Origin of the sequence: Pedobacter gandavensis (genome assembly GCF_014172405.1) — a bacterium.
Taxonomy (GTDB): Bacteria; Bacteroidota; Bacteroidia; order Sphingobacteriales; family Sphingobacteriaceae; genus Pedobacter; species Pedobacter gandavensis.
This window is the reverse complement of sequence record NZ_WNXC01000002.1, coordinates 115,344-173,014: the sequence shown is the minus strand read 5'-3', so window position 1 is coordinate 173,014 and position 57,671 is coordinate 115,344. Positions and strand designations below refer to the sequence as shown.

Below are 57,671 nucleotides of genomic sequence, written 5' to 3'. Positions count from 1 at the left end.
GTGGCGGGAGTTGATAGGAAAACCGTCTACGATTATTTCGGTTCTATTGATAATTTGGTTGAATCTTATATTCGGCAAAAGGATTATTATATAGGCTTTGACAATAAGATGGACCAACTGCTTAAATCAGTTAAAGGAGATTATGGTACTAATTTCATGAAAGGGGTAATGTTTGAGCATTTTGATGTCTTTTCCTCGGATGTAGATATGCAACAGGCCATACTATGTCTTCTCAATGGTACTTATCCCTCAATAGAAGCGGTGCATGAGGAAAGGGAGAAAATCGGCAGTATATTTCTTGATCTTGCTGAGCCCTTTTTTCAGGGGACTAAGATTGATCTCCCTGCAAGAATTGCAATAATTGTATCCGGTATTTATTTTATGATCCTGAATAAAAAAAGTCGTGTTTGTGGCATTGACCTAAATACCCCGGAAGGAGAAAACAGGATAAAAACGGCAATTGCGAGTATAATCCAAGGGGCATACTTAGAAGCTAAAAAACAGAAAGCTGATTTTTGAAATCGTGAAGAACCGCGAGGGATTAAAAATTGTATGTAAAACAACAATTTTAAATCGACCATACTTTAGATAGTTTCACAAAACGAACCTAAAATGGCAAACACCTATTCCATATTAAAAGGAGTAAGGTATTTTAATAGACTATTTGCATAAACCTTTATATTGTGCAAATAATCTGTTAATGAGTTTGTTGTCTTAATAATTAGGCGTTATGTTGAAGTTTAATAATGCGGATTGGGAAATTATGTTTGAAAACAGAAAACTTCCGAATGCAGCTCTTAGCCAATTAATAGAACTGGAATCTAGTGCAAAAGGTGAGTTATCCTCAATTCTTGAATTGCATCATGATGGTTACACGGTATATGAGCTCTGTAAAAAAAAGAGAAAAGAATTTCAACAGAAACTAAATGATGCCTTTTTAAACAACAACATTAATTTACCTCCTACTCAGGAGGAACCATTAATTGTAAAAGTATCTTCAACTGGGGAAGATGAGGTGACCTCAATCCTTGTTTTGTCTTCTGTCACTGAGGTAGAGGATGTGTTCTCCAATTTCGAACAAACTTCCGTTACTGGGGAGGATGATGAGCCTTCAGCCTTTGAACAGCCTTCTGTCACTGAGGTAGAAGATATGTCTTTAATCTTCGAGCAACCTTCTATCACTGGGCAAGGTGGGGCGTCCTCAATCCCTGTTTTGCATACGGTCAAAGTGGTTAATCATGGAAGGATAGATAATCTTTTATTTCGCGATAAAATTCATGAATTATTTGACATGCTCTTAAATGAAGAACAATTAAACAGTTTGCTGGCTATAAATAGTTCTATTGCTTCCCCTGGTAGTATTATTGATTTAGATAGACTGATGGACGATATTTCTATATACTTTACGGGAATGAGAATACCGACCATTAACGATACGGAGGATAACAAAAAGCGGTTTAAAAACAGGGTGGTCAACTCAAAGAATCATTTCTTATTGTATATAAATCTTGATTAGTAAATTATGGATAAAAATGAAAAAGTGATAATAGAAGAGGAGAAAGTAAGGTCAGAGAAGAAATCTTTCGCTATAATGAGATCTTACGTTTGCATACGACAAGTCATAAGGATGCAGAAGGAAGCGGATCAGCTACAGCAAGAAAATAGGAAGTGAAATATGGGAAGAATCAAACGAGCATTGCTTTTTATGTTGGGCGCAGTAATCTTGGTTTCTTCATGCCAACAAGAGAAAATACCAGTAGAGAATTTAAGATTGCCAACGCCACCAAACACCTTATGGAGAACTAACGTAGCCGAGTCTATTTCAGAGAACAAAGCTCCAATCGGTTCTTCTAAATCGAAAAAGTTAGAAAAAATAGAACAAGACAGCACAATCGTAACAGATAGTGTAAAATTCAATAATGATAGCAGCAACGTTAGGCTTTATGGAAAAATAAGTAATAAGAATATTGTTGTTGAAGGTCGTGTAATACGGGTAGGCAGAAGTTCCGAAAATCCAAATGGGAGAGAAATTGTAGATATAAAAGTCTTAGAACACAAACTTTTGCAATAGCCGAAAAATGGAGACTTACTAACTTTAGATGAAATTCTTATTTTTTCATCTTTGTCTCATAACTTTTTACCTTAAGCAAAACCTTCTCTAATGTTTCCTTTTGAATTATATCATAAATAATATTAGGGTCAATCTTGAAAACGTAGGCCATTGTATTTATATGTAAGGTCGTGAATTTTTCCGGGCTTACTAGTTTTGTGTGATATGAATCATAATTTATACCTAAGAGTTCTGCAATCTTTGTTGGACTTCTCTTAACAAGTTGGTACATTTTTTTAATTTTCCCTGTCAAAAATAAAGACTGGATATCCTCAAATTTTGGGTCTACAAAATTGCTTTCATCATCCTCTAACATATTTTCCCAATTAGCCATTTCGCTGTTTTTACATATCTAAGATCAATATTTCTTTGTAGAAGCTTTTGGTATAAGTATTAATCGTAAATAAAAACTTATTAATAATAAATTTTTTGATTGGAAATACATTATATTTGATAATGTTAAAAGTTTGAAAATGCGAATATTATAGAGTTTATATTTAAAAATTAGTAGTTGAACACTTGATGTTCTAATGGTGTAATTTAAAGAGTCTCACTTCCACTCGTCTGACAATAAAAATCGAACGTGAGAACGATAGATTATGCCTGCATTGCTTAATTGTGCTAACTTAGCGCCATTAAGGATGTGGGCGCTATCGTTTATGCAGAGTTCGAAGGCGTCAGACCCGGTGGGATAATGCAATACGGAGCGCCCCTCCTTATTTCAAATATGAGGCTCGTAAGCAATACGAGCTATGGAAATACAAAAAAAAACACAGTTTATTTATTTTACTGTTCATTCTATGAAAGTGAATAGCAGATTAGTGTGTTTAGAAATTTTCCCTGGCATAAGTCCATTCGATAAGTTATTTTCTTTAAAACCCAAAAACCCAATCTAATATTCAGTCTTTCAAAGCGGGCGACCTTACATCGTTAGGGGTAGCTAGTGTCGCCTTGCTTTGTCTTTTTTAACAACCTCATTATATACCGAAATTAACTTACCAATGACTGAGTGTAAATACCTTTCCGTGCCGAATATCATTATAAGCCAATAATCCCTTCTCATTAATAGGCAATTGAAGTCTATAGTCATTTTTCAGAACATTATTAAAGAGAGGGTCATAGCTAAAAAACGGGTATTTCCTAGTCATAGAAAACAGGCTATATACAACGGGCAGCTGACTTTTCATATTAAAACTAAGTCATGAAAAAGAATCACAATCATAGAGTTTTTAAACTAATTGATAAATATGTAGACGCTCCTGAACGGTATTCTACGAAAGTTATCAATACAAATCTATCAATACCTGCAAATTTTAGGATGTTATGTGCCTTAACGGGTGTGGCACCTGTTAAAATTCTCTCAGATTTTATGTGGATTGTTAGTAGTTCTTATGTAAAGGAGAGTGCTTGCATTAAGCGGGAGGCGGCAATTGATTATTTCATCAAATGCAGTTATGGTCAGGATTACTACCATAAAGATGATTTACTAAACATGTTAAAAGAACTAGAAGCAGTTAGGGTCGTAGACGAAATGATGACTGGTTGTAGTGGTGATAAATTAAGATTATTCTACTGTTTTAAGAATATGCAAGCACCAGTTTGGTTCAAAAAATGGTTTAATAAATCAAAACGGCTAGAATCAATATCAGTTCTTGATCAGTATTAACATGAAAATTATGGAACCATATTTATCACAAGCTAAATTAATTGAGGCTATGGTTAGGAAAGATGATCTTGCTTTAGCAACCGTGCAAAAATTATATGGAGCTGCTTTATACGGTATTGTGTGTAAAGTATTTCATAACCATGAAGCGAGAATTGCTGTCTTTCAAAAAGCGATAAGTAAAATTTGGTTTGATGCGGATCAATATGATCCTGAAAAACTGAAATTTTTTACTTGGATGCTCAATATAGTTCGTCAAACCATTAAGGAAGAATTTCAGTCGCCAACCAACTCACTTGAAATAGCCTATAAGGATGATGATTTACTTAGAATTATAAATCAAAATGATTATCCAGTTTTCATTAGGGTGTTTTTCCATAGTAGAACAGTGGCTGAAATCGGAGAAGAACTTTTCATGAGCACTGCTGACATTAGTAAGTCGTTGTATCGTGCAATAAAAAATCTAAATGATCATTTTGCTCAGTCAACAGCCCAATGAAGATCGTACTAATATATTGCCCCAACTTAGACATACCTCTACCTTATGCCAAACCAAACTATTTTTTCATAACTAGGAATCAGCCACCATAAGTGGAGAATGATTTAAAAATTAGGTTAGCACTGTTAATCATGCACCGTCCCTGCCGAGAATGTGATTGCATGATTTGGGTGGAAACCATACCTCAAATGGGTGTGGCGCTTCGCTCGTTATTTCACCTAGGCAGGGACGGATAGCGGGTTTGGTGTCCATGCTCATTTGAGGTACCCAGTCCGTTACATAATTCATTAGAAATCTAAATTATGTACGGTAATGAAAACTACATACACATCCCTTTTCACTTCAGGAGAAATTACGACTAAACCGAATCACCTTTTGGTCATTCGGCTTAGTGATGTATGTATACATACAATTATTGTAATCCACTATTTCAGTTACTTATTTAAGAAGAAGTACAAGTTCCTGAAAATCTTATTTGAGAACATTGTTAAGCCACCAGTTTAGTTAGGGGAATAATAGAATCATCCCGGTAGACATTTCTTGATACACTAAACTCATTAACATGAAAAAATTAACGATATACATCGTCATGGCCGTGCTTTGCCTAAATTTTAAAGTGAAAGCGCAAGAGTCAACCCTTACTTTGAAAGGGAAAATTGTAAATGAAAATAAATTACCCATTGCAGGAGCCAACATTAAAATAAAAGGGAAACAGCTTTATTCGACTACTAACAAAGACGGAGCATTTACAATAGACAAGGTTGGGCTTGGGGCAACTCTTATAATTACAAGTATAGGATACATTACAAAAGAAGTCCAAAATGTTCAAAGCTCCAATCTTGGTGAACTTATCCTTGAATCAGACAATAGAGAACTGAAAGAGGTTGAAATTGTAAGTACAGGTTATCAAAATATCCCGAAAGAAAGAGCAACAGGGTCTTTTGCGCAACCCATAAAGGAAGCTTTTGAAAGTAGGGTTTCAACTGACGTGTTAAGTAAGTTGAATGGCATAACTTCTGGGTTGGTGTTTAATGCCAATACTGGCAATACCAATAATGGACATTTAGATATAAACATAAGAGGAAGAAGTACAATAAAAGCAAATGACCAGCCCTTAATTATAGTAGACAACTTTCCTTACAGTGGTGATATTAACAATATAAATCCTAATGATGTAGCTTCTATTACGGTACTGAAAGATGCTGCCGCATCCTCAGTTTGGGGAGTGAAAGCAGGTAATGGAGTAATTGTAATCACCACCAAAAAGGGCAAGGTTAACCAACAATTGAAAGTTTCACTGAACTCAAATTTGACAATTGCAGATAAGCCAAATTTATTTTACAACCCAAATTTCTTATCATCCCCGGATTATATTGAGATAGAAAAATTCCTTTACGATAAGGGTAAGTACACTACATCGCTTGGGGATGTTGTTAATCATCCTGTGATTTCTCCGGCAGTGGAGATCATGGCGAATAACGGTCAGCTGTCGTCATTGGACTCTTTATCGGCCATTAATGATTTGAAAAATATTGATGTTAGAAATCAGAATGCTAAATATTTCTATATAAAGCCTGTATCACAGCAATATGCAATCAATTTGAGTGGGGGGACAGAAAAGGTAAGTTATTATGTTTCATCCGGTCTGGATAAAAGTTTACAGAATTTAAGAGGTAATGATAATCAGCGGATAACCTTAAGCACATTAAATACCTTTAGGCCATTAACAAATCTGGAACTATCAGCAGGGTTTTACTATACTCAAACAATAGCTAATTCGGACAACACTTTAAATTCTGTTCTAGGGCAAAGTTCAACCTACTTCCCGTACATCCAATACGCAGACCTCAATAACAATCCGTTAGCGATTACACGAACCTATAGAAACAACTATACTACTTCCGCAATATCGAAAGGTTTTTTGGATTGGACTTTTGTTCCGTTAAATGAATTGGGACTTACTGAAAATAAAAGCAATACCAGTGACACTCGAATAACCACAGGCTTAAAATATGAGTTTATAAAGGGCTTAAGCTTAGATGTAAAGTATCAATACCAAAAATCATTAAACGAGAAAAGGGTATATTATAATAAGGACACATATTACGCTAGAAATCTGATTAATATGTTTTCCGTTCTATCCGATGATCTTGTCATAGATCATAATGTTCCCGTTGGTGGAATTTTGAACTACCTGAATGGAAATACCATTTCTCAAAATTTCAGGGCACAGTTAAACTTTGCTCGGACTATTGGTAGACACGATTTCTCCGTTCTTACGGGTTATGAACTTAGTCAATCGTCAACTGATATAAGGGGAGGGTCGATGTACGGATATGATGATGATGTAGCCAATTATAGCTCGGTGAACTACAATGTCTATTATGATACCAATCCCACAGGAGGATCAAACATACCCGAAGGAATAGCCATTGGAGGAACTTTAGAGCGACTAAGGTCTGTTTATGCTATTGGCTCTTATGCCTTTAAACAGAAATATATCCTTACAGGAAGCACCCGTATAGATGGTTCAAACTATTTCGGAGTAGCGACCAATCAAAAATCTGTCCCTTTGTGGTCAGTGGGGGGTAAATGGGATGTTTCTGCTGAAAAATTCTATAAGCTCACATGGTTACCACACTTAAATCTTACTATGACTTATGGGTACAATGGTAACCTTGACAGGTCTACGACAGGTATTACAACCTTTTATAGAATGTCAAATGCAAAGTTCACCAGACTAGGCTATGCTAATGTTGGTAATATTGGGAATCCTGATTTAAGGTGGGAAAGGATCAGACAAACTAAGCTAGGGATAGATTTTGCGTCTGTTGACAATAGACTGTCTGGAAGTTTTGAATATTATCTGAAAAATGGGGTTGATCTTATTGGTAGTACCTTATTAGCCCCTAATACAGGAGTGATGAATTTCAATGGGAATTTTGCTGAAATGAAAGGCAAAGGCTTCGATTTGACTTTAAATTCCAGAAACTTTATAGGAAAATTTGGCTGGCAAACTTCAGTGCTCATTAGCCATGCAACAGATAAGGTGACCAAGTATGATATTGAGGCAACAAATAATCAATTGGTCAGTTCAGATGGTTTAAATGGCAGGTCAATAGTGCCTATAGTCGGAAAACCAGTATATAGTGTATTCAGTTTGCCTTGGGCTGGCCTTGATCCCGAAAATGGTGATCCACTTGGTTTTGTGAATGGGATTAAGAGCAAAGATTATACAGCTTTAAACGCCACTGAGTTAACAGATTTAAAATATAACGGGTCAGCACGTCCTACCTTTTTTGGAGGGCTATCAAATACATTTAGCTATGCTGATTTGTCGCTGACCATCAATATCAGTTTTAAGTTCAATTATTATTTCAGAAAGCCATCAGTTAGTTATACCAATTTATTCCAGAATAGCATTCTAGGTAACGCAGATTATAGTAACCGTTGGAAGAAACCGGGGGATGAATTAAACACCAATGTGCCATCAGTAGTGTATCCCCAAAATTCAGGTAGGGATAATTTTTATGCTAATTCCTCTATTCTAGTTGAAAAAGGCGATCATATCCGATTGCAGGATATTGGTTTAAACTACACGTTCAGAAAATTCAAATGGTCTTTTATTCCTGTAAACGATATTCAGCTTTATGCCTACATCAATAATGTTGGTATCCTTTGGAAAGCTACCGATAGCAATCTTGATCCTGACTTCGTTCCCGGCACGTCAACGATAACAATTTTTCCTGCTCCAAGATCATTCTCATTGGGCTTGAAAGTTAACCTATAATCTATGTAATTATGAAAAATCAAAATTCACTTCGTAAAAGACTTGTACCTATCCTATATATAGTCCTAGTCTTAACTTTAAACTCGTGTAAAAAAGGGTGGTTGGATGCTAAACCTGATAAAACACTAATAATACCTACAACAATTCAGGATTATCAAGCCATTCTGGACAATTCCGATGTTTTTAATGCTAATTATCCGGGGCTTAATGATGTTAGTTCTGATAATTACACTGTCACTTTAGCAAATTGGCAAAGCAGCAATACGGCATTGGAAAGAAATAGCTACAGGTGGTCTTCAGAAATCTATGAAGGCGAAACTGTTAATTTTGATTGGACTTATAGCTATAAAAGAATACTGTATGCAAATATAGTCGTAGAGGGGATAGCTAAAATTTCTACTACTAATCAAAATTTAAAAGATTGGAATAATGTAAAGGGTAGCGCATTATTTTATAGGGCGTTCAGCTACTTCAATCTTACACAACTGTTTTGTAAACCCTTTAATGAACAGAGTGCTAATAACGACTTAGGACTTCTAATTCGTTTATCACCTGATCCAAATGAGCGAGTAAAGCGGGCAACAATTAAGGAGACATACAGCCAGATCCTCCTAGACTTAAATACTGCCCTCGATTTACTGCCCTCAACATCCACCTATTTAACGAGGCCCTCGAAGCAGGCTGTTTACGCACTCTTGGCTAGAATTTATTTGTCTATGGGGAATTTTGACAGTTCGTTAAAAAATTCAAATGCTGCTCTTGGAATTTCTGACCTATTAATAGATTATAACACGCTAAAACCAACAGCCACACTTCCTTTTGTTAGGTTCAGCAATGAGATAATTTTTCACAGTGAAGCCACCACGTATAAGATTTTAAGCAAAAACTCTTTTAATGTAGATGTTGAATTATACAATACCTATGAGGATAATGACTTGCGTAAGGTACTCTACTTTACGCTGTCAGGAACGGATGTCAAATTTAAAGGAAATTACAGCGGCTCAAACAATTTTTTTAGTGGCCTTGCGATTGATGAAATGCTTTTAATCCGTGCAGAGTGTTTCGCGAGGAAAGATAAAACTAATGAGGCACTAGCCGATTTAAATTTATTACTCAAAACAAGGTGGAAGAAAAACAATGATGGTACTAGTACCTATGTTGATAGGACTGCATCAAACGCTACAATTGCCCTCAAAATAATTTTAGATGAAAGGAGAAAGGAATTGCTTTTTCGAGAATTGCGCTGGATAGACCTGAGAAGGCTCAACACAGAAACAAACCTTGCAATTACTTTAAAAAGGACATTAGATGGTAAGGTTTATTCTTTGGCACCTAATGATAAGAAGTATACTCTTTCTATTCCCCCTGATGAAATCAGATTGAGCGGCATAGAACAAAATAGTAGAGACTAATCAAAAACACATATCATGAAATATTTTAGTGTAAAAACCATTGTTGTTTTGATAACAACATTCAACTGCTTTGTAATAACAAGCGCAGCTTTAGCTCAAAATTATACACCCTTAAAAATTAAAGGTGTTTTAAACGCGGCCGATAAAGACTCTATTGAGGTCATTTATAGAATGTGTAAGTTGCCTGAATATCTCGGAAACTTAGAGGGACAAACAATTAGGGTGCCTATTTCAGAAGGAAAGTTTAAACTGGAGATTAAGGAAAATGATCCTTTTTATTTAACACTTGTATACAAGTCAAGTGAGGGGAATAGAACGGAGCTTTTTAAATCATATTTAGCAGAGCCTGGGGACGATATTTCTATATCGTTTAAAACTCACTTTAAAGTCAATAAGGTCGGGGAACTATTAAACATTGAAAATATCCGTTTTAGTGGAAAGGGGGCTGAAAAATATAATTGTCAATATTCAATTGAACAGAACGAAAAGGTTAATTTAATCAAATTGCAAAGTCAAAGAAAATATCGTGTAGACACAGGGCAGTTTGCAGGACTTTGGAATGCTATTCATCTTGCCTCAAACCTCGAAAATGGTAATTATAATATACTAAATCGGTATCAATTAGCAATGTCTGAATTGGCCTTTGAGATGATGAGAATCAATTTGTACTCAAAAAAAATGATAATCATTTACAAGCAATTAAAAACGGTGTCTAAAGAAATTCAGGTGTTGAAAGTTGGGAGTAGAGAAAGGTTTTTGGTGCAATATTACCTAGCAACAGATAAACCCGCTGATTTTTCCAATAGTTTACTTTCCCTTTCTTCATTATACGCATCATCTTTATTACTTAAATATGAATTTGAGACTTTGGCATTAAATAAGAAAGAAAAATTAGCTAGAATCTACAGTATTCCACACCAGAGCCTTAAAGAAAGGGTGTTAACAGAATATGTGCTCAAAGATTTTACCAAATTTTCAGCCCAAAATGACGTAGTAGATACAGTATTGAAGAGTATTGGTGATAAGGATTATATCAGATTAATACATACGATGATTAGGGCTCAAAGTATAGGTGCAAAAGTATTTGATTTCTCCCTGCCAGATGTTAACGGCAGTTTGATCAAACTTAGCGATTATCTAGGCAAAGTTATCTTTCTTGATTTTTGGTTTACCGGTTGTGGAGGGTGTGCCATGTATAATCGATCAGTGCTGTCAAAAGTCGAGAAAAAGTTTGAAAATGATAGTAATGTGGTGTTTATAGCTGTTTCCATAGATAAGATTAAAGATAGCTGGATAAGAAGTGTTAGAGAGGGGCTTTATACATCACCAACAGCAATCAACCTATACACGGATGGTTTGGGAACAAACCATCCAATCATTAAACAATTTGCTGTTACTGCTTATCCAAGACCTATAATTATTGATAAGCGGGGAAAGCTCTTTAGTAATAAGCGGGGCGATTTAAGAATATCATCCGAGCGGTTATCCGCTGTTCTGCTGGAAGCAATAAATTCTAACTAACTAAAAAAGGGCTGCACTGCAGCCCTTTTTTAGTTAGTTGCCGTCCCAAGCCCCCTGACTATCAGTTGTGGAATATTTTGATCCATTTGGATGTGCACCTTCTGTTAAGGTTCCTGTATAATTCCATTCAGCACTACAAGCGGTTGAGGCTGCCAGACAGTCGCCATCAGGTTGGTAAACATAGTCAGAAGCGATATTACTCTGTACCCCAGATTTGTTAAAGAATATTGCTCTGTCAAGTTTAGTATTTGCATTTTCTGAACTTTTAAAAGCACTGAATCCAATAGCCATAGCACCTACTGATAAGCCTAAAGCAAGTTTTTGAAAGTTGTTCATATTGTAAAGTTTAAATTTTAGTAATTGGTTTGCTAAGTTTAACCGCAGCTATGGACAATCCTATGAATACGAGGTTGAACCATAAATGCTGCTCCCAGCTTAATTTTTCAATAATCAAATTACAATGACAAGGCAATTTTTCTTTCCAAAGTAGCATACTCAGAATGTAGGCGGTAAATAAGGTCATTAGACCAGCGAACCCATAAAGACCCCATCTATGTGTTTTAGGGATAATCAATAATAACGATATGAGTATTTCAAGAATAGGGATTGCCCAAGCTATAAGATTTGCATAAGAGCTAATGATTGATACCTTAGATAAGCCTTTTGCGAATCTGCTATGATCAATTATTTTTTCATAAGCTGAAAACAGAAATAGAAAAGTACAGATAAGACATATCCCAAATACTATCCATTCTTTAAAATTGTCGTTGAACCTAAATGATCTATTACCTTCTATTGTGCTTTCCATAGATGTAAAATTGAATTGTCACTCATTTGATTTTGTGACTACCGTCACGAGCAGGTACATAACCCGCCGATCTTCATTTCTTGCTCTTTGTCACAGCACCCCTTTCTTTTATAGTTCCTCAATTATTACCATTTCGATAATTGAAGTTCGGCTGTTTAGAAAGAAATACATTGGACATTTGAGGCAAAAAAATCGGACAAATGTCCCATTCAAATCGGACAATTCTATTTTTTAGCCCTCGTTTGTAAAGTTACTTACCTCTTAACCTGCTCAGTGTTTTTACACTGATGCGGTGGTATTGGGCTATATGTTGGATTTCTGCCAGATTATAAATATTGGGACGCGCCTGTTCGAGGCGTTTTACTCTGTGTTTGGCTGAATGCCTAAAATCCTCTTCAAATTCATGTCTTTTTCGCTCATAGTGGCTTCTTATCCCTTCCGAAAGTAATTCGACTTCTGGAAATTCTTGTTTCATTGCTATAAAGTCCGAAAAAGGGATACCAACAAATAAAGTATCTTCTAGGAGCTTGATATAACTAGGGGATAGTTCCCTGCTAAATAAGCCAGGTGTTGTATATGGGAAATCCTTTTCAAACCAAAAGTTAGCGGCTGTTTCTTCCAGCGTTATAGGGTTAACGGAAAGCTCCATTGCAGAGCCCTTATAGATAAATAGTCCTGAATCCTGAACCTGTTTATAATTTAAAACCCTACATCCTTTTCTGTACCTAACTTCAAATAGGTAATCTGGCAGTTTTAATTTTAATCCAGTTGTCATATTAGGATTGTATTTTTCCAACTCTTCTATTAGTGTTCTATAAGCAGCGTTTTTCATAACGTACATAGCTTTAATTACCCAAAGAGAAAATTCCACCTGTGCTCATCGGGAGATTAAACGGTTATTCCCTTTGGTTTTTACAGTCATTCGTATTGTTTATCGAAAAACTATAAGAAACGCATTCATTTAATTTGGTTAGCAAAATCTCATTACCTGAAATTAACAATTTAAAAGTGAATATTTTGCATGACATAGTTTGAGCCAAACAAAGTAACTTTTAACTTAAAACAGCTTCTATTGTGGTGGGAAGGGTGATTATACCTGACAAAAATAAATTATAAAATATCTCACATTTTGGTGATATTTACTTTAATTAAAACGCAATTCTCAGGCTCTCAGCTTTCCATAAAGTTCATCCCGAGGTGAATTAGCTTAGGTATTGCATTGTTTTACCTTAATTTAATCACCGTGATAGGAGAATTTAGTCAATTGACCACCTTTTTATCATTGTCAACAGAGCTTATTAAAAGTTGCTGCGACGATAAGAATTATCCTGAAGGAGAAATGGCTTTAAGGACGGTATGGGGGGAGTTTTTAGTTGATGCTGATAAACGGATTAATGAGCAGGATACCCACAGTAAGCTTTCGATTTTTATTAAAATAACCCAAAATAATCTTGTTGACTTTTTAGATCATCTATACACGCTTAATGGTAGGTTCAGCCCATGTAACGAAAATTGCCGTTTAGAAATTAAAGACCTTATTGAAGAAATAGCAATCGAGGTATCACAGATTTTGGAATCTTTGAGTACAAAGTTTTCTGAACATTTTGATCTTAATGGTCTAATTCCCCTTTGGGTTGTCTACAAGAACAAAAAGGCGAGTGCATTCCAAAACCGTATTAACCATAACCTTGAACTTAGAAAGGTTGATCCAGAGTTAATACATATACTTGATGAATATTTAAGCTGTCTTCACGTACCAGGGGATTTCAAAATGAAAAGTTGGAGGCAATATTTTTATTTAGAGAATCTTTCTGATGACCTTATTCATTTCACTGAATTGCCAGCTACAGATGATGATACACTAAAATTGATTAAAATACTTATTGGCTATAATTTCAACCCACTTGCTTTCTATGAATATATGCTGGAGTATTCTTCTAACCTCATTAGTATTGAAATGCCTTATGAAGAGCAGGAAATGGAATTACTTGTATTATTGAAAACTATAGAAAATATTCGGCCTGAAAGGAGAATGGGGTATGTATTAGATGCGCCATCAATTTTAGAGTCAATTTGCAGTTTTATTAATCGGGAACTTGGAATAGTTGCCAAAATGAAAGACGTTTTAATGCCTTATCCAGCAAACGGCTCTAATGGTAGAAACTCAAATTACTACTTTGAAGTCGCAACAACCATCGAAGAATTATTTTTCCTAATACGGGTGATGTTGGAGGTACGGTTTATAAAAACAAAATTTAAAGCGAACCTTTATAGCTTTGTTTCCAGACATATAAGAACAGATCGAACTAAGAATCCATCAACTCAATACATGAGAAATGTATCTGGCACAAGTAAAGAAGTGCCAATAAGAATTGTTAGAAAGATACGTGCTTGGCTTATGAGTATGATCAATTACATTGATACAAATTTTGGTGGACAAGCAAAATTATGGTTTCTTGCCATCCTCCACTCTTCATTTGTTTTCGAGATAGTTTTGTAATCTTAATAGTTTACTATTCCTTAAAATCCACAAAATGCCTCATTAAAATTGTAAGGTAAAATCTCTATTTAAACCTATTTGGTGCAGTTTTCAGCATTATATTACACTTTGCTTATGTCATATATGTCACTTTGCAGTGAATTCTATTAATCACAACTTGATAATCATTTAACCAGAAAACGAGATTATTATGATTAAAGATTTAGCAGAACAGCTCTACACAGAAGAGAGAATGGCAATTGATGCAATTGATAACGCTACAGATCAAAGCATGACAGGTCAGAGAAAAGCAAAGGTTGAAACTACTTCAAACTATTTAATTCAGCTCAAAGAACGAGTCCTTAACTATTCATTCAGTTCTAATGAGGAAGAAATTGGTTTTTTTAAATTAACAAAACCGAAGTTCAGCAGCCTTCTAATTTTTTACAGCGATGTGGAGCGAATTGAACTTGACAAACCTGAAGGTGGGCTTGCTCATCTAAAAGGTTATTATGAAAGCGAGTTAAAAACAATTAAAAGATTTTTCGATGCCAACAGGCAGATTTATGCTTATTACCGTTCGGAAGCTGATTATCTCGATAGCCAGCTTTTTTTAAGGGGGGTGCCAAACCCACCTAGATGGTTGTGTAAAATAAGGGTGGATCAAGACGAAAGGTTTTCAACTGCCGGGGATTATATGTTTGCACGTATTATGGCCACTGAACAAATCGCCCGCTATCTTGAAAACTCAATATCGGGTTTAGATTTTCATCCTTTTACCGATGATGACATAGAAACAAACTGGACAGGAGAGAGTATAAATTTACTTGAAGTGGCTTATGGTGTCTATTGTACTTCACAGGTTAATCATGGCAAAATTGGTATCGGGGCACTCGTACAGAAGTTTGAAAAAGTCTTTAATGTTAAGATGGGCAGACCATATAGACGATTTTCAGAGATCAAGCAGCGTAAACGTCTAAGCCGTACTAATTACCTGGATGAAATGGCAAAATCAATCAATAAAAAAATTGATGACGAAGATGCCTATAATCCCAATGACCATAAAAATCACGATTAAAGCGATGCAAACCTAAAATTATCCTGTAGTTTATTTTTAGGTACTACCCAACAGGTTGTCAATGAAAAATTCGTCGGCAACCAAACTTTGCTTTACCCGATGCAATGCGGTATCGGGTTAAAGCAAATCAATATGTTACAACAATTCACCTGGCAACAATTCCTTGTTGCAATTTCAATCCTCACACTGATCTGGTACAGCTCGGTAATTTTACTCTTTTACCGGAAAGAGCTAAAAGCCTTGTTAAAAGGCAAAACATCAAATGATGAAAATAATGCACCACTTCCGCACCATTGGGATAAAAAAGTTGATGCCTTAGAGCCAGAAGCCGAAGATCATTTGATGGGTAAATCAAAATTACCAGATGGGGTTTCCATTATAGGTATGGACGAAGTTCAGTTTGCAGATGAGGATAGCAAGATACAACTACTTGGTTTGGTTTCTGATGTGATCGAAGAAATCAAAACCATTTTTAACATTCTGGTAAAGGAAGACGGTACTAAACAGGACTTCTTTAAACTCATTGAAGCTGTAAAAGAAGGCTATTCAGGTATTCTAACAAGTCAGCATATCCCCCAGATCAATGAATTTATTATTGCCAATGCCTCATTTCACCTTACACCTGACGAAGTGGAAAATCTCTGGTATTGAACCATCCCCAAATCATTTTTTTCTTATCATTTAAATTATTGACAATATGAACAATCAAATCGTTAGCTCAAAAAAACAAAATATTGCCAAATGCCTATTGGCTCTTTTCACGCTTTGCACATACAATCTTCTAACCATTATTACGGCCTACGCTCAAAAGGCTGACGGAAGTGGAGGTATCCAAAAAGCCGCAGATGAAGTTGCAGGGTACTTCGATGTGGGCTGTACCTTAATGTATGCTATCGGTGCTGTAATGGGCATCATCGGTGCTGTAAAAGTTTTCAATAAGTGGAATGCAGGTGAACCAGATACCTCAAAGGTCGCATCCGCTTGGTTCGGCTCTTGTATATTCCTGGTCATCGTTGCCACAGTTTTAAAATCCTTTTTTGGAGTCTGATTATGGCAAGCGTTTATCAGATCAACAAAGGTGTAAGTAAGCCCATTATGTTTAAAGGGCTTAAAGCACAATATATCGCTTACTTGGCAATTGGATTAGTATTGCTATTACTCGCATTTGCTATCGGTTATGTGGCTGGACTTAGTCTATTCCTCCTTATGCCAGTAATCATTATTATCGGAACTGTTTTGTTTTTCGCTGTATTCCGCCTTTCTCACCGATTTGGAGAACATGGATTAATGAAATTCCTTGCAAAGCGCAATCTGCCAGACCATATCAAATTCCGTTCAAGACGGCTATTCACTCAACTAAAGCAGCAAAATCATGGTAGAAGCATCTAACATTTTTCCCATTTATAAAATCGAGCACAACTGCATTCTTTCTATGGCGGGAGACATTACCATTGTTTATAGTGCAGTATTACCGGAGATTTTTACCTTATCAGAAAGAGACTACGAAACATACCATCAGGCATGGATAAGAGCGATCAAGTTACTTCCTCAGGACAGTGTTTTTCATAAACAAGATTGGTTCATTGAAGCAAAGCACAAGCCAAATTTTGACAAGCATGGCAGTAGCTTTTTATCAGTATCAAGCGAAAAATTTTTCAATGAAAGACCTTATTTAGAGCACGAATGCTTTATTTATCTCACTAAAAAGCCATCTGGCAGAAAGGTTTCAACCTCAACATATAGTAATATTTGCAAGAAATCCATTGTACCTACCCAAACCATTGACCCTGTTTTATTCAGGGAATTTGCCGATGCAAGCGGGCAATTTGAACGTATTCTTTCAGATAGTGGATTTTGCCGTTTAGAAAGACTAAATGATGATGATCTAGCGGGGTCAGCGAACAAGGCAGGAATTATCGAACGCTATTGCTTTTTGTTAGGTAAAGAGCAGATGCCGATGATTAGGGATGTTCATGTGAAAGGTGATATTCAGATCGGTGAAAAACAGGTTGAGTTATACACGCTATCTGATACGGATGATCTACCTACGCTATGTGGCAGCCGGATCAATTATGATAAATACAGCACAGATCGGACAAAGTTTAGCATTGGTTTTGCCAGCCCATTGGGTGCTTTGCTAAACTGCAATCACATTCTTAACCAGTATGTTTTTATTGACGATGCCCAAAAGACCCTCAAAAGGTTAGAGGCAAAAAAACTTCGTCTTCATTCTCTTTCTTCTTATTCTCGTGAAAATGCCATCAATAGGGATGCAACTAATGATTTCTTAAATGAAGCCATTGCTTCCGGGAGGTCACCAGTTAAAGCGCACTTTAATGTGTTGGTATGGTCGGAAGATCAAACGAAGGCTAAGGATTTAAAAAATCTGGTTAGTTCTGCAATGGCGCAAATGGATGCTGTAGCAAAAATAGAGACCGATGGTAAAGCCCAAATCTGGTACGCAGGGATGCCGGGCAATGAGGCTGATTTTCCAATGAATGACACCTTTGATACTTTTATTGAGCAGTCAACCTGCTTCTTTAATTTAGAAACCAACTACCGTTCGTCTATTAGTCAATACGGCATCCGTTTCGGAGACCGTTTGACAGGGAATCCCGTTAACGTAGACATTAGCAACGAACCATTCGATTTGGGTTGGATAAATAACAGGTCTAAATTTTGCATCGGTGGTAGTGGGTCAGGGAAGAGCTTTCTGCTAAATCATACGCTCAGAAGTTATTATGAGCAAGGTTCTCATATTGTCGTGATGGACATTGGGCACAGTTACAAAGGATTGTGTGAATTGGTAGGTGGGTATTATTTTACCTATACAGAAGAAAATCCAATAAAATTTAATCCTTTCTATTTATCGCAGGGGGACGTTTGGGACACTGAAAAAAGGGAAAGTATTAAAACCTTGATTTTGGCGCTTTGGAAAAAAGACGATGAGCCATATCGCAGATCTGAGTATGTTGCAATTTCTAATGCTTTGACGCTTTACTTTAGTCACCTGGAGAACAACTCCGATATATTTCCATGTTTCAATTCCTTCTACGATTTCTTGCTGTCAGAGTATATGGTTGTACTGGAAAATGGGAAGGTGAAGGAAAAGGATTTTGACATCGGCAACTTCCTGTATGTTTTAAATCCTTACTACCGAGGTGGAGAGTTTGATTACTTACTGAACGCAACCGAAAATCTGGATATGCTTCATGAGAGGTTCATAATCTTTGAGCTGGACAATTTGAAAGATCACCCAATTTTATTTCCTGTAACGGTTATGATCATTATGGAATTGGTGATTTCTAAAATGCGAAAACTTAAAGGCCTTCGTAAAATCATGCTCATAGAAGAGTGTTGGAAGGCAATTGCAAAACCGGGAACAGCAGAATATATCCGCTATTTGTTCAAAACCATGCGCAAGTTCTATGGCGAGCCAATTGTGGTCACTCAAGAAATTGAAGACATTATTAGTTCGCCAATTGTTAAAAATGCCATCATCAATAATAGCGATTGCAAAATCCTGTTGGACCAAAGTAAGTACGAGAACAAGTTTGAGATTATTCAAGAGCTATTAGGCTTAACCGATAAAGAAAAAGCGCAAGTTCTTTCGCTAAACAAAGCAAACGATCCCAATAGAAAGTACAAGGAAGTCTTCATTTCATTAGGCAATGGACACTCGAAAGTATTCCGTACTGAAGTTTCAATTGAAGAATATTTAGCCTACAGTACCGAAGAAAGGGAGAAAGTTCAAGTTCAGGAGTATACCCGAAAGTATGGAAGTATACAAAAAGGGATAGCTGTACTCGCTCAAGAAATCCGATTAGGAAAGAAGCTCTAACGTTTGCCATCATCTATTAACAACTAATTATTAAACCCATGAAAATTATATCATATATGAAAAAGTACATGGTCATTCTGCCTTTAAGTGCCATAACCTTATTGGTCGGACTTCCGAAAAATGCCAATGCGCAAATCGCTGTTATGGAAGTAATCAAGGCAGGAGTGAAGAAAGTTATTAAAGCGGTAGACCTGAAAATTCAGCGTTTACAGAACGAAACAATTTGGTTGCAAAATGCCCAAAAGGTGCTCGAAAACCAATTATCTAAGTTAAAGTTAACTGAAATCGCGGATTGGACGGAAAAACAAAAGAATCTCTACAGCCAGTATTACGATGAACTTTGGAAAATTAAATCTGCCATTGCCTATTACAAGCGCATCAAAGATTTAACAGTCAAACAAGTGGCGATTGTTGACGAGTATAAATGGGCTTGGAATCTGTTTAAACAAGATAAGCACTTCAATGTCGATGAGCTGAATTACATGGAAAAGGTTTATAAAGGTATTCTTGAAGAAAGCATTAATAACCTCGACCAAATCCTGCTTGTAATTAGTTCCCTTAAGACACAAATGAGCGATGCAGAGAGGTTGATCATTATAAACAAGGCTGCCGATCAAATGGATGCTAATTATACAGACCTCAAAAAATTCAATAGTCAAAACATATCAACAAGTATCCAAAGGGCTAATTCATTAGATGAAACGGCCAGACTAAAAGAAATTTATGGAATCGAAAAATAACATCAGAAAAATAGCTGTGCTGGTTTGCCTGTTATTGGCATTCATATCACAACTTAGCCAGGCACAAACGTTCGCTGAATTTTTCAAGCAGAAAAAAACACAGAAAAAGTACCTGTTGCAGCAAATAGCGGCTTTACAAGTATATATAGAGTATGCTAAAAAGGGTTACGATATAGCCAGTTCTGGCTTGCGAACGATCAAGGACATTTCTAATGGTGAATTTGGACTACACAGTGCCTTTATTACTTCTTTGAAAGCCATTAACCCAGTTGTCCGTAATAATGTAAAAGTGGCAGAGATCATAGAAAGCCAGATCAGAATTAGCAAAGTCTTTGGCTCTGTTCAATACAGCGATCTACTGTCACTTAATAATCAATTGTACGTACAGAATGTACAAGAAAATGTAATTGCCGAATGCGGAAATGATTTGGAGGAATTACTATTGGTCATTACCTCTGGCAAGCTAGAAATGAGTGACCAGCAAAGGCTGATAAGAATAGATCGCATTTATCAATCCATGTCAGATAAGTATGCCTTTACGATGGATTTTATGGGACAGGTAATGATGCTGACCAGGCAAGCTGAAAAAGAACAAGAGTTTATTTATCAAATAAGAAAATATTATGAAATCAATTAGGTTTAAAATTCCTGTGTTGCTCATGTTGTTATTGGTATTTACAGGTATTCGAAGTAACGCACAGTCAACCGAGGTACAGCAGCTCTTGTTGAATGTAGAAAAGCTAAGCCAGCTAAAGAACATTTTAAAGGATATGAAAAAGGGCTACACGATTGTTTCTGGTGGATATAATGCCATTAAGGATATTTCAAAGGGTAATTTCTCTTTGCATTCGGTGTTTTTAGATGGACTAATGTTAGTTAGCCCAGAAGTGAAGAAATACAGAAAGGTCGTTGATATCATCACTTACCAAAAGCGGATCATTTCTGAATACGAATCATCTTTCAAGCAGTTTAAAGCAACTAATAATTTCAATTCTTTAGAAATCGAATATCTGGGCAGAGTCTATAAGAATCTTTTAGATCAGAGTATAGATAACCTTGATCAGCTTGTAATGATCATCACATCATCCAAACTACGAATGAATGATGAAGAACGTTTACAGGCTATTGACAGGATTTTTGAAGATACAGAGGACAAATTGGTATTTCTAAGAAGCTTCAATAGTCAGGCGCTTGGACTTTCTTTTCAACGAGAAAAAGAAAGAGCCGACATCAGACAAAGCCTAAGCTTATATCCTTAACCCTAAATATTATGAAAACAAAAAATATAGTCTCAATATGCTTTTTTGCTATTGGATTGCTGTTTACTCCTTTCACTACAATGGCTCAGGGTTTAGGGGAGCAAGTTAATGGATTGCATGCTGTATTGGACAAAGTGTATAATGAAATGATCCCTTTATGTAGTGATTTAATTTCGGTCGCCAGGGGAATAGCTGGGTTTGCTGCCCTATGGTACATAGCCACTCGGGTTTGGGGTCACATTGCTCGTGCGGAGCCGATTGACTTCTATCCTTTATTACGCCCCTTTGCATTGGGTATGGCGATTTTGAGTTTTCCCACTGTACTTAGTGTAATGAATGGTGTGCTTAGTCCAACAGTTATTGGAACATCAGCAATGGTTAAAGACAGTGACGCTACGATCAAAGCTTTATTAAAACGAAAAGAACTGGAACTGAAAAAAACTGATAAGTGGAAATACCTCGTTGGTGATGACGGTATGGGAGATCGAAAAGAGTGGTACAAATACACACATCCCGAAGACAAAGGAGGTACTGATGAAAACTGGATCGAGGCGATAGGTAATAACATGAGGTTTTGGTTAGATAAACAGGACTACAAAATGCGCCATAGTTTCAAACAATTTATGAGTGAAGTGCTACAGGTAGTCTACTATGCAGCATCGCTTTGCATTAATACAATAAGAACCTTTTTCTTGATTGTTCTGGCTATACTCGGGCCATTAGTGCTTGGCTTTGCTGTATTTGACGGTTTGCAACATACTTTATCTGTATGGATTGCACGCTATATCAATATTTATCTGTGGCTGCCCATTGCAAACATCTTTGGTGCAATCTTAGGCAAGATCCAGCAAAACATGATTAAGCTTGATATTGAACAAGCTCAACAAAACGGAGATACTTTCTTTAGTGCTACAGATACAGCTTACCTGCTATTTCTGATCATAGGTATCATAGGCTATCGTTGCGTACCGAATGTAGCCAATTATATTATTCATGCAGGGGGTGGAAATTCAATGTTGACAAGGGTAAATGCAATCACAACATCAACAAGCAGGACAACCCAAAATGTAGCTTCACAAACAGCTAAGGCCGCAGGTGGTATAGTTTCAGATGTTTATGACAATGCTCATCGTAACATTGGGTCAGGTATGGCAGAGGCCTCAGGTCAGGACTACTTCAAAGACAAGCTATCAGGTAAATAACTCTTTAATCTTTCGTTTATGTTCACACAATTTAAAAACATCGATACCGCTTTTAAGCACATTAAGACGTTTAGCATTTTTCTAATCTTGGCAAATTTGATAATCATCTGCTTTGTGCTTTTCTGGAACAATAGGATCATTGACAAAACGAGTAATCGGATTTATATTCTATATAATGGTAAAGTCCTTGAAGCAATTGCTTCGGACAAAAAAAGTAATCTGCCTGTAGAATTGAGAGATCACATAAAAACCTTTCATCATTACTTCTTTACGCTCAATCCAGATGACAAGGCCATCAGAGGAACGATTAATAAAGCCTTATATCTGGCTGATGAATCCGCAAAAAAACAATATGACAATTTGAAAGAATCTGGCTATTACAATAGTCTCATTGCCGCAAATATTGTTAAAGAAGTCCAAATGGATAGCATCAAACTTAATATCAATCAATATCCTTATCAGTTTACTTTTTATGGAACTGAAAAGTTGGTTAGGTCTTCCAGTACTATTTATCGTCAGCTCATTACACAAGGTCTGATTTATGATCTTAAAACTCAAACTGACGAGAACCCACATGGCTTTTTAATACGTCAATGGGAAATATTGGAAAATAAAGACATGCCACCTAAATCATAAAACAATGGGTTTATTCAAATCAAAAAACACACAGACAAGTGATAATACCCTTGTTGAGAGGGTTAATGAGGGGGTTATCAAACAACAGCACAGGATTGCAGAATATCTGAACAAAAGAACAAGCTTGCTAAGTACAAAAGCGCTCCTGTTCGCGTTGGTTTTATTCTGCATTGTAATAGGGACATATTGCCTTCTCCTAATAACGTGTGCATTCAATTAACTCAATTACTTACATAATATTTCAAATATGGAAACGAAAAAACGAATCGACAAAAGAAAGGTCTTGTTGATGCTCCCCCTATTGATCATACCATTTCTTGGTTTAGGGTTTAAACTTTTGGGTGGGGGTATAAATGATGCCGAAGCCAATGGGGAAAATGTTAAAAATGGTATCAATACAAATCTACCTGATGCCGCTTTTAAAAAGGATCAACCAAAGGACAAAATGGATTTCTACGATCAAGCCGATAGGGACTCTATAAACAGAAGAACAAATAGCATTGAAAACGTGGCTAAAAACTTAGGCTTCAATAGTCAAATTGAGGAACCCCAAACAAGAGAGATCAATGCTAAACTTGAAGCCTTGAACCGGGAAATCAATCAACCAGTTGAGTATTCGGGTTACCGTCAAGCTCCTTTACCCCAAAATCAACAGGTTTCCTCGATAAAGCAAGATGTTGACCGTTTGGAAGCCTTAATGAAAACGATGCAGGAGAGTAAAACTGAAGACCCGGAAATGCAACAGTTAAACGGACTGATGCAAAATATTCTAGACATTCAGCACCCCGAACGTGTTCAACAAAAATACAAACAACAACAAACAGTAATTGCCGATAGTCAGTTTAGAGCAATTCCAGCAACGATTGCCGATAATAAAAAAGTGGTACAGGGAGCAACCGTTAAACTGATATTACAGGACAGTATAAGGATTAACGGGGTACTAATTCCCAAAGGCCACTCACTTTTTGGTGCTTGCAGAATTGTCAACCAACGGCTATTGTTGGACATTAAACAAATCAGGCTAGGGACTTCTATCGTTCCTGTAGACTTATCAGTTTACAGCTTGGATGGGATGATCGGTATTGATGCACCAGAGGCGCTATTAACCGATGCGGTAAATAGCGGTACAGATCAAGCCGTTCGGGATGTTGGCTTTATGGGCATTGATCAAACATTAGCAACACAGGTGGCGGGCGCAGGTATTGATGCTGCAAAGAATTTAATGAGCAAAAAATTAAGGCGAGTAAAGGTCAAGTTACAAACAGGCCGATCAATTTTATTGCGCAATAACGAATTAAAACAACGCTAGTATGGATGGTCATGTCAATAGAGCGAAACAGCTATGGGAAAATTGGGAGCATAAGGCATCGCAAATCCAAAACCTTACTGGTGCAAATGATGACAAAAGCACACTAGAGTATAAGTATAAATTCCTGACAGATGGACTAAATCGCTTATCAGTTAATCCAAGTGAGAAAGAAAAACTGTATGTACACACGATCAAAATCGTAACTGATAAACTCCGAAAACAACTCTATCCAAATCCAGTGTTGAGATTTTTACATCGTTTGAAAAATCTAATTGTTGAAAAGCCTGCGCAAGCATTTTTATTTAAAGAACGGACAAAAGACTGTCTTGGCGAGCTTCAAAGTCAATTTAAATCCGTAGGACTTCAATATTTTACAGGGAAATTAGAACGAGAGTTGGACTTTGAACGCCAAAAAATAGACTTGAAATCTTTAAGTAACCTTGCTAACAACAACCAATTGCAAGTAAAAGTCCAGTTGGAAAAAGTTGCTGAAGGTACTTACCGCTTTAATGGTTATACAGCCACCCTTATTAATGAGAATGGAGAAAAGAAATCAGCACTGTTTTCTCAGCACCACAACATTAACTTAAATGAAGCTGTCAATATTTTGCAGGGACAACCAGTTTATAAAAGTCAGGAAAATGCTGATGGCACTATTGCCAAAAGTTGGTTTGAACTCGAACGTAGAGAAAAGGAACTAGATGGTAGGTACGAGGTGCTTAGTTTTTCGCCATCCCACAGTTTTGACCTCAAAAAAGTGCTACTTGACAATGCCATTCAATTGGAATTTTATGGCATTAGTAAAGAGGCGGTATTGAAGGGCTTGGAAGCAGGTAATAAGGTCGCTTTTGAAATCCCCGAAAAGGGTCAATACTTTATTACGGCTAATCCCTCAGAACGTACGGTGAATTTTTATGATGCTGAAAAAAAACCAATCAGCCTTTCTGCTTTAAAAGAGGTAATTAATCCCGTAAAACTGGAAAAGTCAAAGCCGCTGAAATTAATTAAACAGAAAGGCGTTCAACCTGAAAATCAGATACAGGTTGCGCATTAAACTAATTTTTAACTAAAAAATCAAAGACTATGAGCACTATCGATTTAAGTAATTTGGAAGATCGCCTCAAAGAAATGGGAAAGCTTGGGGCAAGTAAGGAGGCTATTGAGGAAATGGAAAGTAAAATGAGATTAGGTTTGGAAAAATTTCAAGTTAGAGAAACAAAGCCTGCGACTACTAAAGGCCATATTGATACCATTTATAACTTCAAAACTGCTGGAACCCTTAAAAAAACATACATGACTAATTTTAGAGTCGAACACCATAAGATCAAGCCCCTTCAGGAAGGACAATCATATTTCATAATAACTCCACGGAACGGAAAAAATGAGGTTAAAAAACTAAACCATCCTATAGATGCAATTGAGCAATTCAAAAAACGGGATGATAAGGCAGAATTATCAGTTGGAAAAGATATTGGACACAAATCAGTTCTAGCTACAATGGAAAATGGTACAGTTAATTTTGTTGCTGGTGAGTTTCGTGCTGCTTTCTATGGTAAACCTATTGATCAAACATTTAGTGACGGAGCAAAGAATTTCTCTGCCTTTCAAGCTGGAAATTTAGTTCAAGGACGTGGGGTACATCGTGGAGAGGTGGTAACCCCCCACGGTGAAATAACTAAAGCTTGGATGGTCTTAGATCTTGAAAAAGGCAAAGTGGGTAATAATTTTCAACTTCACCCTTATCTTGATCCTAACTATGGCTTTGATTTGTCTAAAGTGCTAAACGACTATAATATTAAGGAGCTGAACGATCCCAAAAAAAGGGACGAATTGGAAACCGCATTAAAAGACGGAGACAGACCAATTGTGACAGTAACTAAAGATGGTAAAGATAAAAAGCTACATCTTGAAACTGCTGTCAAGTATAAGAAAGTTAACTTCTTCAATTTGGATGGGACAATGGAAAAACGAGAACAATTCCTAAAAGAACCTGCTAAAGAGAATAATCTCTTGGCCGGAAAAGATATACGAAAAGAGAAAGACCTGGTCGCGAGTCAGGAACTCTCCAGATAAACAAGGCCGCTAAAGAACCCTTAATAGCAAATTATTCATTAAGTATTAAAACGTAAAAACATTGATCCTCATTACGGAAATGGATGCTCGTAAATTTTATGAGAAAGGTAACAAGACTGCTGGTACAAGACTACGCAAGGCACTTTTGATTTCTAAAACCATTGCCCAAGACATTAGGAATCAGGTAACAGCCCAAAAGAACAATAAGTAAAACCTACTTAGCAGATGATTAAGCCTGAATGGAAACATTCGGGCTTTTTTATTATCCTCCATTTTTATATCCCTCGTTCATACCTGTAGCCTCAACCATTCATCCTTTATGCCTGTCTTGAAGATATTCTAACCTTCCTTATTCTCTCACTCTTTTAAAATTATTGACTTTTTAAGTGCCTTTCTAATTGATGAAAAGTCCCCCCGCCCAAATCTAAATAAGGTCTGTACAATCCTTTTTTCGTCAAGCCTTCCCCTTCGGGTTTGCTCAAAAAAAATCTTCCCTGCTCGCTGCGCTCACGAGGTTTTTTTTTTGGCAAAGCCTTGTCTTGCAAAAGGATTGTGCTGAAATGAGGGTCTTAGATTTAGTCAGGGAGCCCCCCTGACGCAGATATTTTTAAACCCATAGCGTAATGATAGCAAAAAACGGCAGAAGCCCACCCACAGACCCTAAAGCAAACAAAGCAACGCTTTTATGTTCTATCGTCCCAACAGGCAAAACGTAACATTTTTTATTCAATAACAATTTAAAAAGAAAGACCATGAAAATTACAACAGTAAAAAACCCAGCAACAAATGGACAATTAAACAACATCGCTAAAGACGCAATTCGTCCGTCTATCTCAAACAATAGTGCAATAGTACCAAGTACAAAGTTTGAGGACACAAAAACAGACGTTGCAAATGGTAACGTACAAAATTCGCCCGCTGTAGCGGTTGCCGAGCTTAAAAAAGAAATGCCTGAAAATCTAGAGAATAGTACTCAGGTTACTACACCAGAGTCGACCAAAAAAGAGATCAAAGAAGAATTACAGGTGCATAAACCTGCCCTTTCTTTGGAAGAAACCCTTTTATTGATTAAGGATTTAGCCGATAAATCCGCCCATAGAGAAACTTACACAGGGTACATTGAAGACCTAGAGAAATTTGTGATTTCCCAAGATGACGACGATATGCTTAAAAAAGGGGCACCAAGTTTCAAAGGTTGTGAGTTGACCATCCGAGATAGTCATGGCAATAGGTTCGAGACCAACAGTGCAAGCGTAATATTTGGTACTGTTGAGTTTATGAAAGTTCGATTTAATGAACGCCTTGCAGAAGTTGAGGCAGAAATTGTAATCCCTGTTTAATTCAAATTTGCACCCTCGCTAGGGTGGGGGTGCTTAATCTTTTTATTATGAAAAAGCACATTCTATACATGACAGTACGGATTGAGGTTGAAAGTATTTTTGAGAGTCTTTCCAAAACGATCACCGATTTTGAAACACAAACGGACTACACCTTTAACAGTACCCAAAAAGTTAAAGTCCTTGAGACTGAAATTTTAATCACTGAAACATTTCACCCTTTAAATAATTAATCATGGCACATAATTTATATTTCGACAACGAAAAAGAAAGATATAGCTTTTTTAGTACTAAGGAAAAAGCATGGCACGGCTTAGGTACAATCGTAGAAGACTATCCAACTAGCCAAGAGGCCATACAATTTGCAGGTTTAGACTATAAAGTTGAGAAACGCCCATTGTATACAGTAGATAATGGTGAACCAGATTTTGAGAATGAAAACATTTTAATTCATTCTGAAATTTTGATACCAAATTATTCGGCTACAATACGCACAGATACTGAGCAAGTTTTGGGTGTGGTAGGCAAGGATTATGAGATCGTACAGAATGTACACGCATTTGAATTTTTTGATAGTATTGTAGGGGGAGGTGATGGCATTTTATATGAAACAGCCGGAGCATTGGGTAAGGGTGAACGGATTTTCATTACCGCTAAACTGCCTGATTATATTCGTGTGGGTAAAGATGATTGTATCGAAAAATACCTATTTCTTACCACTTCCCACGATGGTTTAGGTAGTATTACCGCTGCATTTACACCGATCCGAATAGTTTGCAACAATACCCTAAATGCTGCTATGCGTGATAAAACCAACTGTATTCGTATTAAGCATACAGCCAATGCACACGATCGGTTAAAGGTTGCGAATAGGCTTTTAGGGTTAAGTAATCAATTTGCAAACGAACTACAGGACGTTTTTAATAATTGGGCTCGTGTAAGAATTACCGATGACGAAACGATGCAATTAATAAAAATTGCTATGGCTCCTAATAAGGGAACTATTGAAGCCCTTTGCAATGGTAAGCTAGAAAATCTTTCGACGCTTTATAAAAACACGGTGGATAGCATTATTGATTATGCGCTTTCCAGTGAATCGCAACAGATGGAAACCACAAAAGGTACTTTGTTTGGCGCATATAATTCTATAACAGGCTACTATCAGAATGTTTGCAGTTTCAAAAATGAAGAAAGTAAGCTCAAATCTATCATGTACGGGACAGGCTTAAATCGTGGTCAAAAAGCCTTTGACCTTTGTACTAGTTTCGCTAAAACTGGAATCCTTACACTCAATTAACCAACGATTCACCGGGGAGCAATCCCTATAAGATATTATTATGAAACGTTTAATCGATTTGACTAATACAAGCAAAGCCAAATTACTATTTGATCTCTTTCCTGAGGAATTACCTTTGTTTTTGGAGCATCTAAATAAAGTGTGTTATGATATTGAAGAGCGCAAAGAAGTTCATTTAAAGGAATGGAATAACGGTTTCATCCAATTTCATTTTTGGTTGGCTCTGTCAAATGAAATACTGGGTATTTTAAAACGTCATAAATCAATATGCAGAAAAGCAGTACTGTTTTTGCCGATCAACTATTTTTCACTAATACTTATATGTTTGTAAATGATCGAATTATAAAATATGGCGAGCATACAAGCGAGAATAATAGGTTTAAAATCGCCGTAAACCTACTTTATACGTCGTAATCAATAACCACAGTTCCAACCCCAAAAAGTCCGATTATGCCCTTATAGGTCATATATGGGCTTTTTGGCGGGGCTTCTAAGTGATCCTTTAAGTGATTTTTATCTAGCCTTTTAAGGTGAGAAATCATATCTCAGTTATTAACAAATATGGACGATATACTAACAAAAATGGATAACACCTTATGATGCTAAAAATATTAGTATAAATTTGTGCTGTAAAATGAATAGTTAAGTGATTTAGATATGAAAGAGAAGGATCAAACACCGCGCAATCTTAGTCATCATGAACGACAACCATCAAGTTTCAATAAAGTGATGCCCATAGTAAAAGAAGCAAAATTACAAAATATGTGGCTCTACAATAAATTGAACGGAAACTGGTATACACCAGATGAGTTTCAGACGAAGTATCAAAATAACGAGTATAATAATTTTGACGTTAGCCGAATATTGGAGAATATGGTGATACGGAACCCAATAGCAGGTGTTAATGCCTTTCACAAGCAGTTAAATAAAGAGCTGGAGGATTTGTCTACCGCAACTAAAATTCTTAGAGAAAGGGGAGAGGCGTTTGAAAAAAAAGTGATTGAATATTATCAGGGAAATGGAGCAAAGTAGCCCAATTGTTCTAACTAATATTTCATAGAAGTAATGAACGAGGAACAAACTATGAAATTTGATGCTTATTTATCTAGCTGGGCTAGAGAAAATAGGTATATAAGAAAATAAACGCTCTCACATAACCAATTGTTAGGTTTCAATGGTGACCAAGTTATGGTGAATTTAGACCTCCTGGCAAAGCCATATCATGAAAAGTTTATAATAGGGAAGCTTGGAAGCTACGCGAACAACCTTCTTGCCGTTCTTTCACTTGGAATAAGCCGTTTTTTTATAAATGAAGAAATTAAGCAAACGAAGTTATCTTTTCATTTCAAATTTAATAATATTCAACTTGTCAAGGATATTGAGTTGAAAGGTTAGGTGTTTGATAGTCAGCTTAGTTTGTTAATTAAAATTGCTAGATTAGATAAAATGGTATTAAATTCATTAATTTTTAAAAGTAACTCCTATGAAAATTTCAAGAAACATTAGCGTTATGGCCTGTCTACTTTTAATATTAACTATTACTTCCTGCTCTTCATCCTCTGAAATGAATAAGGAAATAGCAGGTAAGTATGCCTCTAGCAGTGAAAATAACTATGATTATTTTAAAGATACAATAGAAGTCAAGCCAACGGATGATGGGAAATTTGATATTCAAACAATTGCAAATTGGTCTGCCGCTAAAAAAGATGATCCTCAGCGGCCTAATAAAAATAAAAAAGCTGGTGTTTGGAATAATTATGGTATGGGTGAAATTGAAACTGCCACCCTACAAGCAAGTGATAAGACCCTTAGAATAACCGATCCAATGACTGGCACAGTAAAAGTCTTGACTGTTGATCTTGAAAAGAAGACAATAGAGGAAGTATTTAAAGACAGAACTAAAACAATCTACCATAAAGTAAAGTAGACGGTTGATCGTGAATTAACGTTAATGTGTTGCATCCAAGTGGTAACATTTGGGAATCTGGACTTAGACGTATTTACCGCTTAGATAGTTGGGAAACTGATTGATCGCCAATAATATAGTCTTCCCCTCACAGGCTCAGCCACCCTTCGTTGCAGTCTTTAAGGGTAGTAAATGATTTTTCAGGGAAGCCATGTACGATTGAAATAGTTACTCTAGTATCTATTCCATTTGTGGCTGTTCTACTCTGTGGAATGATGATTCCTAATCCTCTGCTGTCATAATGCTTATGAGGCGTTAGTAGGGGGAACCATTTACAACATTTGTTAGAAATGAACATATTCTTTATCGAGTTTTTAAAATTAGTAGATATAAAGTAATACTTTTGCATACTCGCATTTTTTTACTAAAAAAATTAGTATCATTGTTGCTCCATAAGTTCAAATTATTTAAATAAAATGAATTATTGTGAATAAAAAGAGGAACGTAATTACTTGTTTTATTGTGATAAAATCATTTACTTACAATAGGCAATTGATAAAATAACCACCAAAATAAAAACGATCTCCTAAATAAAAGCGTTATACTTTTACTTGGATCTCGTATTTTAAGATGAACAGGTTAAAATTGGAAACCATGATAGCTGAGAAAAAAAGATCAAATTTTATTAAAAATTCAATTTCCCCGCTTAAAGAGATTGCTGCCTACGAATCTTTATGGACTAATCGTAAAGCTAGTTTTAAGACTCTTTCGGAATTATTTGCCAGCCAGCCAGGAAGTCGACCATCTGATTTTGTTAAAGATATTGACATAGATGAAATTCTTCCGACAATTAAAAGATTGGTAATAAACAATCATTGTAAATATCCTATTAACCTTTTAATTAATAGCACTTTCGATTATCCTTCTAAATTGAAGGATGCCAAAGAACCTGTTGAAGTCTTGTATTATTCAGGTAACCTTGATTATTTGAATACAAGATCGGTTGCTATCGTTGGAAGTAGAAAGCCATCAGAAGGAGGTATGAAAAGGGCTGAGAAGTTAGCAAAACTTTTGGTTGAGGATGGTTTTACTATTGTATCAGGTTTAGCGCAGGGGATTGATACAGTAGCTCATAACACTGCAATAAAATGTAAAGGTAGAACAATTGCTGTCATTGGTACACCCCTAAATCAAGTCTATCCTAAAGAAAATGCTCACCTACAGGATTTTATAGCAAACAATCATTTGTTAATAAGTCAGGTTCCTTTTTATAGATATACTCAGCAAGGAATCCATGGTAACAGATTATTTTTTCCTGAGAGAAATAAGACTATGTCGGCCTTAACTGAAGCAACTATTATTATTGAGGCAGGCGAAACGTCAGGAACTCTAATCCAAGCTAGAGCCGCAATTCAACAAGGTCGTAAATTATTTATTCTTGAAAGTTGTTTTCTAAATAAAGCAATCACATGGCCAGAAAAATATGAAAAATTAGGGGCATATAGAGTTAAAGAATATAGTGATATTATAAACGTATTAAACGGTAATAATGAGCTATAAACCTTATGTAATTGACGAATTATTAAGAGATATACACTGTCATTTGTCCTCAGAAGATGAATGTTATTATTTAATGGTTTATACTTCAAAAGTTGGGTTTGCTTATAGTAACGAAAATAGTCTTATAAGCAATTTCAAAAAGAAATTGGATACCAGAGGAACTCCTCAATGGGCTCATAAGGGGCGGGCAATCCAGACATTAGGAAATGTATTTTATGATACACTTCCCTTAATTATTGATTTTACGAGTACAACGATAGTTCCAATTCCACCTTCAAAATCTAAGACTGATCCTTTATATGATAATAGGCTAAATCAGTTGCTGGAGATAGGTTGTAGAGGAAGGAATGCAGATGTTAGAAATTTAATTTTAATCGACCAAAGTGTTGAAGCAACTCATACCCTAGAGGAAATGGGTTTAAGAAGACCAACAATACCAGAAATAAAACGCAATTATAGGTTCGATAATGATCTTGTCCATAATCTTAAACCTACTATTATGTTGTTTGATGATGTTCTAACAACTGGTGCCCATTATATAGCATGTAAAGAAGTAATACAAGCTGGTTTTCCAAATGCAGACGTATATGGTGTGTTTATAGCAAGAAGAGAATTACCACCTGAAATATTGATGTAAAAACTAATTGGTGTTATAAGTTAAGTCAATAATTGTTTAGTTTAAAAATTAATCCAACAAATGAATATTCCTTTTTATTCTTCTCTTGAAGAGAAGAAAAAACATTTCAACCATGAGGTTATTGAAAATAAGATAGATCTTGATGACTTAATTCAAAAATGGACAGCATTGGATGACAGTAAAAGCTATGTTTTTAGAGGAGTTAACAATGCGAAGTTTAAACTTTATAATTCAGGACAACGTGCTTGGGTAGGGCAAGAGCTTGAAAAACTAGGGAAAACTTATGAAGAGTTTATTCAAGACGAGATAAATAATGCAAAGAATTTCCAAAATGGACTATTAATAAAGTTTTTTAGAGCATTTGGTCATACAGCATACGATTTTTCAATTTTAAGTTTTTTACAGCATTATAATGCACCAACCCCTCTTCTTGACTTTTCATATAATTTTGACTGTAGCCTTTTCTTCTGTATTGATGGGCTAACTCATAATCCTGCCACAGATATAGATAACTATTTTTCAGTTTATGCAATAGATACGAAACAACCAGATTTTATTTCAATTTTAAACCATATTGAAAGTCAAGTTGGAAGTATTGATCAAATAATCTCTACCAATCAAAAGTTTGATATAAACGATGAACCTATTACATCTAAAATAGCTGAGCTAAATTATAGTTATTTTGAGAAGTTAAAATTATTTTATTTACCGGGCTATAGTGGTGTTGGAGCAGGTTTTTCTATGCCAAGTAGACCGGATTTTAAATTGGTTTACAATCAACACAATCTGAATATTATTAATCAGGAAGGGTTATTTGTATTTAATCATGATCCAAGTCACCCTCTTGAGGATTTCTTTTCAGGAGGATTTACGAAATTTAATGGAACATTTTTATTAGGAAAAATACATTGTTGGGATATTCATAAATCCTTTAGTGAGTACATCATAAACTACCTAAGTTCAATGGGAATAACAAGAGATTTCATCTATCCACAAGAAGAATTTATTGCTTTGAATTCTTTTTTAGATTTTAAAAAAGACCTGTAACCCTTCTCAATCCAAGATGTCTGTTTACATATTGAATTGTATTAATTCAAATATTTGAATTTTAAGGGGTAATGATGTTAATCAAAATTAAGATAGGATCTGGATAAAATTCCATTCATGAACTCATCAAGTTGGATAATAGAAGGAGAAAATATTATGATCTAATTCTTAACTTAGGGATAAATTACGCTTTATGATAGAAGAAGGGAACTTAATTTATTACGATAAAGTATCACTTGTCGAAATGATGAAAGTGGTAGCACCAAAAAAAATTTCCGGGAAAAAGGGTAAATACGGTGGTTTTAACAATGGAATTTACAACCACAGTTTTTTTGAACATGGGTTCAATGGTAAATATGATGGTTTTATCTTTAAGGGGTGTAAATTTACAAATTGCATTTTTGAAAATATATTTGGTTTTTTCCTGTATTTCAAGGACTGCGAATTTCATAACTGTGATTTCAGGAATTCTCGTTTCTCACATGGCCAGTTCAGTTGGACAGGTCTCCAGTTCGAAAAATGTAGATTTAGAAATGTAGAAATTGATGAAGGTGATTTGGATAACGCATGGTTCTATGATTGCTATATTGTTGGACTTATTTTTTTAGGAGAAACCATGTTCAATGTGAATTGGGATAGGTGTCATATTGAAAATTCGCAATTCCAATCGGTCACATACTATTCAGAGGGTGAGAATATTGAAGAAACGGTTAATGACCTCTGCTTTAATGATTGTGAGATTGTGTTTAGTCATTTCATTAGCTCCGATTTCCGCAATAGTAAGTTTGATGGATGTAGGATATACTTAAGTTCATTTGTCGATTGTGTTCTATCAAACTCTACATTTGAATTAGGTGAGAATCCTAATAACCATAATTATGCTTCGATCGATTTTCAGAGTATTCTTAAAAGTGAATTGTCAGATCAACAGGTTCTAAAGGAGTATTTTAATATTAAAACTCCTCACTTTAAGGAGTATATCCAAAATATATCAAACGAGATAGCATATCGAACCATATTTATTTCTTACAGTTTTAAAGATGGGATATTCGCTAAAGCTGTGAGCGACATACTTCAAAAACATGGGGCTACATGTTTTCTTTGGGAAAAGGACGCTCCTGGGGGTGTCTATCTCGAGGATATAATGAAGAAGAATGTACAGGAGCATGAGACACTTCTCTTTATCTCATCCCAACACTCTTTAAAGAGCAAGGCCTGTCAGTTTGAATTGAGCCAAGGAAGGAAGAAACAGGAGGAAACTTGGAACAACACTCTTTTTCCAATACATATAGATAATTTTCTGTTTGAGGTGCAGGAGAACCAAATACGTCCAGTGACAATGCAGAAAGAGTATTGGGAAAATATCTGTGAATTACGTAGGACAAATTCAAAAGACTTTTCTAGCTATTCTAACGGGGTAATTAATTCTCAGCAATTGGAAAAGGATGTCATTAATCACATTCTTAAATTTTTACGTACTTCTTGAAAATTTCTACTAAGAGACATCAGTGCCTGTAAAGTAATTTGCATATTGTTCAGGAATGTCTAATGCCCTAAGAAAGCCTCTTGCCGCACTACCTTTCAAACGCGGCATAAGCATCTCATTCGAAGATTTCAACGAAAAATCGGGAAAAAAACTAAAACCGCAATTAGGTTCTAGCCCAATGCAATAAACATAACCACCTACGAGGAAGGAAGCTACATTAGGCCTGCCGTGCTGGTTGATCGTTGGGGTTGGAATTAAGTCAATTGGTGAATCGTTTGGACGATCAAGTCGTACTAATGCAATCTCATAGATAGCTGCATCTCCAGGATCATCAGTGATGATCATTTTCCTTAATTCAGACTCATGATCGGGAATATTTACACCTTTAAAAAAAAGATTTTTTGAAATATGAGCTCTCCATAATATTCCAAGAACGAATAGTTTAAAAGATTTGTAGTTGATATTAGAAAGAATAACAAAAGACATATCTGGGGTTTCACGATATTCGGTCATTTGAACTGGACTTTTATCTATAGGGGAATGAAATAAGGAATCTGCATATCGTTCATTTTTGCCTAATACCACATTGTCACAGTGCTGACAAAGGATACTTTTATCATAAAATCCAGTTTGATAATATTTTGGGATTGTATTTTTTTTTAGGTCTTGAAGGAATGTTCTCTTTGTTGTATCAAACACCCCCTTGTACATGAAACTAGAAAATATATGAGATTGATTAATTAGTTCTGTGTGTTGTCCGCAAAGTTTGCATTCTCCTTTTTTCATCGGTTACAATTTACGATTGTTTAATTTTAAAAAACAATTCCAGTGTGAGGTGGATAAAATTTGACACTAATTTACAAGGCAATAAGCTTGCAATGTTAAGCGAACTACTAACCCTGCCAAAATGGCTTAAGAATTTTTATGGATAGGAAATTGATCTTACTTGCCATTACTATAATTAATTAACTTTTTCAAAAACATGCGAATATTTAGAGAACAACCTATTGGTCAGCTTTTCCGTACTACTTTAAACAATATAGAAAGAGAAATCCAAGGATTATCTGAACAGAAATTATTAAATGCGGATTTGGAAACCCTTGCAACAGAAATAGCAACCAAATACAAAATTAATCCTGAATTGAGTATTTCAACAGAAAACTTATCACCCGAGGTGAAAATGGAGCCAATTCCAAATATGAGAAGGTACTTTGTTGCTACTGTAAAATATGGTTTTCCAATTCAAGGAAATGCAGATCTGTTTAAATACCAGCCACATAATCAGACACATATTGGCGATATCAGAGGCGAAATCATAAATAATCGATTTTTAATGATCACAATTTGGACGAGATGGTCTACGCCAGAACTTAATGAAAAGACAGAGAGGGAGGTTAAGGCACAGATTACTAATCAGATTGAAGATGTAAATAGCAATATAGAAAGGGTGAAATTGGAAGCTGAAGAATTTAATAACAGTATAACAGCTCCAGTTTTAGCCTCAATCACGACTAGAAAAGCAGAAATTATTGAAAAAAATAAACGCCGTGATCGTTTAAATCCATTTAATTAGTTGAGCCAAAATGAAGAGAGTATAGTATTATTCCTTTTATTATAAAGTAGCTCGGTTAGGGGCATTTGTATAGCAAATGAAAAATAGTGTTAATAAGAAAACAATCTTTTCTCAAAACCGACAATAATAGGTTCAATAAGGCTTAAGCGATCCATGTTTAACAATTCCCTCTCATGGGTAAGTAATAATGAATAGGAAGGCCTGGTTTTGGCTTTGCTATTCATTATTATGTAATCTGTAAATTTCACCAGTTTTATTTGGTTTTTCTTTTCGCTAAAATGCGATCGTAAACTTCTTTAGGAATGGATATCTTTGCAATCCCTATCAGGTCATTTTGAAATAGTTTCGATCTTAATATGGCTAGGGGTACCCAGCCGCAATTGGCAGATGTGCTAATTAACATTAGTTTTGGTTAATTCGAATTGACTTACAATTTCAACAGTTGCTCTATTAATGATAAATCAGAAGCATCTACGGATAGTTTTACTCCTGAAGGATATTCCAAAGTAACTAATTTTTGTAAGAACCTATCATTTGATGTTCGACTAGAATAGGCTACCTGGTCTTTGTCTCTTACGATCGTATAGTCTTGGCTATATGCATCAGGTCTTCCAATTGCGTAAATTTCGTTTTTTTTTTGCGCAGGTAAATTATGTTGGCTAATATGTAATAGTCCACTATTATTTTTCTCTACTATACCACTTTCTGTTATTGACAATTCTGAAAGTAGATCTATTTTACTGTTTGATAAGCGCCAATACTGTGAAAAAGGTCTCGGACGAAAATTAATTAACCATGCAAGAAGTTCTATGTTTTTTTCGCGGGTTTTAATGCCCTTTTTCAAAAAGTTGTAGAGAGGTTTGAATTTATCAGTGTCACATTTTTTGACAGCTAAATCTGATATTTCTTTTTCGTATGGAATTTCAAGAAATTCCTTTAGCATTCGATTATCTAAATAATCACACCCTGCTCCGAACAATAATTGGAATTCGTTGCGGATATTGGCGCAGCTAGGGTACATTAAATTTTTTGAAAGCTCTCCTGCCTTTTTTTTTTCTTCGTAGAAGCTTATTACCGCAAATCTGTATTTTTCTATCATAGTTAGAGAATTAGATATTAAATTTAGTGGAAATTATATGCCCGTGCATGTCTTTTTTCTAAGTTTAATCCATTTTACGGGAAACCGTAAAGCTTAGCTTTAGATAGTTTGTATCTTTCCCTCATGAAAACTCAAAAAGACCTCCCAGAGATGCGCTCACTAACCGAAAGAGTATTAAATGTGTATGTAGCGGGTTTTTTAGCCCCAACTATAACCACTGGTCATATTATTACAGTATTTGACTTAGTGGAACATAATCCTGACGGCAAGTCACGCTTGCAAAGACTTATAGAAGAAAAACTCACTAAAGAATTAACGTCGCAGGAGATTGAAGCAGCAATTGAACTACTAGAGGACTATCCATCAAGTAGCAACCTCATGTTCCAGCCTCTTCAATAGGTGATTTTTTTGTGTAATCTAACCCACTTCCTGAGTTCATTTCTAACTTTTAACAGTAACCTATATAGGTTCATTTGTAAATGAGGTAAGTAAAGAGGATTTCTTAATCCTTTAGTGTGAATTGAAAAGCATAAATTATTTTGTACCTGTTTCAATTCGATTAGGAAATCCAATAAAATAAATAAAAACACTACTTGATCTATGAAGGAAGACTGATGATCAAATCCCTATTTATATTATTTAATAATAAATGCTCATTTTTATCAAAACTAAATATCCGTAAATTTCAAAAATAGATATGCGAAAACCTTCTTTACTCCATGTAGTTTTAGATTCTAACCAATTTAGAAAGGATATAACATTCAGTAAAACCGAATTGGTTTATATTAAAAAATTAGGATCGGAAAATTTAGTACAATTACATATTCCTTGGATGATATATAAGGAGTCCACCTCAAACTCCATAAAACTTTTAAATGATGATATTAAAATTATTGTCGAAAAGTTGAAAGGTTTTAAGCGAAAAGGAATGCACGAACTAAATTCTAAAGAATTTGTAAATATTGCTGACCAAATAAATGAAAAATTACCAGACGTAACTCCTTCAGTAGAAAGACTTTGGAGTGAGTATATTAAAGAATCAAAAGCCATTCTCTATGAAAATAATCCGAAATATTTTAAGCCAGTATTTGATAACTATTTTACAGGAGGAAAACCATTTCAAACGTTAAAAAATCGTGCTGACATACCAGACGCATTTATTTACCAAAATATAATGGAAATATCAGCAAAGAATGTTGTGTACTTTATTAGCGAAGATATAAAATTCACGAAACAATTTAGTGATTTGAGTAACGTTGTTGTTTTTAAGGAAATTTCTGGACTTTTTGAATCTGAGTGTTTTAAGGGTGTTAAAGCTTTTTACGAAAAGCAAGTTGAATTAGAAGTGCAAAAACTAGCGTTGCTGGAAAGGAAGGAGGAAATTAATATTCTGGTATTAAACCATATAGACGAAGCAGATATATTTGATATAGATGATGATGATTCAGCGGAAACGACAATTTACAGTCTGGATGAAATTCATATTGAAATAATTGAATCAGAGATTAATATCATTGGGGAATTATTTTATGTTCCAATAAAGGTTAGTGGAATAGCAGATATAGGGTTCCTAATTTCTAAATCGGAAGTTATATCCATGCAAGACAGCGCTCCATTTAGCGTGGAAGAGTGGAATGACAATCTCTTTTTAGCCAGCCAAGAAAATGTTCGTGTCTCATTTAATTATGATCTAACAATACCAGTCTCAGATATTACAGAAGAGTATTTAGATATCGAATTTGGAAGTCCAGAGAATTTAACTTTTGACGATAGTTCAAACTAAAACTAATATATGTTTTGCTTTTTTAATTGGTTGTTTCATGGGACTTAATGCTGTTTTCCGTCAGTAGTAAATGAAGCTTGGAAGGTATTTATCATTGGAGATGCTCTAGAGAAGTTCTATCATTCTTATATCAGCGGATACTTTGACGCCAAATGGGGAGAAAACCAGTAAATCTAAGGTAATTTTAATTGATTTTCTTTAAGTCTTATAGAGTTGTTTTGTAAATCTATATAACTATCAATATGATCAATGTTATATTTATCTAGCTGAGAAGTTAACTGTTTGATTGTCTCTTTGTGTTTTTTATTCATTTTTGCACCGTATATAATCCCAACTAGGCTTTGTGGATCGAAGGAAACTGCCCTGTCTGTTTGTCCTTTTTCAATTCTAATATGTTCACGAATTTCATGTTCATAAGTCCATATTTTGTTCTTTGAATAAAGTATATCTGTAATCTCAAAATAGCCAGAACCATCATAGAACTTTTTAACTAATGAATTCCTGTATTTAACTTTGTCGCCTGAAAACACTAAGTGCTCTTTTTCAACATCTTTCCAAGTGTCAAAAACGAGACAAAGACCAGTAGCATCCTTTGCATAATGAGCCCACATCAACTTATTGTCATACTTTTCCGTAAAGCAACATACCCCCTGTTGTTTTGAAAAAGAGTTCATAAAATGGTGCTCTTCCAAGTCTTTGAGAAATTGATCTTTCGGCGGCATTATAAACGCCCTTGCATAATCCTCAAATGGCAAAGCTTGTGTTTGAGCATTATCTTTTCCATAATAGAATTCAATTATTTCCCAATCTAATGGATCTGCATCAATTTTATAACGGCAATCAAATGGATCATTAAATGAATTAGGATCGGAGAACCATAAGCTATTATTAGTTAATAGTGTAGTTATGTTTTCATTATACGTTAGGTATTTGAATAAATATCTATTTTTGGTTTTTTTTGGAGCAAAATAATAATGGGATAATTTTTCAATAAAACTATCTGAAAATGATTTGGAAAATATATCAGTTTCTAAAATAGCCCCTTTTGATTTTAAAAATGAATACTCTTTGACAAAAGGATCATTTTGTAGAAGCTTTTGATATTCATCCTCAAATAATATTCTGTTAGACATTTTTGCAGTAACAGTCAATACTATTTTAGTGTTAATTTTTTGAATCCCTATTTCTTTTAGGAATTTGCAGTTCTTGCTAAAGTAAAGAACTATCTCATTGCAAAATCGATTAATTCTATAATTGTATGATTGTTGTAAAATGTTTCGGTCTTGAAACAGCTTATTTGGTAAGTAACTCATGTTTGCGGGCGTAAACCAAAATTTAGGAAAAACATGTTACTAAAGATTATTTTTGAAACTTTAGTTAAACAGTTACCTTTAATTATGGATGAACAAGTACGCAATTCTATTTTAGTAAAACTAGGAATTACCAAAGAAAAATTTAATGAACTTAGTTTGGGTTGGGAGGAATTGGAGAAAATCTATAATTCACATGTAAAACAAACTCCGGAATTAGAAAAGGCATGTGTTTCTATCGCAAATAGTCTCATGTCTAATAAAAATGTTCATTCTGTGCGATATAGGGTCAAAGACTCAATCGGATTAATATCAAAAATTATAAGGAAAAGAATTGCTAATCCTGATCGAATTATTAACCATGATAATTATATAGATGAAGTTACCGATTTAATGGGGGTTAGAGCAATACATTTAATGAAAAGCCATTGGACAGAAGTTGATACTAATATTACTGATCAATGGGATTTGAAGGAGACTAAAACCGCTTACATTAGAAAGGGAGATTCTGAAGAAATTCAGAGTGAGTTTTCTAAACGTGGTTTTGAAGTTAAGGAACATCCGTTTGGTTATAGATCATTACATTATATAATAAAAACTAAGCCTGGGAAAAAAGAGCTTTTTGTAGAAATTCAAGTTAGAACAATTTTTGAAGAAGGTTGGAGCGAAATTGATCATAATGTCAGATATCCAAATGAAACTGAAAACGAGATTTTTGGTGAATTTCTCTCAATTTTTAACCGTATTGCTGGCAGTGCTGATGAAATGGGTTCTTTTATTATGAATTTAAAGATTGATCAATATAAAAATCGAATTGATTCACTTAGAAAACTAAAATTGAAAGATCTCAAAATAAAGGAATTGGAAGATAAGATCAGTAGTCTTAAAATTGATGAAAATGTTAAGATAGATATTGTTCAATCACTTAGAGGAATAGATATTATGAATTCACTTACTTTTAAAGAAAGGCCTGCTAACTATGCTGGTCGTTTGAAAAATGAATTCGCTGAAATTGCGAAAAGTTTTAATATGGCATCTTCAAAAAATTATCTACCTATTAACATTGATGAGGAAAAATTCCCAACAGGAGAGGATGATAGAAACTTTTAGAATAGGAAATGAGAATTATGAATTATAACTCAATGGAAAATGGAGCATAAAAAAAGTTGGAAAGTCGAATGTAATTTACATATGGAAAAGATCTATTCCAAAATAATACCTGTTTCAAATATTTCAGAAAAAAATCTGAAACTTCTCATGAACTATTTGTTGTCAAAGTATTCTTTGGAAGATGAAGAAGTTGCTAATAATTATATTAATATCCCTTTTAAAAAGAAAACAAGGCAAATTAATATTCAAAGATTTAATTCCATGAATAATGGTAATGTTCATATTTCATTTTTGGCAGACTCAGCGGGCTATTCGGTTACTGCAACACTTATAGATAGTGAGTAATATGGTTGCTGCTTGGAATGACACTAACTTGGTCTTGTAATGAAAACTAAACTATAAGATATAAAAGCACTTATGAAATAATAACGTTTTTGTTTAAAGTTTATTTTGCTGTATGGCACCAAAAAGCTATCTTTGAGCCATCAAATAAGCAGTTATTTATATCTTTACTGTCAGAAGATAGTTATACAAGTAAATAAAACACTTTAAGCTGATTTGATTTGAAATGAATTATGCCCTAATCTACACCCTCTTTTTTTTTGAGATTGTAAGTTATTGAAAATAAGATACTTAAAGGGTCGGTAAGGCATCCTGCCACCCCGACTTAAAATGTTAAAAATTGAAAAAGAGGCTTTTGCCTCTTTTTTCGTTTATACAGCTTTTACCCAGTCCGAAAGAAAGTTTAAATCCTTTGATACATTCTAGGGCAATATATAGCCTCCATTTTTACGATCTTCCTTCTGAATATTTTCCGCTACGCTATATCTTATATCGTTATGGAACTATTGTATATAATTAGGTGTATTTGTTTGTAATCGTTGCAAATACATATAATGAAAACCAGGATGTACGTAGGAAAATATTCATTATTTTTATATACATAAATAATATAAAAATGATGAAACAAGCATTAATCGGTGAATTCATGCATGAAGCAGAAAACACAAGAAAATTATTATCAATGATTCCGGACAGTGCATTGGAATACCGTCCGCAACCACATCTTTGGTCGGTCGGTCAGCTGGCTTCGCATATTGCCGAAGTATACAACTGGTATGGACCTACATTTGCACAGGATGAATTTGATATGGGGTCTTATAAATATGACAAAGGTGATATTAGTAAAGCCGCTAACATCCTGGGAAAGTTTGAAGAAAATGTTGCAAATGCAAAGACTGTAATAGAAAATTCTGATGAATCTCAGTATATGAATACTTGGATAATGTCTGCAGGAGGTAGTCCAATTATACCACCAATGCCGAAAATTCAGGTGATCAGAGGATTTCTTTATAATCATTTATATCATCATCGCGGAGAGCTTATCGCGCATCTCAGGGCGACGGGAAATAAAGTGCCTTCTCTGTACGGCCCTACTTATGAGGAATCCCAACAATCCTAAACTTTGTAAAACAAGGTTGTTATTTACTGCAAGAGCCCGGTATTGTACCGGGCTCTTTGCATTTAGTTTCAATTTTATTGTTATTTCCTAAATCCTTTACTCATACTTATAAGACCTGATACTCACCGTGATCAACACCTTTACTTATCCATAATGATATACCTAGGATAGGATTCCCGATTAGGCAATTCAAATTCTTCGTCGAAAGGTTGCAGTCCTGTTCCATTGTTGTATAATGCCACCCGTTTTACACCAGTTGCTGTGCTGCCACCAATGCCATTGATTACATCTAAGATATTACCTGTACCCGCAAAACGAGTGATACACATTTTTTCAAGTTTCACACCCGGCCTATTGGGTATTTCAAAGCCATTTTTCTTATTCACTTTGCCATCTGTTCCTGTTAAAACTGCGTACGAACCTAATCCTATACTATGGTGTTCTTTTACTGTATTAGCTACCTTGAATGCCGAATACCCCTCAACTTTACCTCCCTGACTGCTCCAACTTGCTTGATTAGGGGCATCGTATGGTGGCTCATTTTGGAAGAAATAGGTTCTGCCACGTTCTCCTAGCCATAATACTTCATATTCTTGATAGTGTTCCGCAAATAAGGCATATAATGTGACATCATCGCCAGTCACAATCAACCCGTTTTTACACCTATCCCTTAGCCAACGGGCATTTCCGCCAGATTGCGAACCATGGTCAGCACGCCACAGCCAGAAGTGGTCGCCAACCACATTGTTGCTGTTTATTTGCATAGAGGTATGGATCTGAATATTTTTTGATTGAACGCCACCAACTCTACAAGTGATGTCTGTAAGCAAGATCGGGTTTGCAACATGGTCTGCATTTGCATCTTCGGCACCAATTCTAACTTGATAAGTTGTACTATTGAATGAATCCATCAGAAGTCCGGCAATGATAATTCCATCCTTGTCATCCGCATAGATACATCCCCAGGTATTTTTCTCAGTAGGCTCTAAGGTTACCGAAGCTATACCCGCACCCAGTAGTATAGCATCTTTTCTATTCACTTGAATAGGAGCGTTCAGCGCATAATGTCCTGGGCTGAAGAATATATTTTTACCAGCTTTTAATGCATTATTGATCTCTACATCGGTATCGCCTGCTTTGGCAACATACCAGTCGGTCAACAAATCTTGAATTTTGCCTTTGCCCATAGCTGTTGCCGACCAGGAAACGCCAACTCTATCCTTCTGCCATGCTGGAACAAATACTTTGTATTCGCCATCATCATCTATAAAAAGAAAAGGTTTTTCTCGGATGATCGGAGTAGTTGAAATTGGAGCGTTGGTGTCATCCGCTTTTGGAGGATTAATGCAGCCTTGCCAAACCATACTATAAGAACCTCCCATCGCTCCAGAACCTGCAGGGAAAGTCGCATTCCTTGTGTACCATTGTTGTTGTCCAGCCCAGTTTGGTCTGGATGAGGTATAATGAGTGTCGGCAATAAAACCACCGCTGCCCCAAAAATTGTCTTTTCCAACATCTGAAATATATTTAGATGTGCTTTCAATTGACATCCTTCTTGCACTTGTGGATTGAGAAACTGTCCATGCAAAATCGCGCATCACGGTCACATTTTCCATGGAACGCCAAAATGTACAGGTTGCATTTGCTCCACCAGACAGGTGAGGTCTAGTGAATACAGCGCCTAATTTAACCGCTTCTGGTACTTTTCCTAAACCTCCAATGTGCGCGTAAAAACCTAATTCTATTGCGTTGGCAGTAGCTGATGATGCTGAACCAGAGCCACCAGAATCATAAGTCTGACCATTCACATTCGCTTTGAAATAATAGGCCTGACGCTTTGTAGTCCATTCTCCATTTGATCCGCCTAAACCAATAGTACCAAATTGAGAATTGATTTCCTTTCTTGCAGTCTCTGCTTTTTCATACTTTCTATCGTAGAAATACATATTGCTGCCAAAAATTTGACCCTCTAGCGAAATAATTATGCTGATACCGTTGCGCGTAACTTTATAATAGTTTTCGTATTTAGCTGCATTTGGCTTATTATCTGTAAATGTCAATTTAGAGGTTGAACCCAGCGATACAAAATTTGATGCCAAACGACTTCCTCCTCTTGTGATGACATAGTTTCCTGAAACGCCAAATGCTGGCCAGGATAAAGCAATGCTTTGTTTCTTCTTGTTGTAAACAATCTTGCCCTCTATTTTATGCTCCTGATTTATTTCATCAGATGAATAGGAGGATACGAAACTGCATAGTATCAATATAAACGTAAATGCGGTAAATACAGAGGTTGCTTTTTTACTCATAAGAATAGCCTTTTTTATGATTTCTATTGTTTGGGTAAAAATATCACATCTGTGCCACATTCCCTACTCATACTTCAGCGCATCAATGGTATTCGCACTAGCCGCCTTATAAGACCTGATACTTACCGTGATCAAGGTGATCAGCATAGAAATGCACATGGCAAGCACAAAAGGCCAAAAACTCAGCTCTATTCTATAGGCAAAAGTAGACAGCCAGTTGGAAACAAAGAGGTAAGCCAGTGGCCAGGCCACCAGATTTGCCAGAAAAACCATAACTAAGAATGATCCGTTTAGCATTTTAACCAATTCGAACGTAGAAGCACCCAATACTTTTCTAATGGCCACCTCTTTTGTCCTTTGTGCAGCAACAAAGGAGATTAAACCAAATAAACCGATAAAAGAGATGAAAATAATGATACCCGCGAAAACCTTGAATAAGATGCCCATGATCGCTTCACTCTCGTAATAACTATTGATCCTTTCCTCCACAAAGCTAGCATCATAGACACTGTTAGGGAAAGTTACATTCCATAAGGCTTCAATTTGTTTCATCGCAGGAACCATCTGTTCGCCGCCTTCCAGCTTTATAGCAGCGCTCCAATATTGGCTTTTATCTGAAGAAATGGCCAATCCGGAAATATGCTCTTTTAAAGATTTATCATTGTAATCTTTTACCACACCAACAATAGGGACATTGATATCTGAAGTTTTAATCATCTTGCCAATTGCATCCTGTGGGTTAGTAATACCTACTTTTTTAAGAAAGGTTTCATTCACGACATAACCAGTAGTCGTATCGCTTTTTGTAAAGATCTTGCCCGCAATGATTTTCAAGTCAAACAACTTAAAATAGTTTTCATCTGCTTTACAATTTCTTAGTTCAAAATCATTATTCCGCATGCCATTAAAAGTAAAATCAGTTGAATTTACGTCCTGGGAAAGCGGAGGTACCTGGCAATAACTGAGTAGCTGTACACCTGGAATTTGCAGGATCTGTGCTTTGAATATATCCCGTTTGCTATGACTTGTACTGTCCCCAGGCATGCCAACTATGGCTACCGCAGTTGTACTAAATCCCAATGGTTTTTGCTGTAAATATTCCATCTGACGAACGATTACCAAAGTACCAATAATCAGAATGATGGTAATGGCAAACTGTACAACCACTAAGACTTTACGCAAACTCAAGCCGTTGTTGTTGAGTGTAACCTTATTTTTTATAGCCAGTGCCGGATTAAAACCTGATATGATCATTGCCGGATAGAAACCTGCTAAAAAGCTCACAAATATCACCAGCAAGGTCATGAATACAAAAATAATGGGACTGCCAAACAGACTGAATGTGATTTGGTTTTTGAATAGATTCTGCATGGAAGGAATCGCAAGCTCTGTAAGCATACAGGCAAATAACAAGGCAATGAGTACTAAGGCGAAAGTTTCAGTTAAGAATTGCAGGATAAGCTGCTTACGTTTACCTCCCATGACTTTGCGAACACCAACTTCTTTAGATCTGTTAACCGCTTGAGCAGTGTTTAAATTGATAAAGTTGATGCAAGCCGTACAGATTAAAAATAAACCAATGATGGAAAGGCCATAAATTTGATGCTTACTAATCGTCGAATTGGCGAAATTATCATAAAGTTCAGCAAAATGGATCTCTTTTAAAGGCTGAAGTCTGTTCATTTGGTTACCTGCAATCTTTTGATCTGCGTAATGTGTTTTATTGAACTTTGTCAGCGTCTCTTGTAGGTCTGAGCTTTTTAGGCCTTCTTTCAGCAAGACATAACTGCTGTTGCTTGAAGAGGTACAATCCCAGCAAGTGCTGTTCCGCTCAGAAAAATTTTTGTAGCTAATGACTATTTTTAAAGGAAAACTACTGTTTTGAGGCATATCCTTAAATATTCCAGTCACCTTTAATTCCATTTTAGTGCCAACCCTGATGCTTTTGCCCATTGCATTTTGAGTATTCCCAAAATATTTGATGGCAGTAGCTTGCGATAAAGCGACGGTATTAGGCTCCTTTAAGGCCTCAGTTGGTTTACCATACTGCCAGTCTATCTGAATTACCTCAAAAAACGATGGTTCTGCATAGTAAATATCCTCCCGACTTTTTATAATTTCTTTGCCTTCTTTATCATTAACATGGATTACATTTCCTCCTTTTGCTATCGCACCTATCTTTTCTATTCCCGAAATTTCATTTCTGGCTGCCGAAGTAACAGGTATGGGCACCCCTGAAGAATAATCGTTAAAAGCATTGTATTTCCAATCTGTAACCAGCCGATAGATCCGGTCCTCATTTTTATAGCCCTCATCAAAGCTCAGTTGGAAACGGATAAAGATAAAAATCAGGATACAGCTTGCCATGCCAATAGAAAGACCAAGAATATTAATCAAGGTGTAACTCTTGTTTTTCCAGAGGTTGCGCAAAGCAATTTTTAAATTAATCCTAAACATATCCGTATTTTTTGCTACCATTCGCCAATGATATGCCAAACTTAAATATAGGCAATAATCAAGGTTTAATCCCATTTGCTAATTTCAAACTGTTCGTTAATGCACAGCAGTTGATCGAAAATGCACAATGTATCAGATCCCTATTTACCCTGCCTTAGAAATTAAAAATATAGTTTACTTGGAAAAAGCGACCCAAAAGCTGATAGGTTGAGCTTGCACTGGTATAGGCAGACAGGTAATTTGTTCTATAAGATTTTACATTACTCAGGTTAATTGCTGAAAACCTCAATTCTTGCTTGGCTTTTGCAAACTTCCAACTCAAATTTGCATCTAAAAACAAATAGTTGGAAGCATCGCTATTCGTGTTTTTGTAATGTTGATGCTCCAAATTCAGCTTAAAAACCACTGAACTTACCGGTAAAATCACCAATTCCATGGCTTGGTTGATGAATTTTGTTTCCTGTGTGCCGGAGTTAAAAGCGGTTGATTTAGACCTTGTTGGGACATAGGAAGCGTTGTACTTCAAATAAACCTGGTCACTGAATTTGGTATCCGTACTAGCACCAAAAGTATAGACCGTTGTTCTGTAGGGTAGGAGCACGTTATTCAGCACCTGATTGCTATAAAGCTGTTGTAAAGTAAAGTTGGCTTTAACGGTAGTCTTCAGGTCAAAAATGTATTTATTCGTATTTCCATTGAACATTAAATTTCTGTTATAATTGATCAATGGTAGCTGCAAAGTCGTTTGATTGAAGTCGCTAAAGCTGATCTGACTAATGGAATTGTTTTCTTTGATACTATACAAGCCAAATACATTTATTGAAAAGAGACGGATGCTTTTACTGAAATTATAACCCAAAGAGAAATTATGCGTATTGGATTGAGATAGAAAATCAGGATTATAAGCATTAAGTGTTCTGTAATTTAACAATATATAACCCTGGTACTGCGTAGCAGCATCGGCGAAGTTATTTTTATACTGATACTGGGCAGTAATCTTATTTTCTTTTCCCTGATTGATTTTAACTGCGATTTTAGGCTCAAACACGAACTGATCATAAGATTGGTTACGCGCATAAAGATCGTCTCTATAGCTAAAGTTATTGTAGTTTAGGGGCAGCCCCAAAGATACCCTGATGCGCTCTGTGATATAATTAAAGGATGGATTGAATTGGAACCTGTGGTATTTCCATCGGAGTTGATTGCCAAGATGATCCGTGTAATTGCCATTTATCGCAGAATTGATTTCCTTTTCATCATAAGTATGAGAAAGTTTATACTCCTGGAAAAAATTCCGATTGCTGACTTTTAAAGCCAGACTGTTGTTCGTGAATAGCTGAGGCATGCTGATCTGCTGCAGCACATACCCATTAAACACAGCTGGTGCCAAATTTAAATGCTGATTGTTGTTTGATTTACTAATAAATGAGAAGAGTTCTATTGCTTTGTTGTTCGGAATGGCTTTGATGTATTTCGCTTCATTGTAAAATTCATACGGTGTTGTTTTTAATTGTTGATTTACCCGCTCAGCGTTTATAAAAACCAAAGCCAGAGCATTTGATCTCTCATTTTTAAAAACCAAAGTGTTATTAAAGTAACCACTCTTTTTATTGATGGTCAAATCGCCTCTGAATTCAAGTTTTTGTGGTTCATATCGCTGATTCTGTTCCTCAAAAAAACGAATAGTATCGGTCAGAACTATTTGCTGGTTTAACCTGGAAAAGTTGCTGCGCTGGCTATCCTTAAAATAATGGCCGGAAAATTTCAACTGAATGTCCTCCTTTAACTTAAACAGCTGATTAGTGGTGCTCAGAAAAGCACGATTAAATAAATACTTATTCTGATTAAGATAAGGGATGGCAATCGTATTCAAATCGATCAATGGGTAATTTAGATTCCGACTTAATTCATTGTTCATTTCTCCAAAGTTTTGGGCAGTAATTTCTTTAGATAAATCATAACCATCGCTATTGTATTTTAAAAGGTTTAAGGTTTTATATCCCTTTTTTAAGCTCATTAGGTTCACTTCTTCTTTAGCATGCTCGCTTGTACCAAGACCCAAATTAGCAAGACCTGTAATTTTAATTCTAGCCTTTGGGTTGAGGATGATGTTCAATGAAACATGGTCAGTCGGGGAGATTTTACTCAACGCTCTTATCGGTTGATGGTTTTCAAAAACCTGCAACGTATCAACCATTCCAGAAGGGATGGTCTTGGTGCCTAAGGCATATTTATCGTCCAGTAAATTATCTCCATCTATAAAAAAGCTGGTGATTGATTTACCATTATAGCTGATTTTACCAGCAGGAGTAACTTCAATTCCAGGTATTTTCTTTAAAACATCTTCCACAGAACGATCTTGAGGAGCTTTATAAAAGGCAAAATCAAAATTTGTGGTATCCCCACGTTTTTGAATGGGAGCGGGCCGGCTTTTAACGATTACTTCTTTTAAAACATGGTCTGTTGACTTCAATACTACATTGTATTGTTTTTGAGCTTCAATTATTGGTAATGTAATTTTCTCGAAACCCACAAACGTAAATTGTAAATGGGTATACCTCAAACTGTTTTCTTCTGTTTTTTTAAAGGTATACAGCCCATTCTTATTGCTTTGGGTATAGCTCATGATTACCCCATTATTCATCAAGGCCACATTAGCAAAAGCTATTGGATTCCGCAATGAATCCGTTACTTTCCCATGAATATAATCTTGAGAAAAGACGTTACTCATGGAAAAGAAACTAATTATTAAAAATAAAAGACTCTTTTTTAAAAACATTAAGGCTGTAGCTCAATTGGATTGTTCTCTGTTTTATAGGCATTCTTAAATACCTCAGGTTTACTAGGAACTAGTCTAACGCCATTAACCTCGTTCTGTGCAAAAAAAGCATTGGGATCATTTCTTAATAACTCAACCAGCCTTTTATAATCTGCCGGACTGGTTGCAATTGCTATACCAGGGATGTTGATCGTTTCAGTTGAAATGGCCGGCTTTAATCCGTCAAACATAAATTCAACTTCATGTTTATCGTCATAAGCCTGAAGAATTAAACCTGGAAGATCACAGAGTTTCCAAGGGCCAGTATTGTAAGGTAAATCAGGAGCAAACCAGGCAGTATAGTTTCTACCTTTAAATGTGGTCTGCGCCTTTTGACACTTTATCCCAGAGATCGACATGGTATCCGAACCAATTTTCCAATCCATATTCGGATAATCTTCATTAATGGCATAGCTTTTAATCAGCTTTTCAAAAACCACCAACTTTCTATCCGCCGGGTACTTGAAAATCTGGTTTTCAATCGTCTTCTTTCTATTAGAGGTGTTTACAACATAACCGCCTTTACCATCATCCTGTACGGAAGTTTTTTTAACAGAGTCATTTACAATTTTATCATAACTTTTATAAACAGACGCATTCTTTCCAATCCATAACACCATTCTTTCTTTATACATGTTGGATTTATTTAAAGAATCTTTTAAGTGATTGAATTTATAAAAAACGGTTACCAATGCCTGTTCCCCTTTTTGAGCCTTTAGGTTAAGGGAAATAAAAATGGTGATTATAATTAGAATACTTTTTTTCATTTGAATGGTTAGGTAGGTGATAACTAAATTAGAGAAACCTTATAAGCAAATTTTATAGTTTAATTAATTGCAAACGGCATTGTCGTACATATCAGAAAACGCGGCGTATGCTTCTTGTCTTTCCGAAGCGCTGCTTCCTCCTTCACTACACATGGTTTCAAGAAACGTTCCACAGCTGGCGTTAATTTGTATTGGATAGCAATCCATTTTTTTATTTAGCTTGAATTTTTTAATTATTTTAACCTTTTTATACTTAATAGAATTTTTAATGGCTTTGCTTTCTTTGCTAAAACCAGTAAAAGAGATGACAATAAGTGCCATTAACAATAGGAACTTTTTCATAATTCGGGGATTGAGGGTTTGATTGCTTATAAGGTTCGTTTGAAATTTACATGAAGTAAAACTAATCTCCTAATTTTTAAGAAAATAACGATTGATGTTTTTTCATTTCCAGACTTTTAGAATGTTTATCGCCGAACATTTGACCTTCGTCAAAAAATCACAGCCGCCCTTGGTATAAATGGAAAGGAATAAGAATTTAATGAACCACCGAAATCAGCTCTTATTAATTAGTATTTTTGGCCCGCATTATAATTTATGGAACACACTTTTACAGCAATTGATTTTGAAACTGCTCATGCTAAGCGTTGGAGTATTTGTCAGGTTGGCCTGGTACGCATTGAAAATGGCATCGTTAAAGAGACCATTAACCGACTAGTTTGTCCACCAGATAATATTTACTTTTATCGGAACATTCAAGTACATGGGATCACGCCCGAGCGTACATGTAAATCCCCGGATTTCTCCATGGTTTGGCGGGAAATTGCTTCCTTTATCGATGGACAAACCGTCGTTGCCCACAATGGTGCTTTTGATTTTAGCTGTCTGACACAAACTTTAGATTATTACCAGATTGCACAGCCAGTGTATGAGAAACAATGTACCTATAAGATTTACAAACAAAAACTAGCTACTTTGTGCCAGGAATATCGAATTCCATTAAATCACCATGATGCCTTAAGCGATGCATTGGCTTGCGCGGAGCTATATAAGCGACACTTAAATAAATAAGCATATAGAAACACGTCCCTACATTTTTTTTTCTTCTCGAAATATTTCCCTGTTCCCGATATTGTTCTGCATCCTGACCAAAAAGGAACCGCAATACCTGCATGAATCTGGTCTAGTAAGCTTGAAAGCAATATTTTTCCTGGAATTAATTACAATAGCTATTGATTTATTAGCGCATACGAAAGATATGTTCGAATTAAATTAAATCCGGAATTATAATACAGGATCGGATTCTGACCCAAACCATGACAGAAATTCTAGCTTCTGAAGTAGTTTTGATAATTAATTAACTAGGTCTGAACTTTTGAAAACCAAAGGGATAAGACTTTTACAGGAAATTGTTATGAAAATATTTTTACGCTCTCTGTCACTGCTCATGGTTATATTCTTTTCCGACCAGGTAAGTGCACAGTCTTTTTTGCCCTACACCACGAATCCCTTTGGCCTCGATGGAATGGGTGCATGGACAAAGCCCACTTTTGCCGATCTCGATAATGACGGTGACCTGGACATGCTCTGTTCCAGTAATTATGGTAGTAATGGGGCGACTTTAGTCTATTACGAAAATGTCGGGACTGCTCAAGCACCAATTTATGGAGCTGGCAGGATAGATTATTTAGGTTCCGATTATATTGGCGGTATCCTGACTCCAACCTTTGTAGATCTGGACAATGATGGGGATATGGATGTCATGGTCGGGGTTCAAGGTGGAGCTTCTTATTATTATAAGAATATCGGAACCAATTCTGTACCTTCTTTTGCAGCCCCGGTCCAGGGAGCCTTCGGTTTATACAGTGTTGGCTATTTATCCTCCCATACTTTTGCTGATCTGGACAATGATGGGGATCTGGATGTGCTGATTGGTGAATATTACGGTAATCTTTTTTACTTTGAAAATGTCGGGACTGCTGAAGCGCCAGCTTTTGCAGGACAGGTTAACGTTCCTTTCGGTTTAACCTTTATAGGTAATTCTCCCAATCCGGTATTTAAGGACATGGACGGTGATGGTAAAATTGACCTCCTGGTCGGAACTGAAAATGGAAATTTATTCTATTTCCATAATATAGGTACTAAATCTGCACCTCTGTTTAGTCCGGCACTAACAAATCCTTTCGGATTATCTAATGTTGGGTTTCAATATGCCGCACCAGCTGTTGTTGATCTGGACGGTGACGGTGATCTGGATGTATTTGTTGGTGCAAATACCAGAGATTTCATGTTTTTTGAAAGTAAATCCGCACCGTCAATACCTACACTGGCCGAAGGAAGTGATAGCGGAATCTCCGCAATAGATAACATTACCAATGTCACTACACCTACTTTTATCGGTACGGCAGAAATTGGATCGACAGTTTCTATTTATGAAGGGGCAAACTTACTGGGCTCAGTTTTAGTAACCGATGGTACCTGGTCTATCACCAGTACCAGCCTTACTGCCGGATCGCATATCATTACGTCTAAAGCACTAAATGTTGGCGGTAGTTCTTCAGGAGGGACCAAGGGGCTTACGCTGCAGATCATGACAAGTCCGCCGACATTGGCAATTGCCAGTAATCTATCCACACTAAAAATAGGAGAAACAGCAACAATTACTTTCAATTTTACTGAGGATCCAGGTACTAGCTTTGCCTGGAATGGTACCGTCGGTGATGTCGTAGTTACCGGAGGTACACTGGGAGCTATTTCAGGGACTGGACTGACACGTACCGCAACCTTCACTCCAACAGCAGAAACCAACTCAGGAATTGCCAATATTTCTGTTGCAGCAGGAACATACTCGGATATTTCCGGCAATCTCTCAATCACCGGAGCTTTGGCTTCTTTGAGTTTTGATACGCAAAGACCTGCATTGAGCTCTGTTAATATAGCGTCTAACAATGGCGCTCCTCTGCTTGCCAGCATTGGAAATACGGTAACATTGAGCTTTACTTCCAGCGAATCAATACAAACCCCTGTATTGACGCTTGCAGGTCATGTAGTGATTCCAACTGTTACAGGTAACAACTGGGCGGCTACTTATACTTTCGTAGATGGAGACCCAAATGGATTGGTTACCTACAATATCGCTTTTAAGGATTTGGCAGGTAATATAGGTAATACCGTTACTACAGGCACAGGATCAGTAACTGTTGACCAATCTGCCCCGGTAGCGCCTATTGGTCTGGCTGCCATACCAGGTGATAAACAAATTACATTAAACTGGACCGCCAATTCGGAAATAGATTTAGATAAGTACCAGATTTTATATGGGACAACGGCTAGTCCGACAATGATCTTAACTGATGTTGCAGCGGGAACAACAACCTATTCACATACGCCTGTAACCAATGGAATCCTGTATTATTACCGGATCGTAGCCATCGATCAGACGGGTAATATCAGCACACCATCAGCAGATGTTGACGTTGTAGCTAGAGCGAATCAAGCCTTAACTTTTAATAATATCGATCCGAAAACTTATGGCGATGCAGCTTTCCTTTTGGGCGATGTAAATTCTTCGGCTGGCTTACCGGTAACTTATACCGCTGCTAATTCATCGGTGGTTGCTATAAACGGAAATATGGCGAGAATATTGAAGGCTGGAAATACGCTGATTACAGCAAGTCAGGCCGGGAGTGACGGCGTGTATGCTGCAAGCCCTATTCAGCAAAACCTAACAGTCAACAAAAAAGAATTGACCATTACCGGAGTTGATCAGACTAAAGTTTATGGCACAGCGCTAACCTATATCGGGACGGAATTCAATGCAACGGGGCTGCTGAACGACGATACGATAACAGGTGTTGTCTTAACCAGTCCGGGAGCTGCAGCAACTGCAACAGTGGCAGGCGGACCTTACCCAATTGTACCCTCATCAGCTAGTGGTGAAGGACTGGATAACTATGACATTATTTACAGAAATAGCATTTTAACGGTCAACAGGAAAGCCCTGGTTGTACTGAATACCGATCGTAATAAAGTATATGGATCTACTTTGGCGGTAGCTGACCTTGGCGGGACTATTACAGGTATCGAAAATAACGATAACATTAGTTTAACCAGAAACAGTACAGGTGTAATCGCCACTGCCGCAGTAGGGCAGAATCACCCTATCGTAGCCATCCTTGCGGATCAGAACGGCGAACTAAATAATTATACCATTACAAATCCAAACGGAATACTAACGGTTACCCAAAAAGTATTGACTGTTACCGCAATCGATAAACAGAAATTTGCAGGTACAACCAATCCGGACTTTACTTTTAGCTATGCAGGATTTGCCAATAATGAGGATGAATTGGTCCTGACAACCCAACCGACGATAAGCACCACGGCGAGCATCAACAGCCCGATCGGGGATTATCCGATTACCATCAGCGGGGCAGTAGCACAGAATTATAGTTTTAGCTATGTTGCCGGGACACTGAAAGTAAAAGCAGGAGCACCAACCAATATTACGCTTGCTGGTATAGCTCTTTATGAAAATAGTGCCTCAGGTACCAAGGCAGGGATATTAAGTAGCACTTCAGATGATGCTTCAGCAAGTTTTACTTTTACACTTGTTCCAGGAGCTGGTGATACAGACAATGCCCTCTTTGCCATAAACGGTAATCAACTCCATACTTCTGCAAGTCTGAACTTTGAAAATAAAGCCGTTTATAAGATAAGAGTGCGTTCTACTACCCTAAACAGCCTGTGGATGGAAAAAGAACTGAGTGTTAACTTAATTGATGTAAATGAGGTTCCAACCATAGCAGTGATTGCCGATCAGAACATTTGCTTTACTACAGCTACACAAAACATAGCTTTAACTGGCATCAGTGCCGGTCCTGAAACTGCGCAAAATATCACTTTAAGTCTGAGTAGTACCAATGCTAACCTGTTTGAAAGTTTAGCGGTTACTGGTAGCGGTACTACAGGTACCTTAACCTATAAGGTTAAAGCAGGAGCAATGGGCGGAACAGCCATGGTTACAGTAATGGTTAAGGACAACGGAGGTATAGAAAATGGTGGTGTAGATTCCTATAGCCGGACTTTTGTAATCACCGTAAATACCTTGCCAACGCTGGTGATCAATAGCGATAAAGGTGCAACAATCAGCAAAGGTGAGACAGCTGTATTAACCGCAACCGGAGGAGTAAACTACAGTTGGACTGCCAACAACAGTATCATCAGCGGACTGAATACAGCGTTGTTAACAGTGAGACCAAGGGAAACAACAACCTATAGTGTAACTGCCAGC

The 57,671-nt window shown here is 36.2% G+C and carries 53 protein-coding genes (2 of these 53 cut by a window edge); 41 read left to right on the top strand and 12 right to left on the bottom strand.

The window, feature by feature from the left end; all coding sequences use genetic code 11:
* The 3 genes from GM920_RS08570 to GM920_RS08560 form a co-directional block, all read left to right on the top strand.
* Window positions 1-519, top strand: the 3' portion of a protein-coding gene (locus GM920_RS08570) for a TetR/AcrR family transcriptional regulator (protein WP_182955773.1). Its footprint begins 159 nt before the window's first position; the window shows 519 of its 678 coding nt (coding positions 160-678); its start codon lies off the left edge, out of view; the stop codon is at window positions 517-519.
* A gap of 211 nt (window positions 520-730) precedes the next feature.
* A complete protein-coding gene (locus GM920_RS08565; protein ID WP_182955772.1) occupies window positions 731-1,516 on the top strand; it encodes a hypothetical protein in 786 nt (261 codons plus the stop codon).
* Between the two features lie 159 nt (window positions 1,517-1,675).
* Window positions 1,676-2,071, top strand: coding sequence for a hypothetical protein (locus GM920_RS08560; RefSeq protein WP_182955771.1), 396 nt, complete (start codon window positions 1,676-1,678; stop codon window positions 2,069-2,071).
* Between the two features lie 37 nt (window positions 2,072-2,108).
* On the opposite strand, the gene GM920_RS08555 is transcribed toward GM920_RS08560, so the two are convergent.
* Window positions 2,109-2,444 carry a hypothetical protein gene (locus tag GM920_RS08555; RefSeq protein ID WP_182955769.1) on the bottom strand — a complete coding sequence of 112 codons (336 nt, stop codon included), beginning with the start codon at window positions 2,442-2,444 and terminating at the stop codon, window positions 2,109-2,111.
* Window positions 2,445-3,311: 867 nt separating this feature from the next.
* On the opposite strand from GM920_RS08555, the gene GM920_RS08550 reads away from it, so the two are divergent.
* From GM920_RS08550 to GM920_RS08530, 5 genes are all read left to right on the top strand, one after another.
* Entirely contained in the window at window positions 3,312-3,776 is a 465-nt protein-coding gene (locus GM920_RS08550) for a hypothetical protein (RefSeq protein WP_182955766.1), read from the top strand.
* Between the two features lie 10 nt (window positions 3,777-3,786).
* On the top strand, window positions 3,787-4,272 hold the full coding sequence (locus GM920_RS08545) for an RNA polymerase sigma factor (RefSeq protein ID WP_182955763.1): 486 nt from the start codon (window positions 3,787-3,789) through the stop codon (window positions 4,270-4,272).
* 562 nt (window positions 4,273-4,834) lie between these two features.
* Window positions 4,835-8,062 carry a SusC/RagA family TonB-linked outer membrane protein gene (locus tag GM920_RS08540; protein ID WP_182955760.1) on the top strand — a complete coding sequence of 1,076 codons (3,228 nt, stop codon included), beginning with the start codon at window positions 4,835-4,837 and terminating at the stop codon, window positions 8,060-8,062.
* Window positions 8,063-8,073: 11 nt separating this feature from the next.
* On the top strand, window positions 8,074-9,474 hold the full coding sequence (locus tag GM920_RS08535; protein ID WP_182955758.1) for a RagB/SusD family nutrient uptake outer membrane protein: 1,401 nt from the start codon (window positions 8,074-8,076) through the stop codon (window positions 9,472-9,474).
* A 15-nt stretch (window positions 9,475-9,489) separates the two neighbouring features.
* A complete protein-coding gene (locus GM920_RS08530; protein ID WP_182955755.1) occupies window positions 9,490-10,995 on the top strand; it encodes a TlpA family protein disulfide reductase in 1,506 nt (501 codons plus the stop codon).
* Between the two features lie 33 nt (window positions 10,996-11,028).
* Here GM920_RS08530 and GM920_RS08525 read toward each other — a convergent pair whose 3' ends face one another.
* From GM920_RS08525 to GM920_RS08520, 3 genes are all read right to left on the bottom strand, one after another.
* Complete coding sequence (locus GM920_RS08525; RefSeq protein WP_182955752.1) at window positions 11,029-11,331, bottom strand: hypothetical protein; 303 nt, start codon at window positions 11,329-11,331, stop codon at window positions 11,029-11,031.
* A gap of 10 nt (window positions 11,332-11,341) precedes the next feature.
* Window positions 11,342-11,803, bottom strand: coding sequence for a MauE/DoxX family redox-associated membrane protein (locus GM920_RS23985; RefSeq protein WP_394367955.1), 462 nt, complete (start codon window positions 11,801-11,803; stop codon window positions 11,342-11,344).
* Window positions 11,804-12,053: 250 nt separating this feature from the next.
* Window positions 12,054-12,635, bottom strand: coding sequence for a Crp/Fnr family transcriptional regulator (locus GM920_RS08520; RefSeq protein WP_182955750.1), 582 nt, complete (start codon window positions 12,633-12,635; stop codon window positions 12,054-12,056).
* A 411-nt stretch (window positions 12,636-13,046) separates the two neighbouring features.
* On the opposite strand from GM920_RS08520, the gene GM920_RS08515 reads away from it, so the two are divergent.
* From GM920_RS08515 to GM920_RS08400, 25 genes are all read left to right on the top strand, one after another.
* Window positions 13,047-14,303: a hypothetical protein gene (locus GM920_RS08515; protein WP_182955747.1), complete on the top strand. Its 1,257-nt coding sequence runs from the start codon at window positions 13,047-13,049 to the stop codon at window positions 14,301-14,303.
* A 190-nt stretch (window positions 14,304-14,493) separates the two neighbouring features.
* The gene (locus GM920_RS08510; RefSeq protein WP_182955745.1) at window positions 14,494-15,360 is read left to right on the top strand and encodes an RteC domain-containing protein; all 867 of its coding nucleotides are present in this window, start codon (window positions 14,494-14,496) and stop codon (window positions 15,358-15,360) included.
* 132 nt (window positions 15,361-15,492) lie between these two features.
* Window positions 15,493-16,011 (top strand): hypothetical protein, encoded by a 519-nt coding sequence (locus GM920_RS08505; protein WP_182955743.1) that lies wholly within the window; start codon window positions 15,493-15,495, stop codon window positions 16,009-16,011.
* Window positions 16,012-16,057: 46 nt separating this feature from the next.
* On the top strand, window positions 16,058-16,408 hold the full coding sequence (locus GM920_RS08500) for a DUF4134 domain-containing protein (RefSeq protein ID WP_182955739.1): 351 nt from the start codon (window positions 16,058-16,060) through the stop codon (window positions 16,406-16,408).
* A gap of 2 nt (window positions 16,409-16,410) precedes the next feature.
* Window positions 16,411-16,749 carry a DUF4133 domain-containing protein gene (locus GM920_RS08495; protein ID WP_182955737.1) on the top strand — a complete coding sequence of 113 codons (339 nt, stop codon included), beginning with the start codon at window positions 16,411-16,413 and terminating at the stop codon, window positions 16,747-16,749.
* Complete coding sequence (locus GM920_RS08490) at window positions 16,733-19,201, top strand: TraG family conjugative transposon ATPase (RefSeq protein WP_182955735.1); 2,469 nt, start codon at window positions 16,733-16,735, stop codon at window positions 19,199-19,201. The genes GM920_RS08495 and GM920_RS08490 overlap by 17 nt, the downstream gene beginning before the upstream one ends.
* A gap of 56 nt (window positions 19,202-19,257) precedes the next feature.
* Window positions 19,258-19,941: a conjugal transfer protein TraI gene (locus GM920_RS08485; protein WP_235964487.1), complete on the top strand. Its 684-nt coding sequence runs from the start codon at window positions 19,258-19,260 to the stop codon at window positions 19,939-19,941.
* The gene (locus tag GM920_RS08480) at window positions 19,925-20,578 is read left to right on the top strand and encodes a hypothetical protein (protein ID WP_182955729.1); all 654 of its coding nucleotides are present in this window, start codon (window positions 19,925-19,927) and stop codon (window positions 20,576-20,578) included. The genes GM920_RS08485 and GM920_RS08480 overlap by 17 nt, the downstream gene beginning before the upstream one ends.
* A complete protein-coding gene (locus tag GM920_RS08475; RefSeq protein ID WP_182955726.1) occupies window positions 20,565-21,200 on the top strand; it encodes a TerB family tellurite resistance protein in 636 nt (211 codons plus the stop codon). The genes GM920_RS08480 and GM920_RS08475 overlap by 14 nt, the downstream gene beginning before the upstream one ends.
* An 11-nt stretch (window positions 21,201-21,211) precedes the next feature.
* Window positions 21,212-22,402, top strand: a complete 1,191-nt coding sequence (traJ, locus tag GM920_RS08470; protein ID WP_182955723.1) for a conjugative transposon protein TraJ — start codon at window positions 21,212-21,214, stop codon at window positions 22,400-22,402.
* A gap of 18 nt (window positions 22,403-22,420) precedes the next feature.
* Window positions 22,421-23,038: a conjugative transposon protein TraK gene (traK, locus tag GM920_RS08465; RefSeq protein WP_182955720.1), complete on the top strand. Its 618-nt coding sequence runs from the start codon at window positions 22,421-22,423 to the stop codon at window positions 23,036-23,038.
* A 247-nt stretch (window positions 23,039-23,285) separates the two neighbouring features.
* Window positions 23,286-24,347 carry a conjugative transposon protein TraM gene (traM, locus tag GM920_RS08460; RefSeq protein ID WP_182955717.1) on the top strand — a complete coding sequence of 354 codons (1,062 nt, stop codon included), beginning with the start codon at window positions 23,286-23,288 and terminating at the stop codon, window positions 24,345-24,347.
* 1 nt (window position 24,348) lies between these two features.
* Entirely contained in the window at window positions 24,349-25,401 is a 1,053-nt protein-coding gene (locus GM920_RS08455) for a hypothetical protein (RefSeq protein ID WP_182955715.1), read from the top strand.
* A gap of 29 nt (window positions 25,402-25,430) precedes the next feature.
* The gene (locus GM920_RS08450; RefSeq protein WP_182955713.1) at window positions 25,431-26,420 is read left to right on the top strand and encodes a hypothetical protein; all 990 of its coding nucleotides are present in this window, start codon (window positions 25,431-25,433) and stop codon (window positions 26,418-26,420) included.
* Between the two features lie 61 nt (window positions 26,421-26,481).
* Window positions 26,482-26,631: a histone H1 gene (locus tag GM920_RS23705; RefSeq protein ID WP_317171519.1), complete on the top strand. Its 150-nt coding sequence runs from the start codon at window positions 26,482-26,484 to the stop codon at window positions 26,629-26,631.
* Between the two features lie 541 nt (window positions 26,632-27,172).
* The gene (locus tag GM920_RS08445; protein ID WP_182955712.1) at window positions 27,173-27,760 is read left to right on the top strand and encodes a hypothetical protein; all 588 of its coding nucleotides are present in this window, start codon (window positions 27,173-27,175) and stop codon (window positions 27,758-27,760) included.
* A gap of 47 nt (window positions 27,761-27,807) precedes the next feature.
* Window positions 27,808-27,990, top strand: coding sequence for a hypothetical protein (locus tag GM920_RS08440; RefSeq protein WP_182955710.1), 183 nt, complete (start codon window positions 27,808-27,810; stop codon window positions 27,988-27,990).
* A 2-nt stretch (window positions 27,991-27,992) separates the two neighbouring features.
* Entirely contained in the window at window positions 27,993-29,054 is a 1,062-nt protein-coding gene (locus tag GM920_RS08435; RefSeq protein ID WP_182955708.1) for a DUF932 domain-containing protein, read from the top strand.
* Between the two features lie 40 nt (window positions 29,055-29,094).
* A complete protein-coding gene (locus GM920_RS08430; protein ID WP_182955706.1) occupies window positions 29,095-29,385 on the top strand; it encodes a hypothetical protein in 291 nt (96 codons plus the stop codon).
* A gap of 326 nt (window positions 29,386-29,711) precedes the next feature.
* Window positions 29,712-30,086: a hypothetical protein gene (locus GM920_RS08425; RefSeq protein WP_182955704.1), complete on the top strand. Its 375-nt coding sequence runs from the start codon at window positions 29,712-29,714 to the stop codon at window positions 30,084-30,086.
* A gap of 451 nt (window positions 30,087-30,537) precedes the next feature.
* Window positions 30,538-30,981, top strand: a complete 444-nt coding sequence (locus GM920_RS08420) for a hypothetical protein (protein WP_182955702.1) — start codon at window positions 30,538-30,540, stop codon at window positions 30,979-30,981.
* A 633-nt stretch (window positions 30,982-31,614) separates the two neighbouring features.
* The gene (locus GM920_RS08415) at window positions 31,615-32,520 is read left to right on the top strand and encodes a DNA-processing protein DprA (protein ID WP_182955700.1); all 906 of its coding nucleotides are present in this window, start codon (window positions 31,615-31,617) and stop codon (window positions 32,518-32,520) included.
* Entirely contained in the window at window positions 32,510-33,157 is a 648-nt protein-coding gene (locus tag GM920_RS08410; protein ID WP_182955698.1) for a hypothetical protein, read from the top strand. The genes GM920_RS08415 and GM920_RS08410 overlap by 11 nt, the downstream gene beginning before the upstream one ends.
* A 60-nt stretch (window positions 33,158-33,217) precedes the next feature.
* Window positions 33,218-34,204 (top strand): FRG domain-containing protein, encoded by a 987-nt coding sequence (locus GM920_RS08405; RefSeq protein ID WP_182955697.1) that lies wholly within the window; start codon window positions 33,218-33,220, stop codon window positions 34,202-34,204.
* A 193-nt stretch (window positions 34,205-34,397) separates the two neighbouring features.
* Window positions 34,398-35,690 (top strand): toll/interleukin-1 receptor domain-containing protein, encoded by a 1,293-nt coding sequence (locus tag GM920_RS08400; RefSeq protein WP_182955695.1) that lies wholly within the window; start codon window positions 34,398-34,400, stop codon window positions 35,688-35,690.
* Between the two features lie 9 nt (window positions 35,691-35,699).
* Here the strand turns inward: GM920_RS08400 and GM920_RS08395 are convergent, their stop codons facing one another.
* Window positions 35,700-36,476, bottom strand: a complete 777-nt coding sequence (locus GM920_RS08395; RefSeq protein ID WP_182955693.1) for a hypothetical protein — start codon at window positions 36,474-36,476, stop codon at window positions 35,700-35,702.
* 196 nt (window positions 36,477-36,672) lie between these two features.
* Between GM920_RS08395 and GM920_RS08390 the strand changes: the two genes are divergently transcribed.
* A complete protein-coding gene (locus GM920_RS08390) occupies window positions 36,673-37,263 on the top strand; it encodes a hypothetical protein (RefSeq protein WP_182955692.1) in 591 nt (196 codons plus the stop codon).
* Window positions 37,264-37,690: 427 nt separating this feature from the next.
* On the opposite strand, the gene GM920_RS08385 is transcribed toward GM920_RS08390, so the two are convergent.
* A complete protein-coding gene (locus GM920_RS08385) occupies window positions 37,691-38,362 on the bottom strand; it encodes a hypothetical protein (protein ID WP_182955689.1) in 672 nt (223 codons plus the stop codon).
* 123 nt (window positions 38,363-38,485) lie between these two features.
* On the opposite strand from GM920_RS08385, the gene GM920_RS08380 reads away from it, so the two are divergent.
* The gene (locus tag GM920_RS08380; RefSeq protein ID WP_182955686.1) at window positions 38,486-38,761 is read left to right on the top strand and encodes a hypothetical protein; all 276 of its coding nucleotides are present in this window, start codon (window positions 38,486-38,488) and stop codon (window positions 38,759-38,761) included.
* Window positions 38,762-39,059: 298 nt separating this feature from the next.
* Window positions 39,060-40,145 (top strand): PIN domain-containing protein, encoded by a 1,086-nt coding sequence (locus tag GM920_RS08375; RefSeq protein ID WP_182955684.1) that lies wholly within the window; start codon window positions 39,060-39,062, stop codon window positions 40,143-40,145.
* Between the two features lie 173 nt (window positions 40,146-40,318).
* Here the strand turns inward: GM920_RS08375 and GM920_RS08370 are convergent, their stop codons facing one another.
* Entirely contained in the window at window positions 40,319-41,458 is a 1,140-nt protein-coding gene (locus GM920_RS08370) for a DUF2971 domain-containing protein (RefSeq protein ID WP_182955681.1), read from the bottom strand.
* Window positions 41,459-41,491: 33 nt separating this feature from the next.
* Between GM920_RS08370 and GM920_RS08365 the strand changes: the two genes are divergently transcribed.
* From GM920_RS08365 to GM920_RS08355, 3 genes are all read left to right on the top strand, one after another.
* Window positions 41,492-42,565: a RelA/SpoT domain-containing protein gene (locus tag GM920_RS08365; RefSeq protein WP_182955679.1), complete on the top strand. Its 1,074-nt coding sequence runs from the start codon at window positions 41,492-41,494 to the stop codon at window positions 42,563-42,565.
* Window positions 42,566-42,604: 39 nt separating this feature from the next.
* Window positions 42,605-42,910 carry a hypothetical protein gene (locus GM920_RS08360; protein ID WP_182955677.1) on the top strand — a complete coding sequence of 102 codons (306 nt, stop codon included), beginning with the start codon at window positions 42,605-42,607 and terminating at the stop codon, window positions 42,908-42,910.
* Window positions 42,911-43,523: 613 nt separating this feature from the next.
* Entirely contained in the window at window positions 43,524-44,027 is a 504-nt protein-coding gene (locus tag GM920_RS08355; RefSeq protein ID WP_182955674.1) for a DinB family protein, read from the top strand.
* Between the two features lie 140 nt (window positions 44,028-44,167).
* On the opposite strand, the gene GM920_RS08350 is transcribed toward GM920_RS08355, so the two are convergent.
* The 5 genes from GM920_RS08350 to GM920_RS08330 all read right to left on the bottom strand — a co-directional run bounded on the left by GM920_RS08350 (window position 44,168) and on the right by GM920_RS08330 (window position 52,720).
* Window positions 44,168-46,336 carry a hypothetical protein gene (locus tag GM920_RS08350; RefSeq protein WP_182955671.1) on the bottom strand — a complete coding sequence of 723 codons (2,169 nt, stop codon included), beginning with the start codon at window positions 46,334-46,336 and terminating at the stop codon, window positions 44,168-44,170.
* 63 nt (window positions 46,337-46,399) lie between these two features.
* Window positions 46,400-48,814, bottom strand: coding sequence for an ABC transporter permease (locus tag GM920_RS08345; RefSeq protein WP_235964486.1), 2,415 nt, complete (start codon window positions 48,812-48,814; stop codon window positions 46,400-46,402).
* A gap of 133 nt (window positions 48,815-48,947) precedes the next feature.
* Window positions 48,948-51,524, bottom strand: a complete 2,577-nt coding sequence (locus GM920_RS08340; protein ID WP_182955668.1) for a TonB-dependent receptor — start codon at window positions 51,522-51,524, stop codon at window positions 48,948-48,950.
* Window positions 51,525-51,571: 47 nt separating this feature from the next.
* Window positions 51,572-52,378: a GLPGLI family protein gene (locus GM920_RS08335; protein ID WP_182955666.1), complete on the bottom strand. Its 807-nt coding sequence runs from the start codon at window positions 52,376-52,378 to the stop codon at window positions 51,572-51,574.
* Window positions 52,379-52,441: 63 nt separating this feature from the next.
* Window positions 52,442-52,720, bottom strand: coding sequence for a hypothetical protein (locus tag GM920_RS08330; protein ID WP_182955663.1), 279 nt, complete (start codon window positions 52,718-52,720; stop codon window positions 52,442-52,444).
* Between the two features lie 255 nt (window positions 52,721-52,975).
* On the opposite strand from GM920_RS08330, the gene GM920_RS08325 reads away from it, so the two are divergent.
* Entirely contained in the window at window positions 52,976-53,449 is a 474-nt protein-coding gene (locus GM920_RS08325) for a 3'-5' exonuclease (RefSeq protein ID WP_182955660.1), read from the top strand.
* A 343-nt stretch (window positions 53,450-53,792) separates the two neighbouring features.
* Window positions 53,793-57,671 carry the 5' portion of an MBG domain-containing protein gene (locus tag GM920_RS08320; RefSeq protein ID WP_182955657.1) on the top strand. The gene runs 330 nt beyond the window's last position, so only the first 3,879 of its 4,209 coding nucleotides appear in the window; it begins with the start codon at window positions 53,793-53,795; the stop codon falls past the right edge of the window.

Excerpts from the sequence above, each read along its gene's own strand:
- GM920_RS08390 (WP_182955692.1), top strand. The coding sequence starts at position 36,673 with ATGCGAATATTTAGAGAACAACCTATTGGTCAGCTTTTCCGTACTACT.
- GM920_RS08540 (WP_182955760.1), top strand. The coding sequence starts at position 4,835 with ATGAAAAAATTAACGATATACATCGTCATGGCCGTGCTTTGCCTAAAT.
- GM920_RS08545 (WP_182955763.1), top strand. The coding sequence starts at position 3,787 with ATGGAACCATATTTATCACAAGCTAAATTAATTGAGGCTATGGTTAGG.
- GM920_RS08410 (WP_182955698.1), top strand. The coding sequence starts at position 32,510 with ATGAGCTATAAACCTTATGTAATTGACGAATTATTAAGAGATATACAC.
- GM920_RS08330 (WP_182955663.1), bottom strand. The coding sequence starts at position 52,720 with ATGAAAAAGTTCCTATTGTTAATGGCACTTATTGTCATCTCTTTTACT.
- GM920_RS08345 (WP_235964486.1), bottom strand. The coding sequence starts at position 48,814 with ATGGTAGCAAAAAATACGGATATGTTTAGGATTAATTTAAAAATTGCT.
- GM920_RS08565 (WP_182955772.1), top strand. The coding sequence starts at position 731 with ATGTTGAAGTTTAATAATGCGGATTGGGAAATTATGTTTGAAAACAGA.
- GM920_RS08340 (WP_182955668.1), bottom strand. The coding sequence starts at position 51,524 with ATGAGTAACGTCTTTTCTCAAGATTATATTCATGGGAAAGTAACGGAT.
- GM920_RS08385 (WP_182955689.1), bottom strand. The coding sequence starts at position 38,362 with ATGATAGAAAAATACAGATTTGCGGTAATAAGCTTCTACGAAGAAAAA.
- GM920_RS08380 (WP_182955686.1), top strand. The coding sequence starts at position 38,486 with ATGAAAACTCAAAAAGACCTCCCAGAGATGCGCTCACTAACCGAAAGA.
- GM920_RS08555 (WP_182955769.1), bottom strand. The coding sequence starts at position 2,444 with ATGGCTAATTGGGAAAATATGTTAGAGGATGATGAAAGCAATTTTGTA.
- GM920_RS08325 (WP_182955660.1), top strand. The coding sequence starts at position 52,976 with ATGGAACACACTTTTACAGCAATTGATTTTGAAACTGCTCATGCTAAG.
- GM920_RS08490 (WP_182955735.1), top strand. The coding sequence starts at position 16,733 with ATGGTAGAAGCATCTAACATTTTTCCCATTTATAAAATCGAGCACAAC.
- GM920_RS08350 (WP_182955671.1), bottom strand. The coding sequence starts at position 46,336 with ATGAGTAAAAAAGCAACCTCTGTATTTACCGCATTTACGTTTATATTG.
- GM920_RS08450 (WP_182955713.1), top strand. The coding sequence starts at position 25,431 with ATGAGCACTATCGATTTAAGTAATTTGGAAGATCGCCTCAAAGAAATG.
- traJ (WP_182955723.1), top strand. The coding sequence starts at position 21,212 with ATGAAAACAAAAAATATAGTCTCAATATGCTTTTTTGCTATTGGATTG.
- GM920_RS08455 (WP_182955715.1), top strand. The coding sequence starts at position 24,349 with ATGGATGGTCATGTCAATAGAGCGAAACAGCTATGGGAAAATTGGGAG.
- GM920_RS08505 (WP_182955743.1), top strand. The coding sequence starts at position 15,493 with ATGTTACAACAATTCACCTGGCAACAATTCCTTGTTGCAATTTCAATC.
- GM920_RS08550 (WP_182955766.1), top strand. The coding sequence starts at position 3,312 with ATGAAAAAGAATCACAATCATAGAGTTTTTAAACTAATTGATAAATAT.
- GM920_RS08560 (WP_182955771.1), top strand. The coding sequence starts at position 1,676 with ATGGGAAGAATCAAACGAGCATTGCTTTTTATGTTGGGCGCAGTAATC.
- GM920_RS08480 (WP_182955729.1), top strand. The coding sequence starts at position 19,925 with ATGGAATCGAAAAATAACATCAGAAAAATAGCTGTGCTGGTTTGCCTG.
- GM920_RS08365 (WP_182955679.1), top strand. The coding sequence starts at position 41,492 with ATGTTACTAAAGATTATTTTTGAAACTTTAGTTAAACAGTTACCTTTA.
- GM920_RS08370 (WP_182955681.1), bottom strand. The coding sequence starts at position 41,458 with ATGAGTTACTTACCAAATAAGCTGTTTCAAGACCGAAACATTTTACAA.
- GM920_RS08445 (WP_182955712.1), top strand. The coding sequence starts at position 27,173 with ATGAAAATTACAACAGTAAAAAACCCAGCAACAAATGGACAATTAAAC.
- traK (WP_182955720.1), top strand. The coding sequence starts at position 22,421 with ATGTTCACACAATTTAAAAACATCGATACCGCTTTTAAGCACATTAAG.
- GM920_RS08520 (WP_182955750.1), bottom strand. The coding sequence starts at position 12,635 with ATGAAAAACGCTGCTTATAGAACACTAATAGAAGAGTTGGAAAAATAC.
- GM920_RS08510 (WP_182955745.1), top strand. The coding sequence starts at position 14,494 with ATGATTAAAGATTTAGCAGAACAGCTCTACACAGAAGAGAGAATGGCA.
- GM920_RS08400 (WP_182955695.1), top strand. The coding sequence starts at position 34,398 with ATGATAGAAGAAGGGAACTTAATTTATTACGATAAAGTATCACTTGTC.
- GM920_RS08535 (WP_182955758.1), top strand. The coding sequence starts at position 8,074 with ATGAAAAATCAAAATTCACTTCGTAAAAGACTTGTACCTATCCTATAT.
- GM920_RS08420 (WP_182955702.1), top strand. The coding sequence starts at position 30,538 with ATGAAAATTTCAAGAAACATTAGCGTTATGGCCTGTCTACTTTTAATA.
- traM (WP_182955717.1), top strand. The coding sequence starts at position 23,286 with ATGGAAACGAAAAAACGAATCGACAAAAGAAAGGTCTTGTTGATGCTC.
- GM920_RS08415 (WP_182955700.1), top strand. The coding sequence starts at position 31,615 with ATGATAGCTGAGAAAAAAAGATCAAATTTTATTAAAAATTCAATTTCC.
- GM920_RS08360 (WP_182955677.1), top strand. The coding sequence starts at position 42,605 with ATGGAGCATAAAAAAAGTTGGAAAGTCGAATGTAATTTACATATGGAA.
- GM920_RS08525 (WP_182955752.1), bottom strand. The coding sequence starts at position 11,331 with ATGAACAACTTTCAAAAACTTGCTTTAGGCTTATCAGTAGGTGCTATG.
- GM920_RS08475 (WP_182955726.1), top strand. The coding sequence starts at position 20,565 with ATGAAATCAATTAGGTTTAAAATTCCTGTGTTGCTCATGTTGTTATTG.
- GM920_RS08405 (WP_182955697.1), top strand. The coding sequence starts at position 33,218 with ATGAATATTCCTTTTTATTCTTCTCTTGAAGAGAAGAAAAAACATTTC.
- GM920_RS08500 (WP_182955739.1), top strand. The coding sequence starts at position 16,058 with ATGAACAATCAAATCGTTAGCTCAAAAAAACAAAATATTGCCAAATGC.
- GM920_RS23985 (WP_394367955.1), bottom strand. The coding sequence starts at position 11,803 with ATGGAAAGCACAATAGAAGGTAATAGATCATTTAGGTTCAACGACAAT.
- GM920_RS08395 (WP_182955693.1), bottom strand. The coding sequence starts at position 36,476 with ATGAAAAAAGGAGAATGCAAACTTTGCGGACAACACACAGAACTAATT.
- GM920_RS08425 (WP_182955704.1), top strand. The coding sequence starts at position 29,712 with ATGAAAGAGAAGGATCAAACACCGCGCAATCTTAGTCATCATGAACGA.
- GM920_RS08495 (WP_182955737.1), top strand. The coding sequence starts at position 16,411 with ATGGCAAGCGTTTATCAGATCAACAAAGGTGTAAGTAAGCCCATTATG.
- GM920_RS08355 (WP_182955674.1), top strand. The coding sequence starts at position 43,524 with ATGATGAAACAAGCATTAATCGGTGAATTCATGCATGAAGCAGAAAAC.
- GM920_RS08435 (WP_182955708.1), top strand. The coding sequence starts at position 27,993 with ATGGCACATAATTTATATTTCGACAACGAAAAAGAAAGATATAGCTTT.
- GM920_RS08530 (WP_182955755.1), top strand. The coding sequence starts at position 9,490 with ATGAAATATTTTAGTGTAAAAACCATTGTTGTTTTGATAACAACATTC.
- GM920_RS08485 (WP_235964487.1), top strand. The coding sequence starts at position 19,258 with ATGAAAAAGTACATGGTCATTCTGCCTTTAAGTGCCATAACCTTATTG.
- GM920_RS08375 (WP_182955684.1), top strand. The coding sequence starts at position 39,060 with ATGCGAAAACCTTCTTTACTCCATGTAGTTTTAGATTCTAACCAATTT.
- GM920_RS08440 (WP_182955710.1), top strand. The coding sequence starts at position 27,808 with ATGAAAAAGCACATTCTATACATGACAGTACGGATTGAGGTTGAAAGT.
- GM920_RS08335 (WP_182955666.1), bottom strand. The coding sequence starts at position 52,378 with ATGAAAAAAAGTATTCTAATTATAATCACCATTTTTATTTCCCTTAAC.
- GM920_RS08430 (WP_182955706.1), top strand. The coding sequence starts at position 29,095 with ATGAAACGTTTAATCGATTTGACTAATACAAGCAAAGCCAAATTACTA.